Source organism: Betaproteobacteria bacterium (assembly GCA_009377585.1).
Taxonomy (GTDB): Bacteria; Pseudomonadota; Gammaproteobacteria; order Burkholderiales; family WYBJ01; genus WYBJ01.
In genome coordinates this window covers 29,581-71,956 of sequence record WHTS01000020.1, presented here as the reverse complement: position 1 = coordinate 71,956, position 42,376 = coordinate 29,581, and the positions used below count along the sequence as shown (strand labels likewise).

At 66.5% G+C, this 42,376-nt stretch carries 36 protein-coding genes and 1 pseudogene (1 of these 37 cut by a window edge); 31 read left to right on the top strand and 6 right to left on the bottom strand.

Going from position 1 to position 42,376, the window contains the following annotated elements; genetic code table 11:
- The 5 genes from GEV05_09455 to GEV05_09435 all read left to right on the top strand — a co-directional run.
- Positions 1–1,204 (top strand): ATP-binding cassette domain-containing protein (locus GEV05_09455; protein MPZ43612.1); only part of this gene is annotated, 1,204 nt, incomplete at its 5' end.
- Positions 1,197–2,570 (top strand): HlyD family type I secretion periplasmic adaptor subunit, encoded by a 1,374-nt coding sequence (locus GEV05_09450; GenBank protein MPZ43611.1) that lies wholly within the window; start codon positions 1,197–1,199, stop codon positions 2,568–2,570. The genes GEV05_09455 and GEV05_09450, both read left to right, overlap by 8 nt.
- A complete protein-coding gene (locus GEV05_09445; protein MPZ43610.1) occupies positions 2,567–3,052 on the top strand; it encodes a hypothetical protein in 486 nt (161 codons plus the stop codon). The genes GEV05_09450 and GEV05_09445 overlap by 4 nt, the downstream gene beginning before the upstream one ends.
- A gap of 9 nt (positions 3,053–3,061) precedes the next feature.
- Positions 3,062–3,820: an S-methyl-5'-thioinosine phosphorylase gene (locus tag GEV05_09440; GenBank protein ID MPZ43609.1), complete on the top strand. Its 759-nt coding sequence runs from the start codon at positions 3,062–3,064 to the stop codon at positions 3,818–3,820.
- Positions 3,798–4,331, top strand: coding sequence for a peptide deformylase (locus GEV05_09435; GenBank protein MPZ43608.1), 534 nt, complete (start codon positions 3,798–3,800; stop codon positions 4,329–4,331). Before GEV05_09440 ends, GEV05_09435 begins: the two co-directional genes overlap by 23 nt.
- 36 nt (positions 4,332–4,367) lie before the next feature.
- On the opposite strand, the gene GEV05_09430 is transcribed toward GEV05_09435, so the two are convergent.
- Positions 4,368–6,965 carry a [protein-PII] uridylyltransferase gene (locus tag GEV05_09430; GenBank protein MPZ43607.1) on the bottom strand — a complete coding sequence of 866 codons (2,598 nt, stop codon included), beginning with the start codon at positions 6,963–6,965 and terminating at the stop codon, positions 4,368–4,370.
- A gap of 7 nt (positions 6,966–6,972) precedes the next feature.
- On the bottom strand, positions 6,973–7,779 hold the full coding sequence (gene map / locus GEV05_09425) for a type I methionyl aminopeptidase (protein ID MPZ43606.1): 807 nt from the start codon (positions 7,777–7,779) through the stop codon (positions 6,973–6,975).
- 243 nt (positions 7,780–8,022) lie between these two features.
- Here map and rpsB point away from each other — a divergent pair, with 243 nt between their 5' ends.
- The 17 genes from rpsB (at position 8,023) to GEV05_09340 (ending at position 23,599) form a co-directional block, all read left to right on the top strand.
- Entirely contained in the window at positions 8,023–8,772 is a 750-nt protein-coding gene (rpsB, locus tag GEV05_09420) for a 30S ribosomal protein S2 (GenBank protein ID MPZ43605.1), read from the top strand.
- A gap of 77 nt (positions 8,773–8,849) precedes the next feature.
- Positions 8,850–9,731, top strand: coding sequence for an elongation factor Ts (locus tag GEV05_09415; protein MPZ43604.1), 882 nt, complete (start codon positions 8,850–8,852; stop codon positions 9,729–9,731).
- 89 nt (positions 9,732–9,820) lie between these two features.
- Positions 9,821–10,576, top strand: coding sequence for a UMP kinase (locus tag GEV05_09410; protein ID MPZ43603.1), 756 nt, complete (start codon positions 9,821–9,823; stop codon positions 10,574–10,576).
- Entirely contained in the window at positions 10,563–11,123 is a 561-nt protein-coding gene (locus tag GEV05_09405; GenBank protein ID MPZ43602.1) for a ribosome recycling factor, read from the top strand. The genes GEV05_09410 and GEV05_09405 overlap by 14 nt, the downstream gene beginning before the upstream one ends.
- Positions 11,124–11,168: 45 nt before the next feature.
- On the top strand, positions 11,169–11,927 hold the full coding sequence (gene uppS, locus GEV05_09400) for a di-trans,poly-cis-decaprenylcistransferase (protein MPZ43601.1): 759 nt from the start codon (positions 11,169–11,171) through the stop codon (positions 11,925–11,927).
- Positions 11,928–11,941: 14 nt separating this feature from the next.
- Positions 11,942–12,733 carry a phosphatidate cytidylyltransferase gene (locus tag GEV05_09395; protein MPZ43600.1) on the top strand — a complete coding sequence of 264 codons (792 nt, stop codon included), beginning with the start codon at positions 11,942–11,944 and terminating at the stop codon, positions 12,731–12,733.
- A 14-nt stretch (positions 12,734–12,747) separates the two neighbouring features.
- On the top strand, positions 12,748–13,968 hold the full coding sequence (locus tag GEV05_09390; GenBank protein ID MPZ43599.1) for a 1-deoxy-D-xylulose-5-phosphate reductoisomerase: 1,221 nt from the start codon (positions 12,748–12,750) through the stop codon (positions 13,966–13,968).
- A gap of 3 nt (positions 13,969–13,971) precedes the next feature.
- Positions 13,972–15,336, top strand: a complete 1,365-nt coding sequence (rseP, locus tag GEV05_09385) for an RIP metalloprotease RseP (protein MPZ43598.1) — start codon at positions 13,972–13,974, stop codon at positions 15,334–15,336.
- A 6-nt stretch (positions 15,337–15,342) separates the two neighbouring features.
- A complete protein-coding gene (bamA, locus tag GEV05_09380; protein ID MPZ43597.1) occupies positions 15,343–17,613 on the top strand; it encodes an outer membrane protein assembly factor BamA in 2,271 nt (756 codons plus the stop codon).
- Positions 17,614–17,644: 31 nt separating this feature from the next.
- Positions 17,645–18,145: an OmpH family outer membrane protein gene (locus tag GEV05_09375; protein MPZ43596.1), complete on the top strand. Its 501-nt coding sequence runs from the start codon at positions 17,645–17,647 to the stop codon at positions 18,143–18,145.
- 32 nt (positions 18,146–18,177) lie between these two features.
- Entirely contained in the window at positions 18,178–19,254 is a 1,077-nt protein-coding gene (gene lpxD, locus GEV05_09370) for a UDP-3-O-(3-hydroxymyristoyl)glucosamine N-acyltransferase (GenBank protein ID MPZ43595.1), read from the top strand.
- Entirely contained in the window at positions 19,241–19,681 is a 441-nt protein-coding gene (gene fabZ, locus GEV05_09365) for a 3-hydroxyacyl-ACP dehydratase FabZ (protein MPZ43594.1), read from the top strand. The genes lpxD and fabZ overlap by 14 nt, the downstream gene beginning before the upstream one ends.
- A 33-nt stretch (positions 19,682–19,714) precedes the next feature.
- Positions 19,715–20,494 (top strand): acyl-ACP--UDP-N-acetylglucosamine O-acyltransferase, encoded by a 780-nt coding sequence (lpxA, locus tag GEV05_09360; GenBank protein MPZ43593.1) that lies wholly within the window; start codon positions 19,715–19,717, stop codon positions 20,492–20,494.
- 1 nt (position 20,495) lies between these two features.
- Positions 20,496–21,659 (top strand): lipid-A-disaccharide synthase, encoded by a 1,164-nt coding sequence (lpxB, locus tag GEV05_09355; GenBank protein MPZ43592.1) that lies wholly within the window; start codon positions 20,496–20,498, stop codon positions 21,657–21,659.
- Positions 21,656–22,240 carry a ribonuclease HII gene (rnhB, locus tag GEV05_09350; GenBank protein ID MPZ43591.1) on the top strand — a complete coding sequence of 195 codons (585 nt, stop codon included), beginning with the start codon at positions 21,656–21,658 and terminating at the stop codon, positions 22,238–22,240. Before lpxB ends, rnhB begins: the two co-directional genes overlap by 4 nt.
- Positions 22,241–22,296: 56 nt before the next feature.
- Positions 22,297–22,752: a hypothetical protein gene (locus tag GEV05_09345; GenBank protein ID MPZ43590.1), complete on the top strand. Its 456-nt coding sequence runs from the start codon at positions 22,297–22,299 to the stop codon at positions 22,750–22,752.
- 37 nt (positions 22,753–22,789) lie between these two features.
- The gene (locus GEV05_09340) at positions 22,790–23,599 is read left to right on the top strand and encodes an RNA methyltransferase (GenBank protein ID MPZ43589.1); all 810 of its coding nucleotides are present in this window, start codon (positions 22,790–22,792) and stop codon (positions 23,597–23,599) included.
- Between the two features lie 38 nt (positions 23,600–23,637).
- Here GEV05_09340 and ppsR read toward each other — a convergent pair whose 3' ends face one another.
- The gene (gene ppsR / locus GEV05_09335; GenBank protein MPZ43588.1) at positions 23,638–24,477 is read right to left on the bottom strand and encodes a pyruvate, phosphate dikinase/phosphoenolpyruvate synthase regulator; all 840 of its coding nucleotides are present in this window, start codon (positions 24,475–24,477) and stop codon (positions 23,638–23,640) included.
- Positions 24,478–24,547: 70 nt separating this feature from the next.
- On the opposite strand from ppsR, the gene ppsA reads away from it, so the two are divergent.
- From ppsA to GEV05_09300, 7 genes are all read left to right on the top strand, one after another.
- The gene (gene ppsA, locus GEV05_09330; protein MPZ43587.1) at positions 24,548–26,926 is read left to right on the top strand and encodes a phosphoenolpyruvate synthase; all 2,379 of its coding nucleotides are present in this window, start codon (positions 24,548–24,550) and stop codon (positions 26,924–26,926) included.
- Positions 26,927–27,017: 91 nt separating this feature from the next.
- Positions 27,018–28,694, top strand: a complete 1,677-nt coding sequence (locus GEV05_09325) for a CTP synthase (protein MPZ43586.1) — start codon at positions 27,018–27,020, stop codon at positions 28,692–28,694.
- A gap of 25 nt (positions 28,695–28,719) precedes the next feature.
- Positions 28,720–29,565, top strand: coding sequence for a 3-deoxy-8-phosphooctulonate synthase (gene kdsA / locus GEV05_09320; protein MPZ43585.1), 846 nt, complete (start codon positions 28,720–28,722; stop codon positions 29,563–29,565).
- A gap of 53 nt (positions 29,566–29,618) precedes the next feature.
- Positions 29,619–30,908 (top strand): phosphopyruvate hydratase, encoded by a 1,290-nt coding sequence (locus GEV05_09315; protein MPZ43584.1) that lies wholly within the window; start codon positions 29,619–29,621, stop codon positions 30,906–30,908.
- An 11-nt stretch (positions 30,909–30,919) separates the two neighbouring features.
- Positions 30,920–31,228, top strand: coding sequence for a cell division protein FtsB (gene ftsB / locus GEV05_09310; GenBank protein ID MPZ43583.1), 309 nt, complete (start codon positions 30,920–30,922; stop codon positions 31,226–31,228).
- Between the two features lie 17 nt (positions 31,229–31,245).
- Positions 31,246–32,103, top strand: coding sequence for a bifunctional methylenetetrahydrofolate dehydrogenase/methenyltetrahydrofolate cyclohydrolase (locus GEV05_09305; protein ID MPZ43582.1), 858 nt, complete (start codon positions 31,246–31,248; stop codon positions 32,101–32,103).
- Between the two features lie 341 nt (positions 32,104–32,444).
- The gene (locus tag GEV05_09300; GenBank protein ID MPZ43581.1) at positions 32,445–35,975 is read left to right on the top strand and encodes a pyridine nucleotide-disulfide oxidoreductase; all 3,531 of its coding nucleotides are present in this window, start codon (positions 32,445–32,447) and stop codon (positions 35,973–35,975) included.
- Here GEV05_09300 and GEV05_09295 read toward each other — a convergent pair.
- Complete coding sequence (locus GEV05_09295; GenBank protein MPZ43580.1) at positions 35,965–37,179, bottom strand: aminotransferase class I/II-fold pyridoxal phosphate-dependent enzyme; 1,215 nt, start codon at positions 37,177–37,179, stop codon at positions 35,965–35,967. The genes GEV05_09300 and GEV05_09295 overlap by 11 nt on opposite strands.
- 222 nt (positions 37,180–37,401) lie before the next feature.
- Between GEV05_09295 and uvrB the strand changes: the two genes are divergently transcribed.
- Positions 37,402–39,423 carry an excinuclease ABC subunit UvrB gene (gene uvrB / locus GEV05_09290; protein MPZ43579.1) on the top strand — a complete coding sequence of 674 codons (2,022 nt, stop codon included), beginning with the start codon at positions 37,402–37,404 and terminating at the stop codon, positions 39,421–39,423.
- 71 nt (positions 39,424–39,494) lie between these two features.
- Positions 39,495–40,004, top strand: coding sequence for a low molecular weight phosphotyrosine protein phosphatase (locus GEV05_09285; protein ID MPZ43578.1), 510 nt, complete (start codon positions 39,495–39,497; stop codon positions 40,002–40,004).
- A 4-nt stretch (positions 40,005–40,008) separates the two neighbouring features.
- On the opposite strand, the gene GEV05_09280 is transcribed toward GEV05_09285, so the two are convergent.
- Together GEV05_09280 and GEV05_09275 are read right to left on the bottom strand one after the other, a co-directional pair.
- A complete protein-coding gene (locus GEV05_09280) occupies positions 40,009–41,271 on the bottom strand; it encodes a PrpF protein (GenBank protein MPZ43577.1) in 1,263 nt (420 codons plus the stop codon).
- 150 nt (positions 41,272–41,421) lie between these two features.
- Positions 41,422–42,376 (bottom strand): annotated as a pseudogene (locus GEV05_09275) (S1 RNA-binding domain-containing protein); it runs 2,033 nt beyond the window's last position.

The window sequence follows — 42,376 nt, the reverse complement described above, 5'->3', positions numbered from 1 at the left end:
CATGTACTACTACAGCCCGACCCTGACCGCGATAGCGCTCGGCGTGCTGGCGTTGCTGGTGGCGCTGAGCCTCGGCGTCACGCCCGTCCTGCGCCGGCGCATCGATCGCCAGTTCCTGAGCGGGGCACGCCATCAGGCGTTCGTCACCGAATATCTGGCCGGCATCGAAACGGTGAAGTCTCTTCAGCTCGAAGGGCAACTGCAACGGCGTTTCGGGCGGCTGTTCGCCGACTACCTCGCGGCCGGGTTGGACGCACGCCGGCTCGGCAATACCGTCCAGACGCTCGCCCATGCGCTGGAGCAGTTGCTGTCGGCTGCGATCCTCTGCGTTGGCGCGTGGCTCGTGATCGCGGGCGGCGATCTGACCATCGGCGGATTGGTCGCCATGCAGATGTTCGCTGGCCGGCTGACCGGCCCGATGCTGCGGGTGGTGTCGCTGTGGCAGGAATTCCAGCAGGTGCACGTGAGCGTGCGCCGCCTCGCCGACATCATGGATGTTCCGGCCGAACCGGTCGTGGTCGCGCCGGCGCGCGCTGTTAGCGGGGCAGGGCGACTCGAATGCGGCGCGCTCGGGTTTCGCCACGACGGGCGGCCGTGGCTCATCCGCGATCTGTCGTTCACGATCGAGCCCGGCCAATGCGTGGCGCTGATCGGCGCATCCGGCACCGGTAAGAGCACGCTGGCGCGGCTGCTGCAAGGCTTCTACCTGCCGACCGCGGGATGCATCGCCATCGACGGCGTCGACATCACGCACATGGCGGCCAACGAGTTGCGCGGCTATTTCGGCATGGTGCCGCAGGAGAGCCGGCTGTTCTCGGGCACGGTGCTGCAGAACCTGCTGGATGCCAATCCGGGCGCCTCGTTCGCCGACGCCGTGGCGGCCTGCAAGGCCGCGCAGGTGCACGCGGTGATCGAAGCCATGCCGCAGGGCTATCTGAGCACCCTCGGCGAGATGGGGACGGGACTGTCCGGCGGCCAGAAGCAGCGCCTGGCGATCGCACGCGCGCTGCTCAAACGGCCGCGCATCGTGATCTTCGACGAGGCCACTTCGAGTCTCGATGCCGATCTCGCGGCAACGCTGGTCGAGACGATCAACAGCCTGCGCGGCGCCGTCTCGATCCTGTTCATCGCGCACGAATGCCCGCTCGCCCTGCAGTGCGACCAGGTGATACGGCTGCCGGTCGACGGACGCGCGCATGCCTAGCCAGGCAATCCGGCGCGAGAGCGCCGCAGCCTCTGCGCGCAAGCGCGCGACCGACTACGAAACATTCGCGCCCGAGCGCCTGGTCGCTTTCGCCCGGCCGCCATCGCCTCTGCCCCGAATCACGCTCTACCTCATCGTCGCCATTCTTGCGAGCGCCGCGGCCGCCATCGCCTACGGCGAGATCGACGTCGTCGCGGTCGCGCCCGGCAAGCTCGTGCCGCAGTCGCTGTTGCGTATCGTGCAGCCTTCCGACTCGGGCGTGGTGCGGGAGATACTCGTGCGCGAGGGCGAAGCGGTGCTGGAGGGCCAGGTGCTGTTCCGGATGGACACCGAGTTGTCCGAGGCCGACGGCCGCATCCTGGAAACGGAGATTGTGTTGCGACGCCTGCAGATCCGCAGGATCGACGCGGAGCTCTCCGGGGCCGCGTTCGAGCGCAGCGACGGCGATCGCGACGATCTCTACGCTCAAGTCCAGGCGCAGTTCTACGCCCGGCGCCGCGCCTTCGAGGATTCGCTCGCTGCCGAGCGTTCAGCCCTGGCGAAGGCGCAACAGGATGTGCGCAGCGCGCAGGAAATCGAGGCCAAGCTCAAGCGCACGGCCCCGATCTACGTCGAGCAGGAGAAGGCGTGGGAGAAGCTCGCCCGGGAAGGCTTCGCCGGCAAGCTGCTCGCGCTGGAACGGCGCCGCAGCCGGATCGAGAACGAGCAGGACTTGCAGGCGCAACGCGCTACGGTCATGAGCTCTCGCGCCGCCATCGCGATGTCGGAGCGGCGCATTGCGCAGCTTGCCTCCAACCACCGGCGCGAGTTGAACAACGAGCGAGTGGAAGCCCAGGCGCAGCTCGAGCGCCTGCAGGAGGACCTTACGAAGCAGGCGCATCGCAGCGGTCAGCTCGAATTGCGGGCACCGTCCGCCGGCGTCATCAAGGATCTTGCCACCCACAGCACGGGAACGGTCGTGGCGCCCGCAACCATTCTTGCCACCATCGTGCCACGCAACGAGCCGCTGGAGGCCGAGGTATGGGTGAGCAACCTGGACGCCGGCCGTGTCGCGCCCGGTGCTCCGGTGCGATTGAAGCTCGCAGCTTTTCCCTATCAGCGCTACGGCATGCTGGAGGGCAGCGTGCGTCACATGAGCGCGGATGCGACGGAGCGCCCGGATCCCGCGAACGCGGGTGCCGTGGGGCTTTACTACCGGGCGCTGGTCAGCATCGATCGCGCAGCCGCGCCGGTCGGACTCGACCCGCAACGGCTGGTCTCCGGCATGCAGCTGGCTGCCGAGATTCATCTCGGAACCCGCACGCTGTTCGAGTATCTGCTTTCGCCGGTGCGGCGAACGCTGAGCGAAGCGGGACGCGAGTCGTGAGGGTACGCGGCGAACGCGAAATTCCTGCTTTGCGCATCGAATTGCACGCATCTCCGGTGCTGGCGTGGGCGCTTGCGCTCGCACATGCGGCCGCGGCAGGCGCGGCGATGGTCGCGCTGCCGCAATGGTATGCACGCGTGCTGGCGGGCGTGGCGCTGCTCGCAAACGCCTGCTGGACGTTGCGCCGCCATGCCTTGCTGCTCGCCCCTCGCGCCGTGGTCGCGCTCGACTTTCGTGGCGAGTGCGAATGCTCGATCGCGCGGCGCGACGGAAGCCGCCTCGCGTGCCGCGTCCAGGGCTCGTCGTATGTGTCGACCTGGCTCGTCGTGCTGCACCTGGAAGAACCGGGCCGGCGCCTGCCGCGCTACGTCGTGCTGGCGCCGGACAGCGTCGCGCCCGATCGATTGCGGCGCCTGCGCGTGCGCCTTCGTTGGGCAAGTCCGCACGAGGCGGGCATCGCGGCAAGGAACGCTCCGCTATAATCGCCGCCCATGCTGGGCATAATCGGGGGCAGCGGAGCGGGCAGATTGGCGGTGCTGGAACACGCGCGCCTGCAGGCGATCCACACCCCGTATGGCGAGCCATCCGCAGCGCTTACCTTCGGACTGCTGCGAGGCCGCGAAGTCGTCTTTCTCGCGCGCCACGGCTACGGCCACACGATTCCACCGCACGCGGTCAACTACCGGGCCAACATCTGGGCCCTGGCTCAGCAGGGCGTGCGTGCGATCGTCGCTCTCGCCGCGGTCGGCGGCATACGCGCGGATCTGGCGCCGGGCGCCATCGCCGTTCCGTCCCAGATCATCGACTACACCTACGAGCGCCGCGCGACCTTCTTCGACGGGTCCGACAGCCAGGTCAGCCATATCGACTTCACCGAGCCCTATACGCCGTCGCTGCGCGCGGCCTTGCTGCAAGCCGGCCGCAATGCCGAGGAGCCGATCGTCGACGGTGGCGTCTATGCCGCCATGCAGGGTCCGCGTCTGGAAACAGCGGCCGAGATCGATCGCCTGGAGCGCGACGGGGCCGACATGGTCGGGATGACGGGCATGCCCGAAGCGGCGCTTGCGCGCGAGGCGTCGGTGGCCTATGCGACGCTTGCAGTCGTGGCGAACTGGGCGGCGGGACGCGCCTCGAGCCGCAGCGGGATCGTGGTGGCGGACATCGGCACGGTGCTCGATGCCGCAATGGCGCGGGTCGTCCGGATATTGCTGCAGCTCGAGGTGCCTGATGGCGGTGAGGTCCGTACTTAGGATGGGAAGTCCGCTCCTGCTGGAGCGATCGCGCGAGGTCACGCAGTTCGGCACGGCGGAGCTCGACGCGCTTCTCACCGACATGCTCGATACGATGGAGGCGTTGAACGGCGCTGGGCTCGCCGCGCCGCAGATCGGGGTGCCGCTACGGGTCGTGATCTTCGGCGTCAAGCGCAATCCCCGTTACCCCGATGCCGAGGAAGTGCCGTACACGGTGCTGATCAATCCCGAGATACGCCCGCTGGGCGACGAAATGGAGGAGGGCTGGGAAGGCTGCTTGAGCGTTCCCGGCATGCGCGGGCTGGTGCCGCGCTACCGGCGCATCCACTACAAGGGCTCGGACCAGTACGGCAGTCCGATCGAGCGCGACGTTGCGGACTTCCATGCGCGCGTGGTGCAGCACGAGTGCGACCACCTCGACGGCATCCTGTACCCGATGCGCATCGACGACCTGCGCAATTTCGGCTTCACCGAGGTGCTGTTTCCGGGCGATCCGCCGATCGACGAGTAAGCGGCTCGCCCCCGATGCTGTAAGCAGCCTCGTCTGCTACTCGATCTGCAGGGCCTGCACCAATTCGCTCTCCAGGCGCACCGCGGTGCGGGTGTCCTTGAGCGCCGAGCCGGTGATGAGGAAGGTATCTTCCACGCGCTCGCCCAGCGTATTGATCTTGGCCGAATGCAGGTTGATGTCGTAGCGCACCAGCACCAGGGCGATGCGATAGAGCAGGCCGGGGCGATCGCCGGAGATCACGCTCAGCACCATGTAAGTGCCGCGCTCGTCGGGTTGCAGCTCGATTTCGGGACTTATCGGGAAGTGCCGCACCCTGCGGCTCAGCCGGCCGTTGGCGGGCGGCTCCAGCGGCGCGCGCTGCTCCAGGCGCTGCGCCAGCTCGTGCTCGACGAAGCTCATCACGTCGCGATAGTTCGCGTCCCGCCCCTGCGGATCGAGGATGATGAAGCTGTCCAGGGCGTAGCCGTGGCGCGTGGTATGGATCTTCGCCTCGGCGATACTGAAGCCCGCGCAGCTGAAGAAGTTGCAGATGCGCGCGAACAGCTCCTCCTGGTCGGGCGTGTAGATCAGCACCTGCAGTCCCTCGCCGATCGGCGCCAGGCGCGCCTTGACGACGGGGACGGGGCTGTCCACGCGGTAATTGAGCAGGCGCGTATGCCAGGCGATCTCCTGGGCGTCGTGGCGCAGGAAATACGACGTGTCGAGCTGCGCCCAGAGCTTCTCGTGCGCATCGTCCGGAATCGCGTACAGACGCAGCCGCGACAATGCTTCCGCCTGGCGGGTCTCCACGCTCGATCGGCGCGTCACATGCTCGCCGGCAAGCACGCGTCGCGTGGCCCAGAACAAGTCCTCCAGCAGCTTGGCTTTCCAGCCGTTCCAGACCTTGGGACTGGTGCCGCGGATGTCGGCCACGGTGAGCAGGTAGAGCGCGACCAGGTGCCGATCGTCGCCGACCATGCGGGCGAATGCCCGCACCGTCGCCGGATCGCTGATGTCCTGTTTTTGCGCCGTGGCCGACATGCGCAGATGGTGCTGCACCAGCCAGGCGACCAGATCGACATCTTCCGCGCACAGCCCGTGATCGCGGCAGAAGCGCCGCGCATCGACCGCGCCGAGCTCGGAATGGTCGCCGCCGCGGCCCTTGGCGATGTCGTGGAACAGCCCCGCGAGGTAGAGCACTTCCGGCCGCTCGAGGTCGCTGATGAGGCGGCTGCACAGGGGATACTCGTGGGCGAGCTCCGGCACGGTGAAGCGGCGCAGGTTGCGCACGACCTTGAAGGTATGCTCGTCCACCGTGTAGACGTGGTACAGGTCGTGCTGCATCTGGCCCACGACGCGGCCGAAGGCGGGAATGTAGCGGCCGAGGATGCCGTACTCGTTCATCCGCCGCAGCTCGCGGATGAGCCGGGGATTGCGCAGGATCGCCATGAAGCGGGCGCGGTTCACCGCATCCCTGCGAAAAGCCGCATCGATGCGCCGGCGCGCACGCCACAGCGCCCGCAGCGTGCTTGCCCGCATGCCCTTCAGCTCGTGGTGCTCCTGCAGCAGCGCGAAGCCTTCGAGGATCGCCCTCGGCTCGCGCTCGAACAGGTCCTCGGTCGACGCCTCCAGCAGCTCGTTGCGTGCCACGAAGCGCTCATTGATCACTTCCGGGGCCTCGGTGCGCTGGGGGAAAATGCGCGCGGCCACGTTCTGCTGCACGATCGTGTTGAGCTGCCGCACGGCGTTGGCGGTGCGGTAGAGCGTCTGCATCAGCTGTTCGCTCGCACGCCGCGTCGCGCCATCTTCCAGGCCCAGCTCGCGCGCGAGCGCGCTCTGGTAGTCGAACAGCAGCCGATCCTCGCGCCGGCCGGCCAGGTAATGCAGCCGGATGCGGATATCGCTCAAGCCACGCTCGAGGTTTCGCAGCTGGCGGGCTTCGGCCGGGATCACCAGGGCGCTCGCCACCATTGCTTTCCACGAGCTGCCCAGGCCGCTCGCGCGCGCGATCCACAGCAAATGGTGCAGATCGCGCAGGCCACCCGGAAACTCCTTCAGGTTCGGCTCGAGGTTGGTATCGAGGAACCGTTCGTGCCGCTGGCGTTGCTCGAGCTGTTTGGCCTTGCAGAACATCTGCGGATCGAGCGCGGCCTGGAACTCGTGCTCGAAGCGGCGATAAAGCGGGCCGTCGCCGCAAAGCCAGCGCGCCTCCAGCAGGCTGGTCTGCACCGTGATGTCCTGCGAGGCGAGCTCCACGCACTGCCTCGGGGTGCGCACGCTGTGGCCGACCTCCAGCCCGATATCCCAGAACGTGCCGATCAGGCCCTCGATGCGCGGGTCGTGCGCGCAGGATTCGTCGGGCTCCACCAGGATCAGCAGATCGATGTCCGAGCAGGGAAACAGCGCGCCGCGGCCATAGCCGCCGACGGCGACGAGCGTACTGCGAGCCGGATGCGGCAGGCGGCGCCAGGCGTGCACCAGGACGCGGTCCACCAGCCGGCGATGCGCAGCGAGCAGGGTGCGGGGCGAAGCATGGCGGCGATAGGCCGTGCGCAGTTGCTCTCTGCCTTGCTTGAGGCTGCGGCGCAGGAGCGCTACGTCGTCTTCGGCGCCGGACGCTGGCGTGGCGACATCGAGCGCGAGCGCGTCGGTCATGGTGGTCTCACTGTGCGGTTGCGGGCTCCGGCGCTGGCGGTGTTCCCGCCGACACGGTCAGCACCTCATGACCCGCCGCGGTGACCAGCACCGTGTGCTCCCATTGCGCCGACAGGCTATGGTCCTTGGTGACCACGGTCCATCCATCCGCCAGCTGGCGCACCTCGGGCCGGCCGGCGTTGATCATCGGCTCGATGGTGAAGATCATTCCGGGCTCGAGGCGCATCCCGGTGCGCGGGCGACCGTAGTGCAGCACCTGCGGCTCCTCGTGGAAGCGCCGGCCGATGCCATGGCCGCAGAATTCGCGCACGACCGAAAAGCCGGCGTGCTCGGCATGCGTCTGGATGGCGTGCCCGATGTCGCCGAGGCAGGCGCCGGGGCGCACTATTCGAATCCCCAGCCACATGCACTCGTAGGTGATCTCGCACAGCCGCCGCGCCTGGATGGGGGGCTCGCCGACGTAATACATGCGGCTCGAATCGCCGTGATAGCCGTCGGCGATCACGGTCACGTCGACGTTGATCACGTCGCCCGCCTTGAGCTTCTTGTCTCCCGGAACGCCGTGGCAGACGACGTGGTTGACCGAGGTGCAGACCGATTTCGGGAACGGCTTGTAGCCCGGGGGTGCGTAGTTGAGCGGGGCCGGGACCGTACGCTGAACCTCGGTCATGTACTCGTGGCACAGCCGATCGATCTCGTTGGTCGTCACGCCCGACCGGATATGCGGCGTGATATGGTCGAGCACTTCCGCGGCGAGCCGGCCGGCGACGCGCATCTTCTCGATCTCGGTGGGTGTTTTGATGGTGACAGACATGGCACGCGCCGGGTAAACCAAAAACTATAGACCAAGCGGCACTACCGGTCCATGGTTGCAGAGGTCCACGGACGCCTCGCCGGGATGGGCGCAGCGCAGGCAAGCTGCTACACTGCAAGGTTAATTCGTCTGCCTCGGCAACCCGCCCGGGCGGCCGGAAATCGCGCCTTCGGCCGCGTCAAGGGTGCCCGCATGCGGGGTCTTGTGCCGGGGGTCAGTATCAACCCTGATCAGGAGTATCGAATGTCCGTCACGATGCGTGAAATGCTGGAGGCCGGCGTGCACTTCGGCCACCAGACCCGGTTCTGGAACCCCAAGATGTCGCCGTACATCTTCGGCAGCCGCAACAAGATTCATATCGTCAACCTGGAAAAGACCCTGGCGATGTACAACGAGGCGCTCACCTACGTGCGCCAGTTGTCCTCCCGCCGCGGCAGCGTGCTGTTCGTCGGCACCAAGCGCCAGGCGCGCGACACCATGCGCGAGGAGGCGCTTCGCTGCACTTCGCCCTATGTCGATCACCGCTGGCTTGGCGGCATGCTGACGAACTACAAGACAGTCAAGCAGTCGATCAAACGCCTCAAGGACATGGAGGCCATGATCGAGGACAAGTCGATCGACAAACTGACCAAGAAGGAAGGCCTGCAGTTCCAGCGCGACATGGCGAAACTCGAGCGCAGTCTCGGCGGCATCAAGGACATGTCGGCGCTGCCCGACGCGATGTTCGTGATCGACGTGGGCTACCACAAGATCGCGATCAAGGAAGCGACCAAGTTGAACATCCCGCTCATTGCCGTGGTCGATACCAACCATACGCCCGACGGCATTCAGTACGTCATTCCGGGCAACGACGACTCGAACCGTGCGATTCGGCTGTATGCCCGCGGCGTGGCGGATGCGGTCATCGAAGGCCGCAGCATGGTGAGTCGCGAGCCGGTCGGCGACGAGTTCGTGGAAGTCGAAGCCGAGGAAGAGGCGAACGAGGAACGCTAGGCGCAGACGGTGCAGCCGGTTGGCGCAAGTTACACGCGGAAATCGGAGCAGGCAAGTAGACGCGAATCGGAGCAGATATGGCAGAGATCACCGCAGCGATGGTGAAGGAACTGCGCGAGGCTACGGGCCTCGGCATGATGGAATGCAAGAAGGCGCTGACCGAGGCGGACGGCGACATCAAGAAGGCGGAGGAGATCCTGCGCATCAAGAGCGGGGCGAAGGCCTCCAAGGTGGCGGGACGCGTTGCCGCCGAAGGCGTCATAGCAGCGTATGTGGGCGCCGATGGGCGCGCGGGTGCGCTGGCCGAGGTGAACTGCGAAACCGATTTCGTTGCCAAGGATGCGGCGTTCGCGCAGTTCGCCCGGGCGGTGGCGCAGGTGGCGGCCGATAAAGGTATCTCCGAGCCCGAAGTGCTGAGCCAGGAGCAGCTGCCGAGCGGCGAGACGGTCGAAGCCGCGCGCCATGCGCTCGTCTCCAAGCTGGGCGAGAACATGAACCTGCGCCGGCTTGCGACCGTGAAGGCGCAAGGCCGGCTTGCCTCGTACCTGCACGGCACGCGCATCGGCGTCCTGGTCGACTATAGCGGCGGAGACGACACCCTGGGCAAGGATCTGGCGATGCATATCGCCGCCTCCAAGCCGGTTGCGCGTTCGCGCGACGAGGTGCCCGCAGAGCTGATCGAGCGCGAGCGCACCATCGCCCGTGCGCGCGCCGTCGAGTCCGGACGCCCGGAGAACCTGCTCGACAAGATCGTCGAGGGCGCGGTCAACAAGTATCTGTCCGAAGTGACCTTGCTGGGCCAGCCGTTCGTGAAGGACGACAAGCAGACGGTGGAGAAGCTCCTCAAGGCCAATGGCGCGACGGTGCATGCGTTCCACATGTTCGTCCTCGGCGAAGGCATCGAGAAGAAGAAATCGGATTTCGTCGCGGAGGTGATGGCGGCAGCGAGTCAAGCGTGAACTCGGATATCTCGCTCGTGCAGGCGCGTGGCGTTGAGACGGATGCCGCCGCAGGGGCGGCAGTGGCGGATACCGCCGCTGCGGCGGCAGTGTCCGCTACGGCGCGGCCGCCGGTGTTTCGCCGCATTCTGGTCAAGCTTTCGGGCGAAGCGCTCATGGGCGGGGACGCCTACGGCATCAACCGCGGCGTGATCGAGCGCATCGTCGATGAAATCGCGGGAATCGTCCGGATCGGTGTGGAAACCGCGGTCGTCATCGGCGGCGGCAACATATTTCGCGGCGTCGCGCCGGCGGCCGAGGGCATGGATCGCGCAACGGCCGATTACATGGGCATGCTGGCGACGGTGATGAACGCCCTGGCGTTGCAGGATGCGATGCGCCGCGTGAGCCTCGCCAGCCGGGTGCAGTCGGCGCTCAACATCGAGCAGGTGGTCGAGCCTTACATTCGCGGCAAGGCGATGCGCTATCTGGAGGAGGGCAAGGTCGTGATCTTCGCCGCCGGCACCGGCAATCCGTTCTTCACCACCGATACGGCGGCGGCGCTGCGCGGCATGGAAATGAACGTCGACATCGTGCTCAAGGCGACCAAGGTGGACGGCGTTTACACCGACGATCCGAGGACGCATCCCGAGGCGATGCGCTACAAGCGGCTCACCTTCGATGAGGCGATCCAACGCAATCTGCGCGTCATGGACGCCACCGCGCTCACGCTGTGCCGCGATCAGAAGTTGCCGATCAACGTGTTCAGCATCTTCAAGCCAGGCGCGTTGCGGCGTGTGATCACCGGCGAGGACGAGGGAACCCTGGTGACCTGGAAGTCGGAGGTGCGCGATGACCGTGGCTGACATACAAAAGTCCGCAGAGCAGCGAATGCACAAGAGCATCGAAGCGCTGAAGACCGACCTGGGCAAGGTACGCACGGGTCGCGCGCACACCGGGCTGCTCGATCATATCGTGGTCGATTACTACGGAACGCCGACGCCGGTGCCGCAGATTGGCAGCGTGAGCCTGCTCGATGCGCGCACGCTGGCGGTGACACCGTGGGAAAAGAAGTTGCTGCCCGCGGTGGAGAAGGCGATTCGCGATTCCGATCTGGGCCTGAATCCTGCTTCCGATGGCGAGCGGGTGCGTGTGCCCATGCCGCCTCTGACCGAGGAGCGACGGCGCGATCTCATCAAGGTGGTGCGCCACGAGGCCGAGAACGCCCGGGTGGCGGTGCGCAATATTCGCCGCGATGCCAATACGCACTTGAAGGACATGCTGAAGAAGAAGGAAGTGCCGGAGGATCAGGAGCGCAAGGCGCAGGACGAGGTGCAGAAGCTGACCGACCGCTTCATCGCCGAGATCGACAAGATCCTGCAGCAGAAAGAAACCGATTTGCTGGCAGTCTAGGTCCAGGGAAGGCCGTTCATTTTGTTCAAGAGCACGACACTTGCGATACCCGAGGTTGGTCCGGTGCCCCGGCATATCGCCATCATCATGGACGGCAATGGACGCTGGGCACGCACCCGCCACCTGCCCCGGGTGGCCGGGCATCGCAAGGGCGCGGACGCGGTGCGCGCGACCGTGCGCGGATGTGCCGAGCGCGGCGTCGAATTCCTGACGCTGTTCGCCTTCTCCAGCGAGAACTGGCGCCGGCCCGCCGAGGAGGTTTCATTCCTGATGGACCTGTTCGTGACCGCGCTCGAACAGGAGGTCGCGAAGCTGCATGAGAACGCCATCCGCTTCCGCGTGATCGGCGAGCTGAGCCGGTTCGAGCCGCGCATTCAGACATTGATCCGCGAGGCCGAGGCGCTGACCGCGGCCAACACGCGCCTCACCCTGACGGTGGCGGCGAACTATGGCGGCCGCTGGGATTTGATGCAGGCAATGGAGCGGATGCTGGCGGATCGTCCCGAGCTCGCCCGCGGCTTCAGCGAACAGGACCTGGGCGCGTATCTGGCGATGAATTACGCGCCGGAGCCGGATCTGTTCATCCGCACCGGTGGCGAGCAGCGCATCAGCAATTTCCTCCTGTGGCAGCTTGCCTACACCGAGCTTTATTTCACCGACACGTTGTGGCCCGATTTCGACGCCGCGGCGCTGGAGCGGGCGATCCAGTCGTATCGGAGCCGCGAACGCCGTTTCGGCCGAACCAGCGAGCAACTGGTCGAAGAGGTAGCGCCGCGCTTGCCTCGGGCCGCGGGCACGGGATGAGCTTCGGGCGACCCGTGCTCATTCGCCGTATCCTGACCGTCGCGATCATCCTGCCCCTGTTCCTCGCCGGTTTGTTCTGGCTGCCGCAGCCGATGTGGGGCGCGGTGATGCTGATGGTCGTGGTGCTGGCCTGCATCGAGTGGGGCGCATTGGCGGCGCTCGGCCCGCGCGCTGTGGTCGCGTTTACGCTGCTGGTTGCCGCTGCATGTGTCGCACTCGCCTTGGTGCGGCTGCCCGGTGGCGCATGGGTGCTCGCGGCTGCGATTGCATTCTGGCTCGCCGTGGTTCCGTTTTGGTTGCGCCGCGCGCTGCCGGCCAGCTCGGCGGCGCTGGCGCTCGCCGGGGCAATCGTGCTCGTTTCAGCCTGGTACTCGCTGTACGTGCTGCAGGAAACGGCGGCGCGCCTGCTCGCTCTGCTCGGGGTCGTATGGATCGCCGATACCGCGGCTTATTTCGTCGGGCGGCGCTTCGGCCGACGCAAGCTCGCTCCCAGCATCAGTCCCGGCAAGACCTGGGAGGGCGTGCTCGGCGCGATCGCCGGTGTCGCCGTGTATTATGGATTGCTGTGGTGGCTATGGGCGCCCGCCTTCCTCGCCGGCCACCGTGCGACCGATCTCTTCCTTGTTGCGGGCATGCTGGCGTTGAGCGTGGAGGGCGATTTGTTCGAGTCCTGGGTGAAGCGGCGCGCGGGCGTCAAGGACAGCGGCACGATACTCCCCGGCCATGGCGGGGTGCTGGATCGAATCGACGGCCTGGTGGCGGCCTTGCCGCTTGCGGCACTCGGCTCGGTAATCGGTTCGACCTGAGCGGATAGAGCACGATGCAGGCCATTACGCTACTCGGATCGACTGGCAGCATCGGCACGCATGCGCTGTCCGTAATCGCCCGGCATCCGCAGCGCTATCGCGTGCTTGCGCTAAGCGCGCACACGCGCGCCGACGCCCTGGTGCAGCAGTGCTTGCAGTTCCGGCCCGCGTACGCCGTGCTGTCCGATCCGCTGGAGGCGGAGCGCGCGTACCGGCGCCTGCGTGAGGCAGGCTGCGAGTGCACGGTCCTGTGCGGCCAGGAGGGATTGGCCCAGGTGGCGAGCTTGCCCGAGGTCGATGTGGTCATCGCCGGTATCGTTGGCGCCGCCGGACTGCAATCGGGGCTTGCCGCCGTGCGAGCGGGCAAGCGGGTGTTGCTCGCGAACAAGGAAGCGCTGGTGATCGCGGGCGAGGTGTTCATGGCGGCCGTGCGCCGGCACGGCGCCACGCTATTGCCGATCGACAGCGAGCACAGCGCGATTCACCAGGCGCTGCCGCGTGAATTTGCGGGCGACCTCGATGCGGTGGGCGTGCGGCGCATCGTGCTGACCGCGTCCGGCGGGCCCTTCCGGTTGTTGCCGGCCGAGGCCCTCGAGGCGGTGACGGCCGAGCAAGCGTGCGCGCACCCCAACTGGGTCATGGGGCGAAAGATCTCGGTCGATTCGGCCACCATGATGAACAAGGGCCTGGAGGTGATCGAAGCGCACTGGCTGTTCGGGGCGGACGAGGCGCGTATCGGCGTGGTCGTGCATCCGCAGAGCATCGTGCACTCGATGGTGGAGTATCGGGACGGCTCGACCGTTGCCCAGCTGGGTCAGCCCGACATGTGTACGCCGATCGCATATGCGCTGGCGTATCCCGAACGCATCGATGCCGGTGTGGAGGCGCTCGACCTCACCCGGGTCGGGCGGCTCGACTTTCACGCGCCCGACCCGGAGCGCTTCCCGTGCCTGCGGCTCGCCTACACGGCACTGCGCCAGGGCGGCACCACGCCCGCGGTGCTGAACGCTGCCAACGAGGTCGCCGTCGAGCGCTTCCTTGCCGGCGACATCCACTTTCCCGCCATCGCCCGTCTCGCCGAAGACGTGCTCGGACGCGTCGCCTGGAACGCCGCGACGACGCTGGAAGCCGTTCTTGCCGCCGACAGCATGGCGCGCGAACATGCGCGCAGCTGGTCCATGCAGCCGCGCCCGGCAGCGGTGCGGCTGGCGGCCTATTCACCGTCCTCCGTCTGAGTCATGACGCTGCTGACAACGCTCATTGCATTCGTCGTTGCGCTCGGCTCGCTGATCCTGTTTCACGAGCTGGGCCATTACCTGGTGGCGCGCGCGCTCAATGTGAAGGTGCTGCGATTTTCCATCGGCTTCGGCCGCCCGCTAATTAGCCGCACCTACGGCGCCGACCGCACCCAATGGGTGATCGCTGCCTTTCCGCTCGGCGGCTACGTCAAGATGGCGGACGAGCGCGAAGGCCGGGTCGCGCCCGAAGATCTGCCGCGTGCGTTCAACCGCCAATCGGTCTACCGGCGCTTCGCCATCGTCGTCGCCGGCCCGGTTGCCAATTTCCTGCTTGCGATTGCGATCTACTGGGTGCTGTTCATGTCGGGCATGCCGGGGCTGCGCCCGATCCTGGACGAACCCCCGCCCGCGACCCCGGCGCGTGCGGCGGGATTTCACCAGGGCGATACGCTGCTCAAAATCGGAGCCGAGCCGGTTGCGACCTGGCAGGATGCCCGCTGGTTGTTGCTGCAGCACGCGGTGAACCGGGCGGCGGTGAAAATCGAAACGAGCGACCGCAAAGGTTACATCGACGCGCGCACGCTCGATCTGTCGAGTCTCACCAGCGAGGATCTCGACAGCGACTTTCTGCGCGCCGCCGGATTGCTCCGATTCAACCCACCTTTGCCGCCGGTGCTGGGGCAGGTGGTCGAGGGTGCGCCCGCGCAAAAGGCGGGGCTGCGCGAGGGGGATCGCGTGGTCGCGATCGACGGCGTTGCGGTGAACGAGTGGCGGGATGTCGTCGCCGCGGTGCGCGATCGTCCCGATGCACCGCTCGTGCTCGACCTGGAACGCGACGGTACGCGCATGCAAGTGAAGGTCACGACCGATGCGGTGAGCGAAGGCGGCCGCACCATAGGGCGCATGGGTGCGGCACCGAAAGTGGACCCGCAATCGATGCGCGCGATGCTGATCGAGGTGCGCTACGGGGTGGGCGAGAGCCTGCTGCGCGCGGTCGGCAAGACGTGGGAGATGTCGCTGTTCAGCTTGCGCATGCTCGGCAAGATGCTTACGGGCCACATCTCGCTGAAGAACCTGTCGGGGCCGATCACGATCGCCGATTACGCCGGGCAATCCGCGCAGGTCGGCTGGATCGCGTATCTCGGCTTCGTCGCCCTGATCAGCATCAGTCTGGGCGTGCTCAACCTGCTGCCCGTACCATTATTGGATGGAGGGCATTTGATGTATTATACGATCGAAATTCTAAAGGGCAGGCCGGTCTCCGAGCGTGCCATGCAGATCGGTCAGCATGTCGGCATGGCGGTGCTCTTCACCCTGATGCTCCTCGCCCTCTTCAACGACGTGAACCGGCTCATCAGCAACTAAACCAGAATGCGATTTTTGCGTTTGCTGTTGCTTAGCGCGCTGCTGATCGGATGCCGCCTGGTGCACGCGCTGGAGCCCTTCGTCGTGAAGGACATCCGCGTCGAAGGCATCCAGCGAACCGAGGCCGGAACGATCTTCAGCTATTTGCCGATCAAGGTGGGCGAGACGCTCACCGAAGAGAGGGCCGCCGCCGCCATTCGCGCGCTTTATGCCACCGGTTTTTTCCGCGACGTGGTGCTCGAGGCGGAGAACGGGGTTCTGATCGTCACCGTGCTGGAACGGCCGAGCATCGCGCAAGTCGACTTCACCGGCGTGCGCGAATTCGAGCCCGACCAGTTGAAGACGGGGCTGAAGCAGGTCGGGCTCGCCGAAGGCCGGATTTTCGACCGCTCGCTGCTCGAGCGGGCCGAACAGGAGCTCAAGCGCCAGTACGTGAGCCGCGGCAAGTACGCCGCCACCGTCACGACCACGATCACGCCGCTGGAGCGCAACCGCGTCTCCATCAACTTCGCGGTCGAGGAGGGCGAGGTCGCCAAGATCCGCCAGATCAGCGTCATCGGGGCCAAGGCGTTTGCGGAAAAGGAGCTGCTGAGCCAGTTCGTGCTGCGCACCCCCGGGCTCATGACCTGGTTCTCCAAGCACGATCAGTATTCGCGCCAGAAACTGCAGGCCGACCTGGAATCGTTGCGCTCGTTCTATCTGAACCGCGGCTACCTCGGCTTCAACATCGATTCGACCCAGGTCTCGATCACGCCCGACAAGACGGATGTCTACATCACGGTCGGCCTCACCGAGGGCGAGAAGTTCACCGTCTCCGACGTGCGCCTGGCCGGTGAGCTGCTGCTGCCGGAGGCGGAGCTGCGCAAGCTGATCACGATCAAGCCCGGTGACGTTTTCTCGCGCGAGCTGCTGACCGAATCGACCAAGGCAATCTCGGACCGTCTCGGCAACGACGGCTACGCGTTCGCCAACGTCAATGCTGCTCCAGAGGTGAGCCGGGAGAAGCGCCAGGTCGCGTTCACCTTCTTCGTCGACCCGGGACGGCGCGTCTATGTCAGACGCATCAACGTTATCGGCAACACGAAGACCCGCGACGAGGTGATCCGCCGGGAGATGCGCCAGCTCGAAGGCGCATGGTACTCCGCCGAACGGGTTGCCAACTCGCGCAACCGCCTCGACCGGCTGGGCTACTTCGACGACGTCGCCGTCGAGACTCCGAGCGTTTCCGGAACGACCGACCAGATCGACGTCAACATTTCGGTCAAGGAGAAGCCGACCGGCAACCTCCTGGTCGGCGCGGGTTTCTCCAGCAGCGAAGGCCTGGTGCTGTCGGGCGGGGTCACACAGACCAACGTGTTCGGATCGGGCAACCACCTGGGCCTGCAGCTCAATACCAGCAAGGTGAACACGGTCTATTCGCTGTCGCTCACCGAACCCTATTTCACGGTCGACGGGGTAAGCCGCGGCTTCGACATCTACAAGCGCGACATCGATCCCACGGAGATCGACTCGGGGCGCTGGCGCACCTCCACGATTGGCGCACAACTGCGTTTCGGGGTGCCGATCAGCGATCTGGACACGATCAACTACGGCATCGGCGTGGAGCGCACCGAGCTGAACGTGTTCAGCGACAGTCCGCAGCGTTTCATCGATTTCGTCGATACCTTCGGCGAAACCAATTCGACCCTGCTCGGCACGATCGGCTGGTCGCGCGACAATCGCGACAGCCTCATCTACCCGACCAAGGGGCGCATGCAAAGGCTGTCGCTCGAGTCGGGCCTGCCCGGCGGCAGCCTGCGCTACTACAAGCTGTCTTACCAGCACCAATGGTACTGGCCGCTGACGCGTTACTATACGCTCATGTTGAATGGCGAGATCGGCATCGGCGATGGCCTGGACGACAAGCCGCTGCCCTTCTTCAAGAACTTTTTCGCCGGCGGGGTGAGCTCGGTTCGGGGCTACGATGCGAACTCCCTCGGCCCCAAGGACCAGTTCGGCGATCCGATCGGGGGCAGCAAGCGGGTTGTGCTCAATGCCGAGTTCTTTATCCCGTTTCCGGGACTCGAGAACGACCGTTCGGTGCGACTGAGCGCATTCACTGACGCCGGCATGATCGCCGACAAGTTTTCGGGCGACGAATTCCGCAGCTCGGTGGGCGTGGCCGTGCTCTGGGTGTCGCCCCTGGGGCCGCTGAAGATCAGCGTGGCTCAGCCCATGAGCGACAAATCGGGCGACAAGAAGCAACGCTTCCAGTTCACCTTCGGCGCCTCATTCTGACAATGCTGCCGCTTGTCCGAGGAGATACACCTTGAACGCCGCTCGTCTCGTATGCCTGCTTGCTCTGCTGGGCCTGCCGCTTGCGGCTTCGGCCGCAGAGCTGAAGATCGGTTTCCTCGATGCCGAGCGCATCAACCGCGAGTCGGCCCCGGCGGTTCGTGCCAGTAAGGAGCTGGAGCGCGAGTTCGCGCCGCGCATCCAGGAGCTGCAGAACATGGAGCGCCAGCTCAAGGAAGGTCAGGCAGCCATGGAGAAGGAGGCGATGACCATGAGCGAAAGCGAGCGCAGCCGTCGCGAGCAGGAGCTCGTGCGCATCAACCGGGAATTCCAGCGCGCCCAGCGTTCCTATCGCGAGGATCTGAACTCACGGCGAAACGAGAAGCTCGCCGATCTGTTTCAACGCGCCAATAAGGTGATCCAGCAGATCGCGGAGGCGGAGAAGTTCGACCTGATCCTGCAGGAAGCGGTCTATCGCAGCCCGCGCATCGACATCACCGACAAGGTCCTCAAGGCCCTTGGCGAGCAGAAGTAGCCGGCGGCCGAGGTTTTCTCCGAAGCGCGCCGATGCGTCCAGCCGCCCGCTCATTCCTGCTGGGTGAACTGGTCGAGCTGCTGGGCGGAGAGCTCGAAGGCGATGCGGCACAGCGGCTGACGCAGGTCGCACCGCTCGAATCGGCCGGTCCTGAGGACATCTCGTACTTTGCCAACGACGCCTACCGCGGCGAGTTCGAGGCAACGCGTGCCGGCGCGGTCGTGCTGCACCCGTCGAACACCCGTCCCGGCCTCAACTGCATTTGTACCGCTAACCCGCCGCTGTATTTCATCCGGGTGCTGGAATTGTTTCATCCCGACCCGGGTGCCGTGGCCGGCACCCATGCGCAGGCCTGGGTGCACCCCGAGGCGGAGGTGGCGGCGAGCGCCGAGGTCGGCGCATTCGCGAGTGTGGAGCAGGGCGCCTGCGTCGGCGAACGTGCGCGCATCGGCCCGGGATGTCGCATCGGCCGCTACGCCGAGATCGGCGAAGGCTCGAGCCTGCATGCGAACGTGACGGTCTATGCCCATTGCATCGTCGGCAAACGGGCCGTGCTCAACGCCGGCTGCGTCATCGGTTCGGACGGCTTCGGCGGTGCGCTGGATCGAGGCCGCTGGGTGAAGATGCCGCATGTCGGCCGAGTCGTGCTCGGCGACGATGTCGAAGTGGGCGCCAATACCACGATCGACCGTGGCGCCATGGCCGATACCGTGCTCGGCGACGGCGTCAAGCTGGACAACCTCATCCAGATCGGCCATAACGTGCACATCGGCGCGAACACGAGCGTTGCCGCGTGCGCCGGCATCGCGGGCAGCGCCCGCATCGGCGCCAACTGCGTGATCGGAGGCAGCGCAGACATCTCCGGCCATTTGCACCTGGCCGACGGCGTGCAGATCTCGCCGTCGACCATGATCGGCCGCTCCATCGAAATCCCGGGCCGCTACACCGGCATATTTCCCTGGAGCGAGCATCGCACCTGGCTGCGGATTGCGGCCGTGCTGCGTCGTCTCGGCGACTCGGGCGGCCCAGGGAGAAAGCGTTCAGGGAGAGAGCGATCGGGCGCAAGCCCCGAGCGCAGACAAGAAGATCGAGACGATGGACATCAATGAAATCCTGAAGTACCTGCCGCATCGCTACCCGTTCCTGCTGATCGACCGGGTGGTCCGGCTCGAGCCGGACAAGAACATCGTGGCGCTGAAGAACGTAACCATCAACGAGCCGTTCTTCGTCGGACACTTTCCCTACCATCCGGTGATGCCGGGGGTGCTGGTGATCGAAGCCATGGCGCAGGCGGCCGCCATCCTGACCTTTCGCAGCAACAACCAACTGCCGGACGACAAGTCGATCTATTACTTCGTCGGCATCGACAATGCGCGCTTCAAGCGCCCGGTGATTCCCGGCGATCAGCTCATGCTGCACGTGAGCATCACGCGCGCGCGCGAATCCCGCGGGCTGTGGAAGTTCAAGGCCGAGGCCCGGGTCGAGGCCAAGCTGGCGGCGGAAGCCGAGTTGCTTTGCACGCTGCGTAATCTCTGAGCGACCCGGGAGCGAGCCCGAGGCGGGCGAGTCATGACGGACACCATCCATCCCACCGCCCTCGTTCATCCGGCCGCGCGATTGGGCGCGGGCGTGTCGGTCGGCGCCTTCAGCATCGTCGACGAGCACGTCGAGATCGGCGCCGGCAGCCGCATCGGCCACCATTGCGTGGTGACGGGCCATACCCGGATCGGCCGCGACAATCGCATCTTCCATTTCGTGTCGCTCGGCGAAGCGCCGCAGGACAGGAAGTACGGCGGCGAGCCCACGGGGCTCGAGATCGGAGACGGCAACACCATCCGCGAGTTCGGCACCTTCAACCGCGGCACGGTGCAGGATGCGGGCGTCACGCGGCTGGGCAACGGCAACTGGATCATGGCCTACGTGCATCTGGCGCACGATTGCCAGATCGGCAATGACACGATCTTCGCCAACAACGCACAGCTCGCCGGTCACGTGCACGTCGGCGATCATGCGATCCTCGGCGGCTTCACCACCGTGCATCAATTCTGCCGCATCGGGGCGCACTCGATCACGGGCTTGAGCAGCGTGATCGTGCACGACGTGCCACCTTACGTTACGGTGGCCGGCAATCCCGCGGCTGCGCACGGCATCAATAGCGAAGGCCTGCGCCGGCGCGGCTTCTCCTCCTCCGCGATCGATGGCCTGCGGCGAGCCTATCGCACGCTGTACAAATCAGGACTGACGCTGGAGGAGGCGAGGCGCGCGCTCGCCGGGGAGGTCGATGCACTGCCGGAGCTGCGCTTGTGGCTCGATTTTCTCGCGCTTTCGAGGCGAGGCATCGTGCGCTGACATGACGGCAGCGGCCCGCGCACCGACCGTTGCCATCGTCGCCGGCGAGGCTTCCGGCGATCTGCTCGCCGCTTCGCTCGTGAACGCGATGCACGCGCTCGACCCTTCCATCCGCTTTGCCGGCGTGGCGGGCGCGCGCATGCAGGCGGCGGGCGTCGAATGCCTCTATCCAGTCGAGAAGCTCGCCGTGCGCGGTTACGTCGAGGTGCTGCGGCACTTTCGCGAGATCCTCGGTATCCGGCGCGCGCTGCGCGCACGCTGGCTGCGCGATCCGCCCGATCTTTTCATCGGCGTCGATGCGCCGGATTTCAATTTTTCGCTGGAAGCGGATTTGCGTCGCAGCGGCGTCCCGACGGTACACTACGTGAGCCCGTCGATCTGGGCCTGGCGAGCGCAGCGCATGAAAAAGATCCGCAAGGCCGTGACCCACATGCTCGCCCTGTTTCCGTTCGAGGCGCCGCTGTACCAGCAGGCCGGCGTGCCGGTCACGTTTGTGGGCCATCCGCTGGCCGACCTGCTGCCGGCGCAGCCGGACCGGCTTGCCGCGCGCGAGCAGTTGCGGCTGCCGCGCGAGGCCACCATCGTGACCTTGCTGCCGGGTTCGCGCGAATCCGAGCTCGAGCAGCACGCAAGCCTGTTCGTGCGTACCGCGCGCCTGATCGCGGTGCGCCGGCCCGATGTGTTGTTCCTGGTCCCGCTGGTCAACCGCACGACGCGCACGCTGTTCGAGACGGCACTCGAAAACGACGGCGCGCCGGGCCTGGAGATGCAGCTTCTGTTCGGACATTCGCACGACGCGCTGACCGCGGCCACCGTGGGTCTGGTAGCCTCCGGCACCGCGACCCTCGAGGCGGCGCTGCTCGGCTGCCCCATGGTGATTGCGTATCGCGTGCCCGCGCTCACCTACCGCATCATGTGGCCGCAGCGGCGCCTGCCCTATATCGGCCTGCCCAATGTCCTGGCCGGCGAGTTCATCGTCCCGGAGCTGCTGCAGGACGACGCGACGCCGGAAAATCTCGCCCAGGCGCTGCTCAACCTGATTGCCGATCCCCTGGTGCAGCGGCGTGTGGAGGCGCGTTTCTCGGCCCTGCGCGCGAGCTTGCGCCGAGGCGCGGCCGATGCGGCGGCGCGCGCTATCATGCCGCTGCTTGCGCGCGCGCCATGAGCATTCAGACCACGATCGTATGCGGTGTCGACGAAGCGGGCCGCGGCCCGCTGGCAGGGCCGGTGTATGCGGCGGCCGTCATACTGGGTGCCGGGGTGCGACTGCGCGGCTTGGCCGATTCCAAGATGCTGACGCCTGACGCACGCGAATCGCTGCGCGTGCGCATCGAGCGGCGCGCCGTTGCCTGGGCGGTCGCGAGCGCCTCGGTGGAGGAGATCGATGGCCTCAATATCCTGCAGGCGACGCTGCTCGCGATGCGCCGGGCGGTGGAACAGCTCACGTGCCTGCCGGCGCAAGTGCTGGTGGACGGCTTGCATTGTCCCCCGCTGAACTGCCCGGTCCGCCCCGTCGTGCGCGGCGATGCCACGGTCAAGGAGATCTCGGCGGCGTCGATCCTCGCCAAGACCGCTCGCGATCGCTACATGGTCGATCTCGATAGCGTTTATCCGCAATACGGATTCGCGCAGCACAAGGGCTATTCGACGCCGGAGCACCTCGACGCGCTGCGCCGTCATGGCGCCTGCCCGCATCATCGACAGACGTTCGCCCCGGTGCGCGAAGTTCTATACTCGTTGTTCTGAGCCTGGTTGGGACGGGCGGCAGTTAACCGGAATTGTAGGATCGGAGGCACCCCCGAATGCGCATTGCTCTGCTGCTCCACCTGCTCGGGGTGACCGTCTGGATCGGCGGCATGTTTTTCGCATACATGGCATTGCGTCCGGCCGCGGCGCGCTTGCTGCAGCCGCCGCAGCGCCTGGCGCTGTGGCGCGAAACGCTCGGACGGTTCTTCACCTGGGTCTGGGTGTCGATCATCGCGCTGTACGCCTCCGGGCTGCACATGCTGGCGTCGGCTTACGGCATGCGAGCTGCGCCGGGGTATGTACTGGCGATGGCGGCCATCGCGACCGTTATGACCGCCATCTTCGCGTACGTCTATTTCGGACCCTTTCGCGTGTTCGCGCGCGAGGTCGATGCGCAGAACTGGCCAGCGGCCGGAAGTGCGCTCAATCGCATCCGCCAACTGGTGGCTACCAACCTGGTGCTGGGGCTCGTGACCGTGGCGGTGGCCGCTTTCGGCGGACTGCTCGGCTGAGTCGCGCAAGCGGTCTCGAAGGCCGCGAACGATTCCCATGACGCGCGATCCGCCGCGCATCGCCTCGCGCAGCAATGCGCACTTTCGCAGCGTGCGGGCGTTGGCTGGCTCGGCGGCCGAGCGGCGGCGCACCCGACGCACGCTGCTCGACGGTGCGCACCTCGTGGCGGCCTACCTTGCGCGCGCGCTGCCGGCTCTGATCGCCGTGAGCGAAAGCGCGCGCGACGACCCCGAGATCCGGCAATTGCTCGAGCGCGCGCCGAACGCGCCTCGTGTCTGTTTTTCCGATGCGCTGTTCGCACAGCTTGCGCCGGTGCAGACACCCACCGGCATCCTCGCCGTCATCGACATCCCGGAAAATCCCGCCGGAAAGCCGAACGGCTCCCTGCTCGTCATGCTCGACGCCATTCAGGATCCGGGCAACGTCGGCACGATCATCCGTGCGGCGGCCGGGGCGGGCGCCGACGCGGTTCTGCTCTCGGCGCAGTGTGCGGATCCCTGGTCGCCACGGACCTTGCGTGCCGCCATGGGTGCGCACTTCGCGTTGCGCATCCACGCGCACTGCGACCTGGAACGGGCTGTGCGCGAATTCGAGGGTCGGGTGATCGCGACCGCGGGCCGCGGCGGCGTCGCGCCGCACGCGTTGCCGCTGACCGGGCCGGTCGCGCTTCTGTTCGGCAGCGAAGGCGCGGGGCTGAGCGAGCCGCTGGCCAAGGCGGCGCATGCGGCCATCTCGATCCCGCTCGCGCGCGGCATCGAATCGTTGAATGTCGGTGCGGCCGCGGCCGTGATTCTGTTCGAGCGGGTGCGGCAGCTTGCCGCCGCGGCGCCCGTGCGAGCGCGGTAAGGGACCGCCTGCGCAATTCGTGGACTGCCGTCGCTGGCTCAGTACACGTGCCGGACGAGCCGTGTGTCGTGCAGGATGGTGGCCGCGATTTCCTCGATCGACTTGCGGCTGGTGTCGATGTACGGCACGCCTTCCTGGCGCATCAAGGCCTCGGCCGCGCGCACTTCGAACTGGCAATTGGCCAGCGTCGAATAGCGGCTGCCCGGACGGCGTTCGTTGCGCACCACTTGCAGGCGCTCGGGCTGGATGGTGAGCCCGTAGAGCTTGCGGCGCAGGTTGTGCAGCTGTGGCGGCAGGGCGTTGCGCTGGAAATCCTCGGCCACCAGCGGATAGTTGGCCGTGCGGATGCCGTACTGCAGGGCCATGTACAGGCAGGTCGGCGTCTTGCCCGAGCGCGATACGCCTACCAGGACGATATCGGCTTCGCCCAGGTCTCGGGTGGAGATACCGTCGTCGTGACTCAAGGCGAAATTCACCGCCTCGATGCGCCGGTGATAGTCGCCCAGGTTGTCGGCGCTGTGGGAGCGCCCGACCACGCGCGCCGAGCCCAGGCCGAGCTCCTGTTCCAGGATCGCGATGAAGAACTGGAAGCAGTCGATTACGAGCGCGTTGGCGCCGATCAGCGCCTCCTCGATGTCGGCGTTCACCAGCGTGCAGAAGACGAGCCCGCGCGCGCCGTCCCGCTCGGCGGCCTGATTGATCTCGTGCACGAGCGCGGCTGCCTTGTCGATCGAATCGATGAAGGGCTTGGTGATCTCGGTGAACTGCACGCCCTCGAACTGGGTGAGCAGGCTGTGCCCGAGCATTTCGCAGGTGATGCCGGTGCGGTCGGAGACGAAGTACGCGGTCCTTCGGTGCGCACGCGCGCTCGTTTGCATAAGTTCTCGCCTCCGCAGGTCGAACGGGTAAAATATCGGCTTTCCCAACCGCTTACAACCGCGTCGCGCCATGGCTGATGACTATCTCGTTTGGCTGCAGGATCTGCGCATGGCCGATGTCGGCCGCGTCGGAGGGAAGAACGCCTCGCTCGGCGAGCTGATCGGCGAGCTGGCGCCGTTGGGCATCCGCGTGCCCGGCGGCTTCGCCACCACCGCGGATGCCTTTCGCGATTTCCTCGCCGCGAACGGGCTCGACCGGCGCATCCAACAGGCGTTGGCGAGTCTCGATGTCGCCGACGTGAAAGCCCTGGCGCGCTGCGGCGCAGCCATACGCGGCTGGATCGAAGCACAGCCGCTGCAGCCGGCGCTGGAACAGGCGATCCGCGACGCGTATGCCGAGATGCAGCGCCGCGACGGCGGCGATTTCACCGTCGCGGTGCGTTCGTCGGCCACGGCCGAAGACCTGCCCGATGCGAGCTTCGCCGGGCAGCAGGAGACATTCCTCAACGTGCACGGCTTCGACGCGGTATTGAGCGCCGTCAAGCGCGTATTCGCCTCGCTCTACAACGATCGCGCGATCTCGTACCGCGTCCATCAGGGCTTCGTGCATGCCGAGGTCGCGCTCTCTGCCGGAGTCCAGCGCATGGTGCGAAGCGACGTCGCAGCCAGCGGCGTCATGTTCAGCCTCGATACCGAGTCGGGCTTCGACCAGGTCGTGTTCGTAACCGCTTCCTACGGCCTGGGCGAGGCGGTGGTGCAGGGGGCGGTCAACCCGGACGAGTTCTACGTCTACAAGCGCGGATTGGCGGAGAAGCGTCCCGCCATTCTGCGCCGGTCGCTGGGCGGCAAGAGCGTGCGCATGGTGTATTCGGCGAGCTACGAGCCGGGCAAGTCGATCACCACCGAACCGGTGCCGCACGCCGAGCGCAGGCGTTTCTGCATCACCGACGCCGAGGTCGAGCAGCTCGGGCGGCTCGCCATGACGATCGAGGCGCACTACGGCCGGCCCATGGACATCGAATGGGGCAAGGACGGCATCGACGGCCAGCTCTATATCCTGCAGGCGCGCCCGGAAACGGTGAAGGCACAGGCTTCGCTGGACATGCTCAAGCGCTACCGCTTGAAATCGCGTTCGAAGGTCCTGATCAGCGGGCGCGCGATCGGGCAGAAAGTCGGCGCCGGGAGGGTGCGGCTCATCCGCAGTCCGGACGAGATGGAGCGCGTACGCGAAGGCGACGTGCTCGTCACCGACATGACCGACCCGGACTGGGAGCCGGTGATGAAGCGCGCCGCCGCGATCGTGACCAATCGGGGCGGGCGCACGTGTCATGCCGCCATCATTGCGCGCGAGCTCGGGATTCCGGCGGTGGTGGGCACCGGGGAGGCGACGCGCTGCCTGGAAGAGGGCGACCCGGTCACCGTATCCTGCGCCGAGGGCGACACGGGCAATGTGTACGACGGTATTCTGGAGGTCGAAGAGATCGACCTGGCGTTGGATCGCATGCCGGAAGCGCCGGTCAAGATCGCGATGAACATCGGCAACCCGGAGCTCGCATTCGAGTTCCAGCGCCTGCCGAACGCGGGTGTGGGGCTTGCAAGGCTGGAGTTCATCATCGCGCGCATGATCGGCGTGCACCCCAAGGCGATCCTGAACCATCCGAATTTGCCGGCGGATTTGAAGGAGGCGGTGGAGAACCAGATCGCGGGCTATCCCGATCCGGTCACGTTCTACGTCGAGAAGCTCACCGAAGGCATCGCCACGCTCGGCGCGGCTTTCTTTCCCAAGCCGGTGATCGTGCGCCTGTCCGATTTCAAGTCCAACGAATACTCGAGCCTTGTCGGCGGCTCGCGTTACGAGCCGCACGAGGAGAACCCCATGCTCGGGTTCCGCGGCGCGTCGCGCTACATCTCGGAGAAGTTCCGCGACTGTTTCGAGCTCGAATGCCGCGCGCTCATCAAGGTGCGCGACGAGATGGGTCTCACCAACGTCGAGATCATGGTGCCGTTCGTGAGAACCTTGGAGGAAGCGCGCCGGGTCGTCGAATTGCTTGCGGAGAATGGACTGGAACGCGGGCGCAACGGGCTGCGCCTCATCATGATGTGCGAGATTCCTTCCAATGCGGTTCTGGCCGATCGCTTTCTCGAATATTTCGACGGCTTCTCGATCGGATCGAACGACATGACCCAGCTCACGCTGGGACTCGATCGCGATTCGGGTATCGTCGCGGGCGACTTCGACGAGCGCGATCCGGCGGTGAAGGAAATGCTGCATCTGGCGATTGCCGCCTGCCGGCGCGCCAACAAGTATGTCGGGATCTGCGGTCAGGGACCCTCGGATCATCCCGATCTCGCGCGCTGGCTGGTCGACGAAGGCATTGAGAGCTTGTCGCTCAACCCCGATTCCGTGATCGAAACCTGGCTCTATCTCGCCGGCAAGACGGCCGCTTGATGAACGGGGCGGCTTCGAATCGACGAGAACGGCGCGGGCGCGTTGTTGGGCCGAGGCAATTGAGCTATCATCCCGCAACCGGATACGACCGATGACGCGATACGTTTTTGTCACAGGCGGCGTAGTGTCCTCCCTGGGCAAAGGTATCGCTGCCGCTTCGCTCGGCGCGATCCTTGAGTCGCGAGGCATCCGCGTCACGCTGCTGAAGCTCGATCCCTACATCAACGTCGACCCGGGCACCATGAGCCCGTTCCAGCACGGCGAGGTGTTCGTCACCGAGGACGGCGCCGAAACCGACCTGGACCTCGGCCACTACGAGCGCTTCGTCGACCGGCGCATGGTCAAGCGCAACAACTTCACCACCGGCCAGATCTACGACAGCGTGATACGCAAGGAACGCCGCGGCGAGTACCTCGGCGGCACCGTGCAGGTAATCCCGCACATCACCGACGAGATCAAGCATTTCATCCGGCTCGGCGCCGAGGACGCGGAAGTGGCGATCGTGGAGATCGGCGGCACCGTGGGCGACATCGAATCGCTGCCGTTCCTGGAAGCCATCCGGCAGATGGGCATCGAGCTGCCGCCCAATCACGTCTGCTACGTCCATCTCACGCTGGTTCCGTTCATCGGCTCGGCGGGGGAGATGAAGACCAAGCCCACGCAGCACTCGGTGAAGGAGCTGCGCGGCATCGGTATCCAGCCCCATGTGCTGCTGTGCCGGGCCGATCGGCCGCTGCCCGCGGACGAGCGGCGAAAGATCGCGCTATTCACCAACGTGAATGTCGAAGCGGTCATATCCGCGGTCGACGTCGATTCGATCTACAAGATTCCGTCCATGCTGCACGCGCAGCGACTCGACGACATCGTCTGTCGCACGCTGACTCTGAGCCCCGCGCCGGCGGACCTGAGCATGTGGGAGCGCCTGGTATATCGGCTGGAGCACCCCAAGGCGCACGTCGATATCGCCTTAGTGGGCAAGTACGTCGACCTTACCGAATCGTACAAGTCGCTGTCGGAATCGCTGGTCCATGCCGGCATCCATACCGGCGGGCGGCCCGTGATTCATTACATCGATTCGGAGAGCATCGAGCGCGAAGGGACCGCGTGCCTCGAGCGCATGGACGCGATCCTCGTTCCGGGCGGCTTCGGCAAGCGTGGCGTCGAAGGCAAGATCGCTGCCATCCGCTATGCGCGCGAGCACGGCATACCCTATCTCGGCATATGCCTGGGGATGCAGCTGGCGATCATCGAATTCGCACGCAACGTCGCGGGCCTGTCGGGTGCGCACAGCACGGAATTCGATCCGCAGAGCGCGCACCCGGTGATCGCGCTCATTACCGAATGGCATACACGCGACGGTCAGACCGAGCTGCGAACGGCCGAATCCGACCTGGGCGGCACGATGCGGCTGGGCGGCCAGGAATGCACCCTCGCCGAGGGCAGCGTCGTGCGCGCGATCTACGGCAAGGACACGATCTCCGAGCGCCATCGGCATCGCTACGAGGTCAACAATCGCTATCGCAAGACGCTCGAACAGCACGGACTGCGCATCTCGGCGCTATCGGTGAAGGACGATCTGGCCGAGATGATCGAGCTGCCGGGCCACCCGTGGTTCGTCGCCTGCCAGTTCCACCCCGAATTCACGTCCACCCCGCGGCACGGGCACCCGTTGTTCAATGCCTTCATCGGCGCCGCCATGCGCCGCGCTGCCGAGCGGGGCGCCACGGTCGAGCCCGACGTGTCCCGCCGGTTGCATACCATTGTCTGATCCACGGGAAGGCGGTTTGGGCGCGATGAAGATCGGCGACATCGAAGTCGGGCTCGATCGGCCGCTGTTCGTCATCGCCGGGCCGTGCGTGATCGAGTCGCGCGAGCTGGTGCTGCGCACCGCCGAGCGGTTGCGCGATATGTCGCGCCGTGTCGGTGTTGCCCTGGTCTTCAAGGCTTCGTTCGACAAGGCCAACCGCAGCTCGGGCGATTCGTTCCGCGGTCTCGGCATGAACGAAGGCCTCGCGATCCTCGCCGAAGTGCGCCGCGACCTCGGTGTTCCGGTGCTGACCGACGTGCACGAATCCGAGCAGGCCGCGCCGGTCGCCGCGGTCGTGGATGTGCTGCAGACCCCGGCGTTCCTTTGCCGCCAGACCGACTTCGTTCGCGCCGTGGCCGGTGCCGGCAAGCCGGTCAACATCAAGAAGGGCCAGTTCCTGGCCCCGGGCGAGATGCGCAACGTGGTCACCAAGGCCAAGGCGGCCAGCGGCGGTGACAACATCCTGGTGTGCGAGCGCGGTTACGCATTCGGCTACAACAACCTCGTATCCGACATGCGCTCGCTCGCCATCATGCGCGAAACCGGCTGCCCGGTCGTGTTCGACGCGACCCATTCGGTGCAGTTGCCGGGCGGACAGGGCAGCGCCAGCGGCGGCCAGCGCGAATTCGTGCCCGTGCTCGCGCGCGCCGCGGCGGCGGCGGGGGTGGCGGGTATCTTCATGGAAACACACCCCGACCCTGCTCGCGCGCTGTCCGATGGCCCCAATGCCTGGCCGCTGGACCTGATGGAACCGCTGCTGCAGGTCCTGAAGTCGCTGGACGATCTGGTCAAGGCGCAAGGCTTCGCGGAACAGAAGCTGGTTCGAACGTAGCCGGGCGCAAGCGCGAGCCGGTCCAAACACTGGTAATCGATGAGGAACGACCGATGAGTGCGATTGTCGATGTTGTGGCGCGCGAGATCCTGGACTCGCGCGGGCTGCCCACGGTCGAAGCCGACGTGCTGCTCGAATCCGGCGTCATGGGCCGCGCGGCCGTGCCCTCGGGCGCGTCGACCGGGGAGCGCGAGGCGATCGAGCTGCGCGACGGCGACAGCAGCCGTTACGGCGGCAAGGGCGTGCTGCGCGCGGTGGAGCACGTCAACACCGAGATCAGCGAAGCGATCATGGGGCTGGATGCGGCCGAGCAGAGCTTCATCGACCGGACCCTGATCGACCTGGACGACAGCGAGAACAAGTCGCGGCTGGGCGCGAATGCAATCCTCGCCGTCTCGCTGGCGGTGGCGAAGGCCGCCGCCGAGGAATCCGGCCTGCCACTTTACCGCTACATCGGCGGCGCGGGCCGCATGACGCTGCCGGTGCCGATGATGAACGTCGTCAACGGCGGCGCGCACGCCAACAACAGTCTCGACCTGCAGGAATTCATGCTGGTTCCGATCGGCGCGCAGAATCTGCGCGAAGCGATCCGTTGCGGCGCCGAGATCTTCCAGACGCTGAAGCGCTTGATCCACGGCCGCGGCATGCCGACGACCGTGGGCGACGAGGGCGGTTTCGCGCCCAACCTCGAAAGCAACGAAGCAGCGCTGACGCTCGTCATGGAAGCGATCGAAGCCTCCGGCTACACGCCAGGCAAGGACGTTTCCATCGCTCTCGACTGCGCAGCCTCGGAGTTCTTCGACAAGGGCGCCTACCGTCTCGCCTCCGAGGACAGGAGCTTGAGCTCCGCACAGTTCGCCGATTATCTGGCCGGGCTGGTCGACCGCTACCCGATCGTCAGCATCGAAGACGGCATGGCCGAGAGCGACTGGGATGGCTGGAAGCTTCTCACCGAGCGCCTCGACGGCCAGGTGCAGCTCGTGGGCGACGACGTGTTCTGCACCAACACCCGGATCATCCGCGAAGGCATCCGGCGCGGGATCGCGAACTCGGTGCTGATCAAGATCAACCAGATCGGAACGCTGACCGAGACCCTGGAGGCGATCGAGATGGCGAAGACCGCCGGCTACACGGCGGTGGTGTCGCATCGCTCCGGCGAGACCGAGGATACGACCATCGCCGACATCGCGGTCGGCACCAACGCGCTGCAGATCAAGACCGGCTCGTTGTCGCGCTCCGATCGTCTCGCAAAATACAACCAGCTGCTGCGCATCGAGGAAGACCTGGGCGATGCGGCGAGCTACGCCGGGCGCCGAGCGTTCTACCAGCTCGATTGGGACTGAGAGCCGCGCGGATGAGTGCGCGGCTGGTGGCGGTGTTGCTGATTGCGCTCATCGCGAGCCTGCAGTACGGCCTTTGGCTCGGCAAGGGCAGCTGGCTGCGCGTGTGGGAGATCGATCGCAAGATCTCGGAGCAGCGGCGCAGCAACGAGCAACTGGCTGCGCGCAATGGCGCGCTCGATGCCGAGGTGCGCGATCTGAAGGAAGGGCTCGGGGCGATCGAGGAGCGGGCACGCAACGAGCTCGGCATGATCCGCTCCGATGAAGTGTTCTTCCAGGTGCTGGAGCGCGCAGCCGGAGATGGCGCGCAAAGCGCGCGCTGAAACGTCCGGAAACCGACGTGCCCGCCATCCTTCTCGACGGCAAGCAGCTCGCGCAGCGCGTGCTGGCCGATCTGGCTCCCCGGGTGGAGATACTCAAGTCCCGCGGAATCGTACCCAAGCTCACCGTCGTGCGGGTCGGGGACGATCCCGCCTCGAAGGTCTACATCCGCGCCAAGATCCGCGCCTGCGAGCAAGCCGGTGTGCTGGGCGACGAGCTGGAGCTGCCGGCTTCGACGCTGCAAGGCGAGGTGATCGACTGCCTCGACCGGCTCAACAGCGATGCGCAGGTGCACGGCATCCTGGTCCAACTGCCGCTGCCGCGCGCCATCGACCAGCACGCGATCGCGGCCCACATCGCCCCGGACAAGGACGTCGACGGCCTGAACCTCTGCAACCTCGGCCGGCTGGTGCAAGGCGATGCGATCCTGCCGCCGTGCACGCCGGCCGGCGTGCTGCGCCTGCTGGATTCCTACCGGGTCGATCTGCGTGGCAAGCACGCCGTGGTCGTGGGCCGCAGCGAGATCGTGGGCAAACCGATGGCGCTGCTGCTGATCCAGCGCGATGCCACAGTCAGCGTTTGCAACTCGAAGACGCCGGACCTCGCCAGCTTCGCGCGTAGCGCCGACGTCCTCGTGGTCGCGGTGGGACGGGCCGGCCTGGTACGCGCCGATATGGTTAAGGCCGGCGCGGCGGTGGTGGATGTGGGGGTCAACCGGTTGCCGGACGGAAAGCTCGCCGGCGACGTCGACGCCGCCGTGGCGGGCGTGGCCGGTTATCTCACTCCGGTGCCGGGCGGCGTCGGACCGATGACGGTCGCGATGCTGATCGAGAACACCGTGAAGGCCGCAGAGCGCATTGCGCCGGGCGTTGCGTAGCTGCTCGCATGCCGCGGTCGCCCCGGCGTATCGAACGGCGGCGTCAGCACAGCATGGTGTTGGCGAAATCCAGCAGCAGGGCCGGCGCGAGATAGCCCCGGAATGCCAGGTAGAGCACCCCGGCCAGGCCGATCATGAGAATCGCCCACACGATCTTCTGGGTGGTGAACATTGCTTTGCTTGGTCGCTATCCGATAGCGCCTAGACGATACTCGTGGCGGGGCGCCATGCCAACCGGGATACGGGCGATTGCCACGCGAGAAGGCAAGCCGGGAGTGTGGGTTTCGCACGGCAAAGGCTTGCTGGTATAGTCAAAAGCTTTGTTCACGCGCCCAACGCACATGCATTCGCTTGCTTTCGGTCTCGCGTTCGATGATCTCTACACGCCCGCCGGGCTGGCGCGCCTCGATCGCCTCTTTCTCGACCATCTTTCCGAGCAGGCGCCGGCGCTTCGGTTTCAACTGGAGTCCGCGCGCGCCGAGCCCGCTGCGCTCACGCGCAAGCAGGAGGCGGAGCTGCTGATCGCGCTGGGGCCTTGCGTGGAAAGCTTTCTGGCCGTTCTGTTCGGCATCGAGGCCGAGGTGGCCGCAGCGACGCAGCAGCATGAACGTCTGGCTTGCCTGTACACATGCAAGCGCCAGTTCGTGCAGCGGCGCGCGGCGACTCGGGTGAAACCGCAGCAGGTCGCGGCCTTCGACGGGCCGGCGGCGGAGCTCGAGCTCGCCGCCCGTTTCGGCGAGCCCTTCGACGAGCTCGCGTTCGCCCGCCATGTCGGCGAGTGGCAGAACGCGGAGGCCGAGCACGCCGCGGATCTCGAGCTTGCCCTCACCTACGCCGGCTGGGCCATCCATACCGAGGCGGGACGCAGCCGCCATCGTGCCGGGGTATTGTTCAAGGTGCCGCGCAAGCTCGACCCGCACCGGCTGGTCCCTGTGGTCGAAAACGACCGCGACGGCTACCCGACCTATCGCCTGGATCACCTGCGTCGCCGCGAAGGCTTCAAGCTGACCGATCCTGGCACGGATCTCGTCGGTGCGCTCGATCAGGCCAACTACTGCATCTGGTGCCATGAGCAGGGCAAGGACTCGTGCTCGCAGGGATTGCGCGAAAAGCCCGCTGCGGACGGCACGGCGGGCGCCTTTCGCAAGACGGTTTTCGGCGTGACGCTGGCCGGCTGTCCATTGGAAGAGCGAATTTCCGAGTTCCACAAGCTCAAGGTCGAAGGCAAGCCGGTCGCCGCGCTGGCGATGATCGTCGTCGACAACCCGATGGTCGCCGCGACCGGTCACCGCATTTGCAACGATTGCATGAAAGCCTGCATCTACCAGAAGCAGGACCCGGTCGACATTCCGCAAGCCGAGACGCGTACGCTGAAAGACGTCTTGCAGCTGCCGTGGGGGTTCGAGATCTACGGGCTGCTCACGCGCTGGAATCCGCTCAGTCTGCGCACTCCCTACGCCAAGCCGTCCACGGGGCGGCGCGCACTGGTCGTCGGCATGGGGCCCGCGGGCTTCACGCTCGCGCACTACCTGCTCAACGCGGGTCACACGGTCGTCGGCATCGACGGCCTGAAGATCGAGCCGTTGCCGCCCGAGCTCTGCGGAGTCGGTCTGGACGGCGGGCGCGTGCCGTTTCGGCCCATTCGGGACATCGGGCAGCTGTACGAGGAGCTCGACGAGCGCGTCATGGCCGGCTTCGGCGGCGTGGCCGAATACGGCATCACCGTACGCTGGGACAAGAACTTCCTCAAGATCGTGCGCCTGCTGCTGGAGCGCCGGGCGCTGTTCGGCATGCACGGCGGTGTGCGCTTCGGCGGAACGCTGAGCGCCGAACGCGCGTTCGAGCTCGGCTTCGATCACATCGCGCTGTGCGCGGGCGCGGGCAAGCCGACGCTGCTGGAATTGCCCAACGGCATGGCGCGCGGCGTGCGCACGGCCTCGGATTTCCTGATGGCATTGCAGCTCACGGGTGCGGCGAAACGCTCGTCGATCGCCAACATGCAGCTGCGCTTGCCGGTGGTGGTGATCGGCGGCGGGTTGACCGCGATCGATACCGCAACCGAAGCGCTCGCCTATTACCCGCTGCAGGTGGAAAAGTTTCTCGAACGCTTCGAGACGCTGGCCGCGGAGCGCGGCGACGCGGCGGTGCGCAGCCCATGGAACGAAGAGGAGCGGACAATCGCCGATGAATTTCTCGCCCACGCCCGCGCGATCCGCACCGAGCGCGAAGTCGCGCGGGCGCAGGGCCGGCCGGCGCGAATCCTGGAGCTGCTGCAATCGTGGGGTGGGGCGACCATCGCCTATCGCCGCCGCCTGATCGACAGCCCCTCGTACACGCTGAACCATGAAGAGGTGGAGAAGGCGCTGCAGGAGGGTGTGCGCTTCGCGGCGGGCCTCACGCCGCTGGAAATCGCGGTGGACCGGCACGGGCATGCCAGCGCCGTGCGCATGGCGGTGCAGACCCAGTCCGAGGACGGCCGTTGGCAGAAGTCCGGCGAAACGATCTTGCCTGCGCGTGCGGTCCTGGTCGCGGCCGGAACGCAGCCCAACACCGTGCTGGCGCGCGAGGATGGCGCGCACTTCAAGCTCGACGGCCGCTACTTCCAGGCCTGCGACGCGAACGGCACGCCGGTGAGCCCCGAGCGCAACGCCGCCAAGCCGCGCCAGGTGCACGTGCTGATGAACCGGCAAAGCGACGGCCGCTGCATGAGCTTTTTCGGCGATATGCACCCGTCGTACTTCGGCAACGTGGTGAAGGCCATGGCGAGCGCGCGCCAGGGCTATCCCGTGGTCAGCCGCACGATGCTCGAGCGGTCCGCAGCGGCCGGCAAGGACGATGCCGCATTCCTCGCCGTGCTCGACCACGATCTGCGCGCGCGGGTGAATGAAGTCGTGCGCTTGACGCCCAACATCGTCGAGGTGATCGTGCATGCACCGGCGGCGGCGCGCGCATTCAAGCCCGGTCAGTTCTACCGCCTGCAGAACTACGAAACGCTGGCCACCGAGATCGAAGGCACGCGGCTGGCGATGGAAGGGCTCGCGCTTACCGGTGCCTGGGTGGATGCCGAGAAGGGACTGGTCTCGACCATCGTGCTGGAGATGGGCGGTTCGTCCGATCTGTGCGCGCTGTTGCGTCCCGGCGAGCCGGTGGTGCTGATGGGACCCACCGGGTCGCCGACGGAAACGCCTGCGGGCGAAATCGTGCTGCTCGCGGGCGGCGGGCTGGGCAACGCGGTGCTCTTCTCCATCGGCCAGGCGCTGCGAGCGGCGGGCAGCCGCGTGCTGTACTTTGCGGGCTACCGGCGCCGCGTCGATCGCTACAAGGTGACTGAGATCGAAGCGGCCGCGGATGCGGTCGTATGGTGCTGCGACCACGGACCGGCCTTCGAGCCGGAGCGCAGGCAGGATGCAAGCTTCGTCGGCAACATCGTGGAGGCCATGCATGCCTATGCTCGCGGCGAGCTCGGTGCGCAACCCGTTCCGCTGTCCGAGGTCGATCGTGTCGTTGCGATCGGTTCGGATCGGATGATGGCGGCAGTCGCGCGCGCCCGCCACGGGGTGCTCGCACCTTACCTCAAGGCCGGTCACCTGGGCATCGGCTCCATCAACTCGCCGATGCAATGCATGATGAAGGAGATCTGCGCGCAGTGCATCCAGCCGCAGCGCGATCCGGCGACGGGCGCGACCCGTTACGTGTTCTCCTGCTTCAACCAGGACCAGCCGCTCGACCACGTCGACTTCGAAGCGCTGCGCGAGCGGCTGGGACAGAACGCGGTGCAGGAAAAGCTCAGCGCGCAATGGATCGACCGCTGCCTGCGGCGCGCGGGCCTGCGCAGCGCCGCAGCGCCCGAGGGCGAGCTGCTCAACGCGTAGTCACGAGCACCTGGGCGATGGAGCGCGCGACGTAATCGACGTTGGCGGTGCTGAGCGCCGCGACGCAGATGCGCCCGCTGTCGACGGCGTATATCGAATGCTTCTCCCGCAGTGCCTGGACCTGCGCCTGGGTGAGCCCGGAGTAGGAGAACATGCCGCGCTGGTCGAGCATGTAGCTGAAATCGAAATCGGCGCGCTGCTCGCGAACTTTCTCCACCAGCAGCCGGCGCATGAGCTTGATGCGCTCGCGCATCAAGCCCAGCTCGCGCTCCCACAGCGCGCGCAGCTCCGGGTTCGACAGCACCATGGCAGCCACCTCGCCCCCGTGCGTGGGCGGGTTGGAATAGTTGGTCCGGATGATGCGCTTCAACTGGCTCAGGACGCGGGCCGCTTCGTCGGCGCTTCCGGTAACGACGCTGAGCGCGCCGACCCGCTCGCCGTAGAGCGACAGCGACTTGGAGTAGGAACCCGCCACGAATACCGCCGGCAGCGCATCGGCGAACAGCCGCACCGCGTAGGCGTCCTGTTCCAGGCCGTCGCCGAATCCCTGGTAGGCGATGTCGAGAAAGGGCACGAGGCCGCGCTGCCTGACCACGTCCAGCACGCGCTGCCACTGCGCCTGCGACAGATCGACCCCGGTCGGGTTGTGGCAGCAGGCGTGCAGGACGACGATTGCGCCGGCAGGCAGCCCGGCGAGCCCCGCCAGCATGGCGTCGAAACGGCAGCCGTGCGAGGCCGGTTCGTAATACGGGTAGGTATTGACCTCGAAGCCGGCATACTCGAACAGGGCGCGATGATTTTCCCAGCTCGGGTCGCTGATCCAGACTTGCGCCTGCGGATCGGCGCGGCGCAGAAAGTCCGCGCCCACCTTGAGCGCGCCGGTTCCGCCCAGACTTTGCACCGTGACCACCCGCTTGTCGCGCAGCGCGCCATGATCCGGGCCGAGCAGCACCTCCTGCGCGATTCGGTCGTAGGCCGGCAAGCCGTCGATCGGCAGGTAGCTGCGCGGCCGAGCGCCCTCGGCGAGCGCGTGCTCGACACGGCGTACGCATTCGAGCACCGGCACCTTGCCCGAGTCGTCGACGTAGACACCCTGGCCGAGGTTGACCTTGGCGGGATTGGGATCGGCGTTGAATGCTTCGGTGAGGCCGAGGATCGGATCGCGCGGCGCCATTTCGATCGACGCCAGGGAAAATGAGGACATGCGGAATGCCTTGAACGGGTAGGGCAGTGCGGGCCGAGACTGCGAATGAAACGGATTCTACCCGCGGCGGTGCTGGCTGGAAATGTCGCCCTGCACGCGCCGGCAGCGAGGGTGGGCCGAGCGTGCCGCTATGAGACAATTACGCCACGGTAAACGAGGTTGCGATTGAAGATTTCCGAGCTCTTGCCCGACGCGCAGACGGCACCCGCCGCCGAGCACCCGGTGCGCACATTTCCGGGCAGCCCCTACCGGCTGCACCAGACGTTCGAGCCAGCCGGCGATCAGCCCGAGGCGATCGACCGGCTGGTCGAAGGCGTGCAGGCCGGGCTCGGGTGCCAGACGCTGCTCGGCGTGACGGGCTCCGGCAAGACCTACACCATGGCGAACGTGATCGGGCGGCTGGGCTGCCCGGCGCTCGTGATGGCGCCCAACAAGACGCTCGCCGCCCAGCTCTATTCCGAGATGCGGGAGTTCTTTCCGGAAAACGCGATCGAGTACTTCGTCTCGTACTACGACTACTACCAGCCGGAGGCCTACGTCCCTTCGCGCGATCTCTATATCGAAAAGGACTCGAGCATCAACGAGCACATCGAGCAGATGCGGCTTTCTGCCACCAAGTCGCTGCTCGAGCGCCCGGACGCGATCATCGTGGCGACGGTGTCGGCCATCTACGGCATCGGCGACCCGGTCGATTATCACGGCATGATCCTGCACCTGCGCGAGCGCGAGCGCATCGGCCAGCGCGACATCCTCAAACGCCTGACCGAGATGCAGTACCAGCGCAACGAGGCCGATTTCCGTCGCGGCACCTTCCGCGTGCGCGGCGACGTGATCGACGTGTACCCCGCCGAGAGCGCGGAACAGGCGTTGCGGATCTGCTTGTTCGACGACGAGGTGGAGACGCTGACGCTGTTCGATCCGCTCACCGGGCAGATCCTGCACCGGGTCGGACGCTATACCGTGTATCCGTCCAGCCACTACGTGACGCCGCGCGCGACGACCCTGCGCGCGATCGAGGCCATCAAGCTCGAGCTCGCGCAGCGGCTGGAATTCTTCCAGCGCGAGGGCCGGCTGCTGGAAGCGCAGCGCATCGAGCAGCGCACCCGCTTCGATCTCGAGATGCTGAACGAAATGGGCTTCTGCAAGGGCATCGAAAACTACTCGCGTCCCTTGAGCGGGCGCAAGGAGGGCGAGCCTCCGCCCACGCTGATCGACTACCTGCCGCCGAACACGCTCATGATCATCGACGAGAGCCACGTCACCATCCCGCAGATCGGCGGGATGTATCGTGGCGACCGCTCGCGCAAGGAGACACTGGTCGAGTACGGCTTTCGCCTTCCGAGCGCGCTCGACAACCGGCCGCTGCGATTCGACGAGTTCGAGGGAAAGATGTTGCGCACGATCTTCGTCTCGGCCACGCCGGGCGACTACGAGCGGCGCAAGCAGGCACGCGTGGTGGAGCAGGTGGTGCGACCTACCGGCCTGGTGGATCCGATGATCGAGGTGCGCCCGGCGGCCACGCAGGTGGACGACCTCATGTCCGAGATCCGGGCGCGTGTCGAGCGCGACGAGCGCGTGCTCGTCACGACGCTCACCAAGCGCATGGCCGAGGACCTCACCGAGTACCTCGCCGACCACAGCCTGCGGGTGCGCTACCTGCACTCGGACATCGACACGGTCGAGCGGGTGGAGATCATCCGCGATCTGCGCCTCGGCGAATTCGACGTGCTGGTCGGGATCAACCTGCTGCGCGAAGGACTGGACATTCCCGAGGTGTCGCTGGTGGCCATCCTGGATGCGGACAAGGAAGGGTTCCTGCGCTCCACGCGCTCGCTCATCCAGACCATCGGGCGCGCCGCACGGCACATCAACGGCACCACCATCATGTATGCCGATGTCCTCACCAATTCGATGCGCCAGGCGATCGACGAGACCGAGCGCCGGCGCGTCAAGCAGGAAGCCTACAACGCCGCCCACGGCATCGTGCCGCGCGGCGTCAGCAAGCGCGTCAAGGACATCATCGAGGGCGTGTACGATGCCGGCGAATCGCACCAGCAGCAGAAGGCCGCCCAGGCGCGCAAGGCCTACGAGGCAATGAGCGAGAAGGAGCTCACCCGGGAAGTGAAGCGGGTGGAAAAGGAAATGCTGGAGGCTGCGCGCCGGCTGGAGTTCGAGCGTGCCGCCGACTTGCGCAATCGCCTCGCCCAGCTCAAGCGTCGCTTGTTCATCGAAGACCTGCCTTGATCCCGGCGCTTCTGCGCAACCTGTGGCCGTTCGGCGGCGCCGGGCGAGAGGATCGCATCGTATGCCGCGTGCTGTTCGTCTGCCTCGGCAACGTCTGTCGCTCGCCGACCGCTGAAGCGGTGTTCAGGCAACGGCTGCACACGGCCGGACTTTCCGACCGGGTTGCGTGCGCGTCCGCGGGCACGCACGGTTTCAACCGGGGTGCCTCGGCCGACGGCCGCGCGCGCGCCGCGGCGCAACGGCGCGGCTACGACATGTCGCGCATGCGCGGGCGCTGCATCGCCGACGAAGATTTCGCCCGCTTCGATCTGGTGCTGGCCATGGACCGGCAGAACCTGGAGGCGCTGCGTAGCCGCTGCCCTGGCGACAAGTCCGAACGGCTGCGGCTACTGATGGAATTTGCGCGCATGCACGACGCGCTCGATATTCCCGATCCGTATTACGGCAACGCCAAGGCGTTCGAGCTGGTGCTCGACATGATCGAGGACGCGTGCGAGTCGCTGGTCGATCATGTTCGGGACCGCTACCTCGCGGCTGCGAGCGCGACGGCGCCCGGCGAGTCGCGTCCGCCGGGCCTTTGAAAACCTACCAGCGCGCGGCGAACTCGCGCAGCTCGGGCGAGGCGCCGTAGATGGGGAAGTGGCCGCGCAGCAGCAGCTGCGCGCTGCGCTCGTAGGCAACCGAGGTCACGCGCAATCCGTTGGTACCGACCGTGGCGCCGATGCGCGCGCGCAGCACGCCCGCGGGATTGCGCATGGCGACCGTGCAGATGCCGTGCATCTCGCTCACCGGAGCAAGACCCTGCGCCACGGCATTGGCCACGGTGCCCGGCACCAGGCAAGCGACCGCCAGGCAACAGCCGCCGGTCACCGCCAGCGAGCTGTGCGGCGACTGGGGCGTGAAGTAGCGCGCACTGATGTGCACGTCGCCTTCTCCGGGCGAAATCAGGCACACCTTCGGCACGGTCTCGCTGTGCGCCAGATCGGCCGCCGTCATCAATGATCCGCCGCGGCGGCGCAGACCCATCTTCAAGCCGGCAGCTACCCAGATTTCGCGCAACCGCTCCTTCAGCTTCCCATCGCGCGAGAGCTCGTCGGGCGTTTCCAGGCCCGTCTTGCCGACATCGGCAGCGCGCAGGATCACCATCGGGACGGCGACGTCGACGCATGACACGTCGATTCCGCAGATCGAGTCGCTCGGATGGCAAGTGGGCAGCAGCTTTCCGGTTTTCGCCCCCACGGGATGGCGCAAGGTGAGCTCGACACCCGGGAACTTCCCCATGACGCCGGGGATCTCGGTATCGGGCGGGATGAATGGGTTGGCATCCGGCGTGCGCACCGTTGCATCGGTCGTAACGCCGGTGTTGGTATTGAAGATGCGCACCGTGGTGCGGCCGGCCGCCGCCTCGATGAGGCCGGTCTCGAGCGCATACATCGGCAACGCGGCCGACATGTTGCCGCAGTTCACGCTCCAGTCGATCGCCGACTTGTCGGCGGCGAGCTGCGCCAGCGTGCTCGCGATGTCGGCCTCGCTCGTGTTCGGGCGCGAGACGATGAAGACCTTGTTGCTGGTCGGAGCGCCGCGTCCCAGACCGGTGGTCTGTTTGTTGCCTCGCGACTCGCCGCACGCCGGAACGCCCATGATGGCGCGTATCAGCTCTTCCTTCAGCGCCTGCTCTTCGGGCACGTGCTCGTGCCACAGCACGATGCCAGTGGAAGTTCCGCCGCGCATGTAGTAGACGGGGAACTGCGCTATGCCCCCGGTCGCGCGCGGTACGAAATCTTCCAGTTCCGGTGCCGGCAATCTTCCGAATGAGGCCGCAGACGGCAGCGGCGCAAGCGAGCTCATGGTCTCCTCCAGGGTCGCAAGATCGTCCACATAGTATAGCCATTGGCGCGCGGGTGTGCCGCACGTCCGCCGAAAGCATGCGGGCAGTTTACGCGAACCGCAACAGGTCGTGACGGAGGGCGGCGCTCGAACGGGCGCGCCCTCGCGCAGTTACTTACGTGTCTCGACCTGGACCAGCGGTTGTTCGCCCGCGGCAGCGGGTGGCGGCTGTTTCGGACGCCGGGGCTGCATGGGCTCGTCCGTGGCTGCGGCGGGCTGTTCGGTTGGACGCCGTGCGCCGGGTGATGTCTCGATCATGACCATGTCGGGCGGAAGCTCGAAGCGCTGGGCGATGGTCGCTTCGTCCGCCGGCTGTGAAGCTGCCGCAGGGCTCGCATCGACACGCGTCTCGCTTGCCCGCTCGATCAGGCTGGGTGCGGGTTCGGCTGCTGGCCGGGGCGCCGGTTCAGCGGCGACCCGAGACGTCGGCTGAGCGGCCTGCTCGACGGATTCGGTTTCCGCTGCTGCGAATGCCGGATTCCGCTCCGACACTGGCGGCGACCTGACCTCCGTGACCGCCGAGGCGACAACCGCGTCGCTTGGGGAGGCCGCCGGCTCGGGCGTAACTGCCGCGGGCGCAACTGCCACGGGTGCGATTGCCACGGGCGATGCGACGCCGGGCGATGCGACGGCCGAAGACGCCAGCTCGGCGCTCACTGCGGCGGTGCCCAACGCTGCGGGCGCTGCTTCGCTCGAGACGGTATCGTCGTCGGACGCTTGGGTTGCCCGGTGCTCGGCGGGCTGCTCCTGCCGGTCGCGACGCCCGCGCCGACGGCGGCTGCGCGGGCCGCTGCTTCCGCCATCGGCAGCAGCGGCATGGTCCGGCGCGTGCCCCTGCGAAACGTCGGCCGCGGCAACAGGCTCTTGCGCTTCCGCGGCGCTCGGTTCGCGCCGCGGCGGCCGGCCTTGCGTGTCGTCGCGTTCGCGCCGCGGCGGCCGGCGATCCTCCTGGCTGCGGCGGCCTTCACCGCGTCGCTGTCGTTGATCGTGGGCCTGCTCGCTACGCTGGCGCTCCGGCCGCTCACCCCGCTCGTTACGCTCACCCCGCTCGTTACGCTCACCCCGC

Coding starts and splice junctions, on each gene's coding strand:
- GEV05_09300 (MPZ43581.1), top strand. CDS start 32,445: ATGCATTCGCTTGCTTTCGGTCTCGCGTTCGATGATCTCTACACGCCC.
- GEV05_09325 (MPZ43586.1), top strand. CDS start 27,018: ATGACGCGATACGTTTTTGTCACAGGCGGCGTAGTGTCCTCCCTGGGC.
- rseP (MPZ43598.1), top strand. CDS start 13,972: ATGACGCTGCTGACAACGCTCATTGCATTCGTCGTTGCGCTCGGCTCG.
- ppsR (MPZ43588.1), bottom strand. CDS start 24,477: ATGCAAACGAGCGCGCGTGCGCACCGAAGGACCGCGTACTTCGTCTCC.
- GEV05_09415 (MPZ43604.1), top strand. CDS start 8,850: ATGGCAGAGATCACCGCAGCGATGGTGAAGGAACTGCGCGAGGCTACG.
- lpxA (MPZ43593.1), top strand. CDS start 19,715: ATGACGGACACCATCCATCCCACCGCCCTCGTTCATCCGGCCGCGCGA.
- GEV05_09440 (MPZ43609.1), top strand. CDS start 3,062: ATGCTGGGCATAATCGGGGGCAGCGGAGCGGGCAGATTGGCGGTGCTG.
- ppsA (MPZ43587.1), top strand. CDS start 24,548: ATGGCTGATGACTATCTCGTTTGGCTGCAGGATCTGCGCATGGCCGAT.
- ftsB (MPZ43583.1), top strand. CDS start 30,920: ATGAGTGCGCGGCTGGTGGCGGTGTTGCTGATTGCGCTCATCGCGAGC.
- lpxB (MPZ43592.1), top strand. CDS start 20,496: ATGACGGCAGCGGCCCGCGCACCGACCGTTGCCATCGTCGCCGGCGAG.
- GEV05_09280 (MPZ43577.1), bottom strand. CDS start 41,271: ATGAGCTCGCTTGCGCCGCTGCCGTCTGCGGCCTCATTCGGAAGATTG.
- rpsB (MPZ43605.1), top strand. CDS start 8,023: ATGTCCGTCACGATGCGTGAAATGCTGGAGGCCGGCGTGCACTTCGGC.
- GEV05_09405 (MPZ43602.1), top strand. CDS start 10,563: ATGACCGTGGCTGACATACAAAAGTCCGCAGAGCAGCGAATGCACAAG.
- GEV05_09430 (MPZ43607.1), bottom strand. CDS start 6,965: ATGACCGACGCGCTCGCGCTCGATGTCGCCACGCCAGCGTCCGGCGCC.
- GEV05_09435 (MPZ43608.1), top strand. CDS start 3,798: ATGGCGGTGAGGTCCGTACTTAGGATGGGAAGTCCGCTCCTGCTGGAG.
- rnhB (MPZ43591.1), top strand. CDS start 21,656: ATGAGCATTCAGACCACGATCGTATGCGGTGTCGACGAAGCGGGCCGC.
- GEV05_09315 (MPZ43584.1), top strand. CDS start 29,619: ATGAGTGCGATTGTCGATGTTGTGGCGCGCGAGATCCTGGACTCGCGC.
- lpxD (MPZ43595.1), top strand. CDS start 18,178: ATGCGTCCAGCCGCCCGCTCATTCCTGCTGGGTGAACTGGTCGAGCTG.
- GEV05_09450 (MPZ43611.1), top strand. CDS start 1,197: ATGCCTAGCCAGGCAATCCGGCGCGAGAGCGCCGCAGCCTCTGCGCGC.
- GEV05_09340 (MPZ43589.1), top strand. CDS start 22,790: ATGACGCGCGATCCGCCGCGCATCGCCTCGCGCAGCAATGCGCACTTT.
- bamA (MPZ43597.1), top strand. CDS start 15,343: ATGCGATTTTTGCGTTTGCTGTTGCTTAGCGCGCTGCTGATCGGATGC.
- GEV05_09295 (MPZ43580.1), bottom strand. CDS start 37,179: ATGTCCTCATTTTCCCTGGCGTCGATCGAAATGGCGCCGCGCGATCCG.
- GEV05_09390 (MPZ43599.1), top strand. CDS start 12,748: ATGCAGGCCATTACGCTACTCGGATCGACTGGCAGCATCGGCACGCAT.
- kdsA (MPZ43585.1), top strand. CDS start 28,720: ATGAAGATCGGCGACATCGAAGTCGGGCTCGATCGGCCGCTGTTCGTC.
- map (MPZ43606.1), bottom strand. CDS start 7,779: ATGTCTGTCACCATCAAAACACCCACCGAGATCGAGAAGATGCGCGTC.
- GEV05_09345 (MPZ43590.1), top strand. CDS start 22,297: ATGCGCATTGCTCTGCTGCTCCACCTGCTCGGGGTGACCGTCTGGATC.
- fabZ (MPZ43594.1), top strand. CDS start 19,241: ATGGACATCAATGAAATCCTGAAGTACCTGCCGCATCGCTACCCGTTC.